The organism is Sulfitobacter sabulilitoris, assembly GCF_005887615.1.
GTDB classification, from domain to species: Bacteria; Pseudomonadota; Alphaproteobacteria; order Rhodobacterales; family Rhodobacteraceae; genus Sulfitobacter_E; species Sulfitobacter_E sabulilitoris.
The window spans coordinates 282,673-339,328 of record NZ_VANS01000003.1; the positions used below are offsets into that span (position 1 = coordinate 282,673).

A 56,656-nucleotide genomic window follows, 5' to 3' on the forward strand; every position below is an offset into this window, starting at 1 on the left:
CGATCATGAAGCACGTCTGATATCGACCGCCGCTGCCGAAAGCGTCGCCACAGCCGATTACGCGAAGTTCTGTTTTTCGCACTGAAATGAGGTCACCCCCCAAAATAAAGAAAATCCAAAACGAATATAATCACAGGTTGTATCTTGAGCGAGGTCAGTCAGGCAAGTCACATGACGCGGCTTGGGCGGCATTTTCTGGTCGGACCGTGTCGTTCCGGCCATTCTGGTCATCGGCCGTCCGGTCATGTCAAGCGCTGCGGCGCGGTTGGGCCGTGTCCAGCAGGTCGATAAAGGTCTGTCCGGCGCCGTCGAAGTTTCGCACCAGCGGCGCGGTCAGTGCGGATTGCGCAGCGAAATATGCGCCCACCCGGCACATCTGAAGCGCGAATTCTGGGTGCACGCCGGCGTCGTCGTATTTGCGGATCCGCTCCTTGGACAGCCAGCCGCGCTTGCGGGCCTCCTTGGTGATCAGCTTGATGCGTTGCACGCAGTGAAACGTCAGATAGACCGAGAGGTAATCGAGGTAGTCAGCCAGATCATGCCCGCACGCGGGGTCGAATGCGTCGATCACCACGTCGACCATCGTGTCGGGTGCGATCGGCCAGGCTTCGTCCCCGATAAGCCAGGCCAGGTCCTCGGCGCCGTGCCGCAGGCCGGAGTATTCGAAATCGAACCAGCGCAGACGATCGTCGTCGCCAATCGCGGCGTTGCCGGACCGGCAGTCCCATTTGACGAACTGGCGTCCGGGATCTGCGATGCGCAGATAGGCCGCCCCCCTGTCGAACCGCGACGAGATCCCGCCGCCGTAGGGGGCGAGAAAATCCACCGCATCAACGAAATTCGAAACCCAGTCCACGTTCGATCCCAGTTGCGGCATCATCTGCGCCAACGTCGTCTTGCGCGCGGCGGACTGGATCCGGAATATCGCGGCGACGGCCTGCGCGGCCAGATCGATCTGACCCTCGCGGGAATGATTGACGATGTCCTGGTTCAGGCGCCGCCCGCCCACATCGGCCTGGAACATGATCTCTCCCACCACGCCCAGGCACTCGGGCAGGTCGCTGCAATGCGCGCCCAGGCTTTTCAGCACGTGAGCCTCCAGATGGGTGCGGCGGAAGTTGGGGCGCAGGGTGGCGATGACATTGCGGTCGGGGAAATGCAGCCGAAAGCTTGACCGGCCTTCGCCGCCGGGGGCGGTCACACGGTCCACCGGTTGCGCGAAATGATCCTCTGCGGCGGCAAGTATCTTTTTCAGGCGGGTCTCGTTCTTGGATTTGCTCACGGCGTGGTGCTCTTTTCGGTTTGGTCTTGCCTTGGCGGCCATCGGGCGCTGACATCTGGGGTTGCGAGCGCCGATATGCCTGATCGCTGTGTCAGAAATTGGGCGGCAATGGGAAAACCAAAAGGGCATATGGCGCGCGGCCTTGGTCATTGGGTGGCACGAATCGTAAAGCCGGCACCGCCGGGCGGGACAAGAGCACTTGCCGCGTTTCGATGACAGTGCGCGCAGGACGCCGACACTGTTTCTCCGATCCGTACCGACATGCAGCGAATACGGCAAAAATGCGTAATTAATTTGTCTGGATTCCCACCACCCCGTAATTTCAGGCTCTGTTGAAAAAGCCATCCCGGCACCACAGGGGGCATGTGGCTTTTGGTTCGATTTTGGCCACGGTTTTTGGCCGCCCTGTCTTTGCGAGGAGCGAAATTATGACTGAACTCTCATTCGAGGCGAACACCCAGAGTGGATACCAATGGGGCGGCACGTCATACAGCGCAACCGGGGCGAGCACGACGAAATCATACCATAACGGCGGCGTCGAAGGCGACAGCTTCGCCAGTTGGTACGACGACAACCTCGCACATATGTTCGACGGCTCGAGCCCTTCGACCGAATTTGACGCACCCACAGGCTCCGGCTCGGGCGGCACCCAAGGCTCCGGCTCCGGCGGTACGAAGGGCTCCGGCTCTGGCGGCACGCAGGATTCCGGCTCTGGCGGCACGAAGGGCTCCGGCTCGGGCGGCACGAAGGGCTCCGGCTCGGGCGGCACGCAGGGCTCCGGCTCCGGCGGCACACAGGGCTCCGGATCGGGTGGCACCAAGGGCTCCGGCTCGGGCGGCACGAAGGGCTCCGGCTCTGGCGGCACGCAGGGCTCCGGCTCCGGCGGCACGAAAGGCTCAGGATCGGGCGGCACCGAAGGCGGCAACGCGCCGCATGATCCCGAGATCTGCGATACACCTCCGGCTGGTCCCGACGATGGCAAGACCACCCAAACCTTTGAGCTTGGCGCGCCGGGCAAGGTCTTGATTTCGGTTACGCAAACGCCGACGGGAACGCTGTTTTTCAACCTGACGCCCGCGTCCTTCGAGCAGGGTCTGTCGGACATCGACGGCATCTTTCTGAACGTGGCGGGCACCAGCGCGGTGCAGTCGATCAATTTCTTCCCCGAGGCGAATTCAGGCGGTCAACCCGTTACGGACATTCAGGCGCGCGCCGATGATGTGACCGGGCTGACCAACGGTGCGGCGCCGGGTGGTGTCTTTGATATCGCGCTGCAATTCGGCACAACGCCCGGATCGACCCAAGGCGCCGTGAATTCGGTGAATTTCACGCTGTGGTCAGACGACGGGCCACTGACGCTCGCGGACGTCGACTTGCAGGGCATGACGCTGCTGACCGATACGGATACGGCCGCTGGCGAGGTTCTGTCCGTGACCGGCATCGCCGGCGAAAACGCCGCGCTTGATCCGCAAGCAGACGACGATACCTGCGACACGCATGACGGCTCCGGCGGTACAAAAGGCTCCGGCTCGGGCGGTACGAAGGGCTCCGGATCGGGTGGCACGAAGGGCTCCGGTTCTGGCGGCACGCAGGGCTCCGGATCGGGTGGCACGAAAGGCTCCGGCTCTGGCGGTACGAAGGGCTCCGGCTCGGGCGGCACGCAGGGCTCCGGCTCTGGCGGCACGAAAGGCTCCGGCTCGGGCGGCACCAAGGGCTCYGGTTCCGGTGGCACGCAGGGCTCCGGATCGGGTGGCACGAAGGGCTCYGGTTCCGGTGGCACGAAGGGCTCCGGCTCTGGCGGTACGCAGGGCTCCGGCTCCGGCGGTACGAAGGGCTCCGGCTCGGGCGGCACGAARGGCTCCGGCTCCGGCGGCACGAAGGGCTCCGGCTCGGGCGGCACGCAGGGCTCCGGCTCCGGCGGCACGAAGGGCTCCGGCTCGGGCGGCACGAARGGCTCCGGCTCTGGCGGCACGAAGGGCTCCGGCTCGGGCGGCACGAAGGGCTCCGGCTCGGGCGGCACGCAGGGYTCCGGCTCGGGCGGCACGAAGGGCTCCGGCTCTGGCGGYACGCAGGGCTCCGGCTCGGGYGGYACGAAGGGCTCCGGCTCGGGCGGCACGCAGGGCTCCGGCTCGGGTGGTACGCAGGGCTCCGGCTCGGGCGGCACGAARGGCTCCGGCTCGGGCGGTACGAAGGGCTCCGGCTCGGGCGGCACGCAGGGCTCCGGMTCGGGCGGCACGAAAGGCTCCGGMTCGGGTGGCACCAAGGGCTCTGGTTCCGGTGGCACGAAGGGCTCCGGTTCTGGCGGCACGCAGGGCTCCGGCTCGGGCGGCACGCAGGGCTCCGGCTCCGGCGGCACCAAGGGCTCCGGCTCCGGTGGCACCAAGGGCTACGGCTCTGGCAGTGTCCAGGTGCACAGCACGGTCGCGGCATGGCCGGCCTTTACCGGTGACGAGGGTGATCGGGAGCAGGATGACGAAGAGGACGTGATCTATGCCAGCGGCTCTGGTGGATCGGGCGGGACGTCCGGCATGACCACGGCGCAGAAGGTCTCGGTCGAGGACGTGATGGCGCTGATGAGCCAGCCGGACCCTGAGGGCTATGCGGCGGAGCAAAGCGAAGAAATAGATGACGAGGAAGTCGACGACGGGATCCTGATCTGATCCGGATCCGACCGGCGGGCCGCGCCCCCGCATCGCACACCGACACGACACCCGCGCCGGGAACACCGGCGCGGGTGTCTTGCCTTTGCCTGCTGGCCCGTCAGGATGCGCGCGAATACTGCACGTCGCCCAACGGATAGGCGTCGAACAGGCTGGCGATCAGCCGCACCAGCGCATGCGCCTCGGGGCGCAAGGTCAGCGTGGTCGCGCCGACATCCAGCACATCGCCAAACAGGTTCTGCACGAGTTCCAGCGCGGGTGCGATCGCCGACAGGTCATCGTGTCGCAACTGCAACTGCACCGTGTCGATCTTGAACCGGCACATCAGCATCTCGATCACCTCACCGCGCAGCCGGTCCTCGGCACTCAGCCGGTGCCCGCGGCACCCGGCAAGCGTGCCCGCTTCGATCCGTTTGACATAGGCGTTTGTCTGCGGCGCGTTCTGCACATGGCCGCCGCGAAAGCTCGACATCGCCGATGCACCGATCCCGATCAGGGTTGGGCAGTCATCGGTGGTGTAGCCTTGAAAATTCCGCCGCAGCCTTCCGGTTCTGGCCGCCAGGCTCAGGTCATCGTGCCTGCGCGCGAAATGGTCGATGCCGATCTTTTGCATCCCCGCCGCCGTGAAATGATCGGCGGCCATGGTGTTCAAGGCGTGGCGCGCCCGGTCGCCGGGCAGTACGTCCACCGGGATCAGAACCTGTCGCTTGGCCATATGCGGCACATGCGCGTAGCCGAACAGCGCCACGCGGTCGGCGCCCAGCGTATCGACCAGTTCCAGCGTGCGGCGGAACCGCGCGCGTGTCTGGTAGGGCAGGCCATAGACCAAATCGACATTGACCGACCCGATCCCCGCTTGCCTGAGCAGGTCGACGCAAGCGCGCGTCTGGCCAAAGCTTTGGCGGCGGCCGATGGCGTCCTGCACCATGTCGTCGAAATCCTGCACCCCGATGCTGGCGCGGGTCATGCCGGCGGTGCGCAGGGCGACGATCTTGGCGGCGCTAACCAGCGTCGGGTCGATCTCGACCGAAAACTCGAACCTGTCGCTGCGGGCGAACACCCGGTCGATCAGGCCGATCAACCGGTCGATCATCTGCGGCGGCAGGATGGTGGGCGTGCCGCCACCCCAGTGCAGGCGCCCCATCGTCAGCCCTTTGGGCGTGAGCGCCTTGATCTGGTCCAACTCCCGCTCCAGCGTGTCCAGATACCGCTCGACCGGGGCGAGGCTTTGCACCCCTTGCGTGCGGCAGGCGCAGAACCAGCAGAGCCGCTCGCAGAACGGCAGGTGGACATAGACCGATACCGGATCGACGGGATCCAGCGCCTGCAGTTCGCTGGCCTGGAACGACGCACCCACGGCGGGCGAAAAGACCGGCGCGGTAGGGTAGCTGGTGTAGCGGGGCAAGCCGGTGTCGAATAGACCGCGGGCATTCAATGCATCATAGCTCATCATGGGGCGTTTTTGCCGAACGGGGGGCGAGGGGGCCTTGATCCAGATCATCTTGGTCGATCAAAAGTCGCCATGCCGCGCCATCCAGATCGTCGTATTGCCCCTGGCGCAGGGTCCAGACGAAGCCCGCCAGCCCCAGGGCGCCCAATGACAGCGAGGCGGGAATGAGCCAGACTAGGACGTTCATCGCAACGCCCCCCGGCGCGGCGCGATTCGCAGCGCGTTCAGCAGCACCATGATCGACGAGGCGGACATCGCGATGGCGGCCATCAGCGGCGTGGCCAACCCCGCCAGCGCCAGCGGCACGGCGACCGCGTTATAGCCGGCGGCAATGGCGAAGTTCTCGATCACCCTGCGCCGCGCGCTGCGTGCCGTGCCGACAAGGCCGGGCAGGGCGGCAAGGCTGTCGCCCAGCAAGACCACATCCGAAGCGGCGCGCGCGGCATCCGAGGCTTTGGCGGGGGCGGCCGACGCCCAGGCCGCAGCCAGCGCGCCGGTGTCGTTCAGCCCGTCACCCACCATCAGCACGCGCGCGCCGGTTGCGGCCAGCGCATGCAGCCGCGCGATCTTGTCCTGCGGGGACAGATCGCCCATGGCGGTGTCGATGCCCAGATCCGCCGCCACCCCCGCGGTCAGCGCGGCGCTGTCGCCCGACATCACCTGCACCTTGATCCCGGCGGATTTCAGCGCCGCCACTGCCGCGCGCGCGCCCGGGCGCAGGTGGCTGGTCAGGGGCACGAACACCGCCGCGCGGTCCGCGATCCGCAGGTAGGTGCCCGGCAGGTCGCGCGGCGCGGCCCCCGTCCACCGCGCGGAGCCGAGCCGGACGGTGCTGCCGTTCCAGCGCGCCTCGATCCCTTCACCGGGATGTTCGCGAACCTGCGTGATGGTGGCGGTGGTGACATCGGACGGGTCCAGCCCCACCGCGATCACCCGTGCCACGGGATGCGAGGACGCGGCGGCCAGTGCGGCCAGAACCGACAGGTCGCGGGGGGCGATCCCGGCCAGATCGGCAAGCCGCAGCTGGCCGTCGGTCAGGGTTCCGGTCTTGTCGAAGACGACCGTATCGACCTCAGCCAGCCGTTCCAGCGCGGTGCCGTCCTTGACCAGCACGCCGCGCCGGAAAAGGTGGCCCGCCGCCGCCGTGCTGACCGCCGGCACCGCCAGCCCCAAGGCGCAGGGGCAGGTGATGATCAGCACCGCAATCGCGATATTCAGCGAGAGCCGCGCATCGCCACTGGCCAGCAACCAGCCCGCGAAAGCCGCCGCCGCCAGCACATGCACGGCCGGGGCATAGATGCGCGCCGCCCGGTCCGCCAGCGCCGTATAGCGGTTGCTCGCACTTTCCGCGGCGTCGATCATCGTGGCCATGCGGCGCAGCGTCGTTGCCTCGCCCACCGCGGTCGCGCGCAGCGTCAACGCGCCCGAAAGGTTCACCTCGCCGGCGCTCAGCCCGTCGCCGGGGCCGCGCGCCACCGGCAGGCTTTCGCCGGTCAGCAGCGACCGGTCCACGTCCGAGCGCCCTTCGGTCACGGTGCCGTCGACCGGCACGCGGGCGCCGGGGCGCACCAGCACCAGATCGCCCACCGTCACCTCGCGCAGGGGCACCGTCTGTTGCCCCGCTGAGGTCAGCCGCGTGACCCGCGGCACCTCGAGCGCCGACAGATGCGCGGCGGCGGAGCGGGCGGCGGCCCGGCTGCGGTGGTCGAGATAGCGACCCGCCAGCAAAAAGAAGGTGAGCGACAGCGCCGCGTCGAAATAGGCATGCGCGCCGCCGGCCATCGTCTCGGACAGCGACATCGCGGTGGCGAGCGCGATCGCCAGCGAAATCGGAACATCCATGTTCAACCGGCCGGCCCGCAGCGCGGCGTAGGCGTTGAGAAAGAAGGGCTGCGCGGCAAAGGCCACCGTCGGCAGCGCGATCAGCGCCGAGATCCAGTGAAACAATGCGCGCGTCGCATCCTGCGCACCCGACCAGATCGCCACCGACAGCAGCATGACGTTCATCATCGCGAACCCCGCTACCGCCGTGCGCATCAAAAGCGCCCGGCCCGCGTCATCGCGCGCGGCGTTCAACGTGTCGCTGTCAAGCACTTCGGCCACGATTCCGACATCTGCCAGATGGTCGATCAGCTCCTCGGGCGGCAGGTCGCGGACAAGGTCGATCCGCACGCGTTTCTGACCAAGGTTGACGCGTGCGGCGGCTACATCCTCGTGTGCCGACAGGCTGCGCTCGACCGTCGCGATGCAGGCCGCGCAGTGGATCATCGGCAGGAACAGATCGACATGATGATCCGTCATCACCGCCGCCCCATCGACGCGGGGCGCGGGCAGGGCCAGGCAGCCGGGGCAGGCGGCGGGCGCGGGGTATTCGGCCAGTGTCATGCCCCCGGCTCCGCCACGATCAGCGGAATCCGGCGGCGGAACGGCGTACCATCGGCCGCCTGCATGACCAGGCGCAGGTTCCAGTATCCCGGCACCACGTCGGTCGGCGCGACCATCGCCTCGCCGGTCCATGCAAAGCCCGGCGTGCTGTCCTCGCCCACGTGGGTGGCGCGCCCCAGCGTCGCCGAGATCTCGGCCGGGCGCACCGGGCGGCCGTTCTCGTCGGTGACAGCCACCGTCAGACGGCCATCCTCGATCCTGGCCAGCACGGTCCACCCCAGCGCATCCTGCGCGGCGCGCGCGGCGTTGAATTGCTGGCTCGCGACGTAGCTGTTGCGTGTCTCAAGGCCGGGAAAGGTGGCGATGGCCTGCACCGCAAGCGTCAGGTTCACGGCGATGATGACGCCAAAGCCGGCGACGAACATCGCAAACACGTGCCAGCCGGTCAGGCGGCGCTCGGAACTGGGGGTCATGGTGTGGCCTTTCCGTTGAAGGTGGTGGAACTGCTGGCGCGGTCTCCGGTCTCGGTATCCTCGACCCAGAGCCGCAGGGGCGTGCGGTCGCGTGTCGCCGCGGGATCCTGCGGGCGGGCGGTGACATAGACGCGCTGCAACTTTGTGCTGTCGGCGGGCACGTTGACCGAAAGCGTCTCCGAGCCCTGCAGGTCGATGCGCAGCGGCGTGTCGGCGGTCAGCGACATGCGGAAATCGCGATCGTCGCCCGACTTGTTGCGCAGGCGCACGTCATAGATGTTGCGGATGGACCCGTCGCTTTGCGTGACGAACGTGGGGTTGCGCACCGGCGAGACCGTCAGTTCGATATCCGACCGGATGAACAGCGCGAACATCAGCCCAAGCCCGATCGCGCCCCACATCGCGGTATACAGCAGGGTCCGGGGCCGCAGGACGTGCTTCCACACCGGGATCGGCGGCTGCCCCGCGCGTTCGCGCGGCGCGTCCGACAGGGCCAGGTAATCGATCAGACCGCGCGGTTTGCCGATCTTGTCCATCACCTCGTCGCAGGCGTCGATGCACAGCGCGCAGGTGATGCATTCCATCTGCTGTCCGTCGCGGATGTCGATCCCCGCCGGGCAGACGTTGACGCAGGCCATGCAGTCGATGCAATCGCCAAGGTTCGCCGTGGCCGCATCCTTTGGCAGGGCGTTGGCCTGGCCGGTGTCATAGGCGGTCGCGGTGCCTGTGGTTGCGGCCGCGCGCGCGCCCTTGCGGTGCTTGCCGCGCGGTTCGCCGCGCCAGTCGCGATAGGCCACGGTGATCGTGTCCGCATCCATCATTGTCGCCTGGATCCGCGGCCAGGGGCACATGTAGTTGCAGACCTGTTCGCGCATGAAGCCGCCAAAGATGAAGGTCGTCGCCGTCAACACCCCGATCGAGGCATAGGCGACGGAGGCCGCCTGTCCGGTCACCAGATCGACGGCCAGCCTCGGCGCATCCGTGAAGTAGAACACCCAGGCCCCGCCGGTTGCCACCGCGATCAGCAGCCAGACCGCCCACTTGGTGATCCGAAGCCGCCATTTGCGGGCATCCCACGGGGCCTTCCAGAGGCGCAGCCGCGCGTTCCGGTCGCCTTCGATCCACCGCTCGACCAGGATGAACAGGTCGGTCCACACCGTCTGCGGACAGGTATAGCCGCACCAGACCCGGCCCAGTGCCGAGGTGAACAGGAACAGGCCCAGCCCCGCCATGATCAGCAGCCCTGCGATGAAGTAGAATTCATGCGGCCAGATCTCGATCCAGAAAAAGAAGAAGCGGCGCCCGGCAAGATCGGCCAGAACGGCCTGATCGGGCAGGTTCGGCCCCCGGTCCCAGCGCAGCCAGGGCAGCAGGTAGTAGATGCCCAGCGTCACCCCCATGATCCACCACTTGAGACGGCGGAACGGCCCCGTGACCCGGCGCGGAAAGATTGGCTCGCGCGGGGCGAAAAGGGCAGGTGTTTGCGGTGCATCGGTCATCTGCAGTCATGTCCTGTCGGGGGCGTCCCTGCCTCAATGCGGCAGCGATGCTTTGGCTGCCTTGATGCAGATCAACGGGGCGCGGGCCCCGTGCCGAAAGAGCTTGAGAGCCCCCCCTTTCCCCCAAAAGGGAGGGCTCCCTCACGAAACGGCGCAGTCCATGACGGTGCTGCGCCGCTCCGGTCTCAGTTGGCGGGCACGTCCGATGCTTCGGACGCCTCTCCGCCGCCAAGTTGGTGCACATATGCGGCCACCGCCTGAACCTGCGCCTCGCTCAGTCGGGGCGGGCCCCAGGGCGGCATGACGCCAAAGCGCGCGTTGGCGATGGTTGCGGTCAGCGCCTCACGGTCTCCGCCGTAAAGCCAGATCGCATCGGTCAGGTTCGGCGCGCCCATCTCACGCATGCCGGTGCCGGCTTCGCCATGGCAGGCGCTGCACTGATCGGCAAAGATCTCCGCGCCCTGCGCGGCCTGCGCGGTCTCATGCGGCCGATCCGACAGCGACACCACGTATTCGACGGTCTGGGCGATCTCGTCGGGCGTCAGCAGGTCGCGGTAGGCGGGCATCTGCGACCAGCGGGCATCCGGGTCCTGTTCGTTGCGGATGCCGTGGCGCACGGTATAGGCGATCTGCTCGACCGTGCCGCCCCAAAGCCAGTCGTCATCCAGCAGGTTCGGGTATCCCCTGGCGCCCGCCGCGCCGGAGCCGTGGCATTGCGAACAGTTGGTGCGGAACACCGCCGCGCCCGACGACACGGCATAGCGGTGCAGCGGATCGTCCGGCTCCAGCGCGGTCAGGTCGGCGCGGGCGAGTTGCGCCGACAATTCCGCGGTCGCGTCCTCGAAGGCGGCGATGTCCGCGGCCACCTCCGCGCGGGTGGAATACCCCAGAATCCCCGTCGTCGCCCGGTCGATCATCGGCCAGGCGGGGTAGGCCACGGTATAGGCGATGCCCCAGATCACGGTGGCGTAGAACGTCCAGAGCCACCAGCGCGGCAAGGGGCTGTTGAGTTCTTCGATCCCGTCCCAGCTGTGGCCGGTGGTCTCGATCCCGGTGACGTCATCCACAGGGGGCTTGGCGGGCTTCGGATCGTTCGGATCGGCGGTCATTTCGGCTCTCCACTTGTGGGGGCGTCGTCGTTGCGAAAGGGGATCTGCGCGGTGTCCGCGTGGGTGCTGCGGCTGCCGGGGCGAAAGGCCCAGACGATGACGCCCAGGAAAAACACCGTCATCGCCAGCAAGACCCAGCTGTCGGCGATCTGGCGCAAAAGGGAGTAGGTATCCATGGTCGTCGCTCCTTTAGCGGCTGGCGTCGGGCGTGAAGGTCGAGAAATCGACCAGCGTGCCCAGCATTTGCAGGTAGGCCACCATCGCATCCATTTCCGAGATCCCCTCCAGCCCGTCGAAATTGCGCACCTGCGCGCCCGGATAGCGCTCCAGCAGACCGTCGAAATCGCCATCGGGATCGGCCTGCGCGTTGAAATCGGCGCGCGCGGTCTCGATCATCTCGTCGGTATAGGGAACGCCCACTGCGCGGTGCGCGGCCAGCAGGTCGCCTATGTATTCCGCGTCGATCTGCGTGTTGGCCAGAAACGCATAGCCCGGCATGATGGATTCCGGCACCACCGACTGCGGATCGATCAGGTGATCCACATGCCAGGCGTCCGAATATCGCCCGCCCACGCGGGCCAGATCCGGCCCCGTGCGTTTGGACCCCCACTGGAACGGGTGGTCGTACATGGATTCGGCAGCCAGCGAATAATGGCCATAGCGGTCCACCTCGTCGCGCATCGGCCGGATCATCTGGCTATGGCAGGTATAGCAGCCCTCGCGCACGTAGATCTCGCGGCCGGTCAGTTCGAGCGGCGAATAGGGGCGCATGCCGTCCACCTCCTCGATCGTGTTCTCCAGGTAGAACAGCGGCGCGATTTCCACGATGCCGCCCACGGTGACGACAAGCAGCGACAAGACCAGAAGCAGCGTCGCGTTGCGCTCGATCTTGGCATGGCGTTTGAGGACTGCGGCGGTGGTTTTCGACATATTGGCCATGACGGTCCCTTTCATTCAGCAACGACGGAGGCGGCGGGCACAGGGGCGGTGACGCGTACCCCGCCACGGATGGTCATCCACATGTTCCAGGCCATGATCACCCCGCCCGTCAGGTACAGGACCCCGCCCAGACCGCGCACGATATACATCGGGAACTTGGCGCTGACGGTGTCGGCAAAGGCATTCACCAGGAACCCCTGATCATCGACCTCGCGCCACATCAGCCCCTCCATGATGCCGGTGACCCACATCGACGCGGCGTAGAGGATGATGCCAATCGTGGCCAACCAGAAGTGCCAGTTGATCGCCGCCATCGAATGCATCTGCGCGCGGCCCCAAAGCCGGGGTGTCAGGAAATACAGCGCGGCAAAGGTGATCATGCCGTTCCACCCCAGCGCACCGGAATGCACGTGGCCGATTGTCCAGTCGGTGTAATGCGACAGCGAATTGACCGCGCGGATCGACATCATCGGCCCCTCGAAGGTGGACATGCCGTAGAAGGCCAGCGAAATCACCATCATGCGGATGATCGGATCGGTGCGCAGCTTGTCCCACGCGCCCTGCAGCGTCATCAGGCCGTTGATCATGCCGCCCCAGCTTGGCATCCACAGGATGATTGAAAACACCATGCCCAGGGTCGAGGCCCAGTCGGGGAGCGCGGTATAGTGCAGATGGTGCGGACCGGCCCAGATATACAAGAAAATCAGCGCCCAGAAGTGGATGATGCTGAGCTTGTAGGAATAGATCGGGCGGCCCGCCTGCTTGGGCACGAAATAATACATCATGCCCAGAAACCCCGCGGTCAGGAAAAAGCCGACGGCGTTGTGGCCGTACCACCACTGCGTCATCGCATCCTGCACGCCCGCGAAAAGCTGGACGGAACGCGAGCCGAAAATGCTGACCGGCAGGCTGAGGTTGTTGATCACGTGCAGCATCGCGACGGTCACGATGAACGACAGCAGGAACCAGTTGGCGACATAGATATGCCGCTCGCGCCGCTTGATCAGCGTGCCCATGAACACCGCCAGGAACGCGACCCACACCAGCGTCAGCCAGATGTCGACGTACCATTCCGGCTCGGCGTATTCCTTGGACTGCGTGGCGCCCAACAGATAGCCGGTGGCGGCCAGCACGATGAACAGGTTGTAGCCCCAGAACACGAACCACGCGAGGTTGCCGCCCCAAAGCCGCGCGGCGCAGGTGCGCTGCACGATATAAAAGCTCGACATGATGAGCGCGTTGCCGCCAAAGGCGAAGATGACGGCCGAGGTATGCAGCGGGCGCAGGCGGCCAAAGTTGCCGTAGGGCTGCGCCCAGTCGAAGTTGAGCGCGGGAAAGGCAAGCTGAAACGCGATGTAGGTGCCCACGAGAAAACCCACGACGCCCCAGAACCCGGTGGCGATCACGCCCGCGCGCACCACGTCGTCCATGTAGCCGGTGGCGGTGACCTGCGGCACGGGTTCGTCCGTCTGCCGCAGCACCCAGATGAACAGGCCCGCCGCGATCAGCATGATCAGCACGGCGTGCACCTGGTAGGCCAGATCGCGCGCCCAGTTGGCGCCGATCGCCGCGGCCAGGGCAATCAGCGCCAGTGCAATCAGCTTGATATAGTTTTGCATGTCCCACGTCCCTTTTTCTTTTCGCGGCTCGGAACCGTCATCCGCCACAGGTAGGGGAGGCCCGCGGCGCGCTCCTTGATCTGGGTCAAGCGCCTCGGGGAAATCGCCTGACATGGGTCAAGGCGGACGGGCAAGCGTCGGGTATTTCCTCGGAGGATCAGGCGATTGCGCCGACAACAGGGAGGGGCGCCATGACGTTCGGCACGATCGGGACACTGTTGCACGATCCCAGCCGCGCCGCGTCGCAGGCGGATGCGGTCATCGAAACCGCGCGCCGTCTGGGGGCGGGGCTGCGCATCGTCGCGCTTGAGGTTTTCGCGTCGGACCCAGGCTTTGCCTTTGCCGGGCTGGGACAGGCCAACAGGCCCGATGACGCACCCGCCGACAGCAGCGCCTGCGACAGCATTCGCCATGCGGTCGAACCGCGCCTGGTGTCCGGCGGCATGGCGGCAAGCGCAAGCGTGCATTGCGTTCGCACGTCGCAGGTGGCGCTGTCACAGGTGGTGCAGGAACAGATGCGCTTTTGCGATCTCGTGGTGCAGGACCGCCCCTTTGGGCTGACCCGGCTCGAGATCGAGGCGGTGACCGCCCAGACCACGCTTTTCACGTTGCGCCTGCCGTTGCTGATACTGCCCCACAGCCTGCCGTTGGCACATGCGGATGCAAAGGTCATGCTGGCCTGGGACGACAGTGCCGCCGCGCTGAATGCCGTGCGCGTCGCGCTGCCGCTGCTGCAACGCGCGGTGGCGGTCCATATCGCCATGATCGACCCGCCGCGCAACGCCGTCGACCGGTCCGATCCGGGCGGCAAGCTGGTGCGGTTTCTGGCCGAACACGACGTGACCTGCGATGTCATGGTCATGGGGCGCGAGCAGCCCAACACCGGGCAGGAATTGCTGCGCCGGGCGCGGGATGCGAAATGCGATCTTCTGGTGATGGGGGCCTATGGCCACAGCCGCCTGCGACAGGCCGTCTTTGGCGGCACGACGCGCTATGTCCTGTCCCACGCCGACATGCCGGTCCTGATGGCCCACTGACCCCGGACCCGACCCGCACCTGTCAGAGCAGCGCCGTTCCGTCGGCATCGTCGCCAGTCTCGAGCATCAGGGCGGCGAGGTCGGGCACCGCCACCCCGCGATTGCCCGCCATCGTGATCAGGCCCTCGCGTTTGAGCGCCGTCATCTGTCGGCTGACGGTCTCGATCGTCAGGCCGAGATAATTCGCCATGGTTTCGCGCGAAATCGGCAGCTCGAACGACATGCCGTCCGACAGCGGATGCTGCACAAGGGCGGCATTTCGCCGTGCGATCAGGGCCAGCAGGCTGGTGATCTTCTCGCGCGCGGTCTTGCGCCCCAGCAGCATCATCCATTCGCGCGCCACGTCCAGTTCATCCAGCGACATCTCAAGCAGGCGCTGGCCGATGTGCGGGGTGGTGGCGATCAGTTGCTCGAACGGATGGCGGCGAAAGCAGCACAGGGTGACGTCGCTGGTCGCGGTCACGTCGTAGCTGACGATCTCGCGGCCCGGACGGCCGATGAAATCCGACGGAAGCAGCAGGCCGACCATCTGGATCCGGCCATCGGGCAGGGTCTGCGTCATCGTGGCCACGCCCGACACGACCGAAGCCACGAATTGCAGCGGATCGCCGGAAAAGAGAATGGGCTGACCCGCATCGAAACTGCGGTAATACTTGATGTTCTCCAACAGCCCAAGTTCGTCCGCATCACATTTTGAGCAGACCGCCCGGTACTTGATCGGGCAGTCAGAGCAGCTTTGAAACCCGTGTCGCGACTGAATTTTTGTCATATCGATAAACCAATGCCGGAGAGGTCATTGGTACCATCCCATCCCGAATCTATCCAGCCCCTTGCGCAGCGCCTTGGCCGGTTTCGGCTGGCGCACCGGATGCGGTGTCAGCAATCAGGGCCTGACGCAGGTCCGCGACTTGCGCCCGCACCGTCTCGGCTGCGGTCTCGCGCACCGGGCCATATCCGCGGATGTCCATCGGGGCGCGCAGAATCGCCAGGATGTCGTCGGCGCGGGACGGATCATACAGCGACGGCACCTCTGCCAGAAGCGTTTCGTACCAATCCAGCAGCGCCAGGTCGAGCGTGCGGTCGGCGCTGCGCGCAAAGGGGTCGGCCCATGTGCCGCGCACGCCCCTGAGCCGCGCCAGGACACCGAACGCCGCCCCCATCCACGCCCCGAAGCGGCGTTTGTTGGGCCGCCCGCGCGCATCGCGCCCCAGCGGCAGAAGCGGTGGCGCCAGGTGATAGTTCAGCTTGAAATCGCCCTCGAAATCCTCCGCGAGCCGCGCGTGGAATTTTGGGTCCCGGTGCAAGCGAGCGACCTCGTATTCATCCTTGAACGCCATCAGCTTGAACAGGGATTTGGCCGCCGCGCGGATCAATGCGTCACCCGCGTCGTCGGGCAGGGACGTCTTGAGCGTGGCGATCGTGGCGCGAAAGCGCGCCGCATACGCGTCGTCGCGCGATTGGGCCAGAACATCCGCGCGCCGGTCGATCAGGTCCGCGAGCGTCTGATCCCTGGGGGCGTCCGGGGCCACGGCGGTGCGCAGCGCTTCGGGGTCGGCGGCCATGATCCGGCCATAGGAAAACGCCATCTGGTTGCGCTCCACCGCGACGCCGTTCAGCACCAGCGCCTGGTGCAGCGCCTCGAGGCTGACCGGGACGAGGCCCTTCTGCCAGGCAAAGCCCATCATCATCACATTGGCGAAAACGCTGTCGCCCAGCAACGCCTCGGCCATCTTGTTGGCGTCGAAGGCATGCAGGTTGTCAGCCCCCACGGCCTGCGCGATCACCGTCTCGCGGTCGTCCATGCGCAGGTCGGCATCGCGGTTCAGCACCAGATCGCCGGTCGGCATTTCGGCACGGTTGATCACCATGCGCGTACCCCGCCGGTAATGTGCCGACGCCTTGGGCGAGGACGACACAACCATGTCGCAGCCGATCACCGCATCGGCGCCGGCCTCGTCGATGCGCACCTGGTGCACGTCGCCGGGCGTCGCGGCCAGCCGCACATAGCCCAGCACGGTGCCGAATTTCTGTGCGAACCCGGTGAAGTCCAGCACGCTCGACCCGCGCCCTTCGAGATGTGCGGCCATCGAGATCACGGCCCCCACGGTAATCACGCCCGTGCCGCCGACGCCCGTGACCAGCAGGTCATAGGGCTTGGCAAGGTCGGGCAGGTCGGGCCGGGGCAGATCGGCGGTAAGGGCCGCGACATCGAACCCGGCCCCCTGCTTGCGGCGCCGCGTGGCGCCCTCGACGGTGACGAAGCTGGGGCAAAATCCGTTCAGGCACGAAAAATCCTTGTTGCAGCTCGACTGGTTGATCTGCCGCTTTGTGCCAAATTCGGTCTCCTTCGGTTCCACGCTCAGACAGTTGCTTTCGACCGAGCAATCGCCGCAGCCCTCGCAGACGAGATCGTTGATCACGACGAACCGCTTCGGGTCGGGTATCTCGCCGCGTTTGCGGCGGCGGCGTTTTTCCGTGGCGCAGGTCTGCTCGTAGATCAGGACCGTGACGCCCGGAATGTCGCGCAGTTCGCGTTGCACGGTGTCCAGCGCCGCGCGGTCGTCGAAGGTGGTGCCGGCGGGGAAATCGCCATGCGCGAACTTGCCGATGTCATCCGACACCAGCGCGATCCGCTCCACCCCTTCGGCGCGGCAGGCCTGCGCGATGGCCGCCGCGCTGACGGGCCCGTCGACGGGTTGCCCGCCGGTCATCGCCACCGCGTCGTTATACAGGATCTTGTAGGTGATGTTGGTGCGCGCCGCGACCGCCTGCCGGATGGCCAGCGCGCCGGAATGATACCAGGTGCCTTCGCCGAGGTTCTGAAAGATGTGCTTGCCGCCGTTGAACATCGACGTGGCGATCCACGGCACGCCCTCGCCGCCCATTTGCGCATAGCCCACGGTGTTGCGGTTCATCCAGCTTGCCATCACGTGACAGCCGATTCCGCTGGCGGCCCTTGACCCGTCGGGCACCTTGGTCGAGGTGTTGTGCGGGCAGCCCGAACAGAAATAGGGCGTGCGCGTGGCCCCTTCTACGCGCAAAAGCTGCGGCACGGTGTCGGTCAGCGCGCGGGCCTTTTCGACGAAGTTTTCATCGGGGAAAAACGCGTTCAGGCGCGCGGCGACGATGGGCAGCAGGCGGCGCGGGGACAATTCGCCCGTCCAGGGCACCAGTTCGTTCATGTTCTCGTCGTGTTTGCCGACCATCCGTTCCGGCTTGCGGCCCGGCCAGTCATAGAAATGTTCCTTGAACTGGCTTTCGATGATGCCGCGTTTTTCCTCGATCACCAGCACTTCGCGCTTGCCGGTGACAAAGTTCAACGCGTCGCGGTGGCCCAGCGGCCAGACCATGCCGACCTTGTAGATGTCGATGCCAAGGCGGCGGCAGGCGGCCTCGTCCACGCCCAGCAGGCGCAGCGTCTCCATCAGGTCCAGATGCCCCTTGCCGGTGCTGACAAAGCCGAACTTGGCGGTCTCGATGCCATAGACCGCGTGGTCGATCGGGTTCGCCTCGACAAAGGCCTCGACCGCTTTCAGCTTGGCCTTGATCCGGGTCTCGATCTCGGGCGAGGGCAGATCGGCCTCGCGGACATGCAGGCCACCGGGCGGGGCGGTGAAATCGGGCTGCACGAAGCTGCGGTCATCGTGCAACTCGACCGACCGGCCGCTTTCCACAGTCTCGGAAATCGCCTTGAACCCGACCCATGTGCCGGAGAACCGCGACAGCGCGATGCCATATTCGCCATAGGCCTGGTATTCCGCGACCGACGCAGGGTTCAGCGTCGGCATGAACCACGACATGAAGGCGACGTCGGACTGGTGCGGCATCGACGAGCTGACGCAGCCATGATCGTCGCCCGCAACCACCAGAACACCACCCCGGGGTGCGGAGCCATAGGCATTGCCGTGCTTGAACGCATCACCCGACCGGTCCACGCCCGGCCCCTTGCCGTACCACATGGAAAATACGCCCTCGACCTCGCACTGCGGATCGAGGCTGGCCTGCTGCGCGCCCAGGACGGCGGTCGCGCCGAGGTCTTCGTTCACCGCCGGCAGAAAGGAGATTTTCGCCTCCCGCAGCAGTTTCTCGCTGCGCCACATCTCCTGATCGACGCCGCCCAGAGGGCTGCCGCGGTAGCCCGATACGAAACCGGCGGTGTTCATCCCTGCCGCCCGGTCGCGCCGCGCCTGGTCCAGCATGATCCGGACCAGGGCTTGCGTGCCGGTCATGAACACCCGGCCGCCTGTCCGGGTATAGCGGTCTTGCAGGGCGTAGGTGTCAAAGCGGCGGGCGTGCTGGGTCATGGCGGGTCCTTTGGCGCTAGGTGTCGCAGGGAACACTAGCTTGAATGCAGCGGCAAGGCTTGGTCTGTATTGCGGCCTTGGTGAAAATACAGATCAAATAATTCCGCAAAATTCACTTATCAGGAAGAAAATCCCAATCCGGCCAGTTGTGCAAGCCACAAGACTGCGAAGCTGGCGCAGAGCCAGGGACCGAACGCGATGCGCCGCGCGGTGTCGCGCCGTGTGACCAGCGCAAACACCAGCGCGGGCAGCGCAGCGCCCAGAACGACCAGCGGCAAGGCGGCCCAACCCAGCCACGCCCCCGCCGCAGCCAGCAGCTTGGCATCGCCCAGACCCAGCCCGTCGATCCCGCGCCGCCGGAAATACGCCCATCCGATCGCCGCAAAGCTGCCGTAGCCCACAACCGCTCCGACCACGGCGCCGACCGGAAAGCCCCCCGCCTGCCACCCCGCCGCGATCAGCCCCAGCGCGATCAGCGGCAGCGTCAGCGCGTCGGGTAGCCTGAAGTCGCGCAGGTCATGCCAACACAGCGCAGCCAACGCGCCGAACAGCACGACGGAAAGCGCCATCGCGGGGCCGACTGGCAGCGTCGCGGCGAGCGCGGCAGGATCGGTCAGCATCGGCGGTTCGCCCTCGATTGGAAAAAAGATCGGATAATCGTATCCGGCGGTGAAACTTCTCGGTGCCCGCTGCCGTGAGTGTCAATAGCTTCTTCAAAGAAGGGGCTGTGGGGGTGCGGGTGTTGCGCCGTCGCGATAACTATTATGGAGGTTACTTTATGACACCTGTCAAACGACAGATCGGCCTGGGCGTTCTTGCATCGCTGCTGGCCGCAACGGCGCCTGCCGCCTGGGCGTCTTCGCACCGCGAGGCACCGGGCATCACCAAAACCCCCAAGGTCGATGCAACCGACTTTTACATGTTCAAGAGCTACGAGGCCGGTCGCGGCGACTATGTGACCTTCATCGCGAACTACCAGCCGGTGCAGGCGCCCTATGGCGGCCCGAACTACTTCACGATGGATGCGGATGCGATTTACGAAATCCACATCGACAATGATGGCGACGCCATCGAGGACATCACCTACCAGTTCGATTTCGCCAACACGCTGTCGAATGACGGCAAGGGCATCACGCTCCAGATCGGCGATGAGACCGTGGCCATCCCGCTGCGCCAGGCCGGTGCGATTTCCGCCGGCGACAGTTCGTTGCTCAACGAGACGGAAACCTACACCCTGACCCAGATCGACGGCGACCGCCGGTCGGGCACACGTGCGCCCATCACCCAGAACGGCGGTGGGGCGACCTTTGTCAAGCCGGTGGACAATATCGGCACCAAGACGCTGGCCAACTACGACGCCTACGCCAATCAGTACATCTATCCGATCGCGATCCCCAACTGCGGCACGGGCCGCGTGTTCGTGGGTCAGCGCAAGGATGCCTTTGCCGTGAACCTGGGCCCGATTTTCGATCTGGTGAATTTCGTGCCGCTCGAAGGGTCGATCGATCAGGATCCGGCGAACGACGATCTGGCCGATGCGAATGTGACATCGCTGGCCATCGAAGTGCCCGTCGAGTGCGTGATCGGCAACGGCAACGGCGTCATCGGCGCCTGGACAACCGCCAGCCTGCCCCAGGCGCAGCTTGAGGATCCGCTGCCCAGCTACGAGCATACCTCGGTCTACGGCGGGGCCTATGTGCAGCAATCGCGCCTGTCCAACCCGCTGGTGAACGAAGTCGTCATCGGTCTGCCCGACAAGGACCTGTTCAATGCCGCGGAGCCGACGCAGGACAGCGCGCTGGCCACTTACGTGACCAACCCGACGCTGCCTGCGCTGCTCGAAGTGCTCTTTGGCGTTTCGGCACCGACCAACCTGCCGCGGACCGACCTCGTGACCGCGTTCCTGACGGGCTTTCCGGGGCTGAACCAGCAGGCGACCGTGACCGCCTCTGAAATGATGCGTCTCAACACCGCCGTTGCCGCAACTCCGGCGGCAAGCCAAAGCAACTTCGGCGTGGTGGGTGAAGACCTCGCAGGCTTCCCCAACGGTCGTCGCCCCGGTGACGACGTTGTCGACATCGCGCTGCGCGTGGTCATGGGCGCCCTGTGCCATCCCGTTCCGCTTGGGGCCGAACTTGGCGTTGAAGGGGCCGAGGAAGACACCGAAAGCGATTTGATCAACCTTGGCTTGTGCTCCGAGGAAGACGCGCCCAGCGGTGATCTGCCCTATACCGATGGCGCACCCGTGTCGGCGGCAAGCGTTCCCGCCGTGTTCCCCTATCTCGCATCGCCGCTGCCCGGCGCGACAAGCAACTAAGGAGCGATCATGACACGTATCAAACTCATCTCGATCCTTGGGGCCGGCGCGGTGGTCCTCGCGGCCTGCGGCGGCGGGTCCGGTGTCCTGAGCGGCGTCGCCGCCTTGGGCGCGGGGTTCGCCAACGCCTTTGGCACCAGCGCCAACGGCGCACCGCTGAGCGACGTGGACAGCGCGGGTCTGACGGTGGACCCCACGGCGGAGCCCTTCGACGTCTGATGCCACCCGACGGTCCGGGCCGGTGGTGCCATCCGGCACACCCGGCCCGGAGCTTCATAAATAACGACGGCGCGCCCCTTCGGTGGCGCGCTTTTTTCATGCCGCCGAAGGGATGGTTATCCGGCGCGCCGCGCTGGGCCCGCCCCGGCCCGGTCCCGCCCGGTCCGACCTCGCAAAGTTCAGGCGACAGCGCGCCCGAAACACGCTAAACTGAGCGAAAAACCACGGCAGGTCTCCTTCAGGTTCCGACACGCATCATCGGCTTTCTGGGAGGACAACGCTATGAATTTGAGACCCGACCCCACTTTTCACGCAACGCCAAAGCTCGCCATGGCGGCGCCGGTCGAGACATTGGCCTTTACGCTCATGCTCAGCCCCGATGGCGCGCAGCCAGACGGGCTTGCCGTGGTCGATGTCGATCCGAAGTCGAAATCCTACGGCCAGATCGTCCATTCGCTGTTCATGCCCAACACCGGCGACGAATTCCATCACTTCGGCTGGAACGCCTGTTCGTCGGCGCTCAGCCCGCTGACCGGACACGCCTTTCTGGAACGCCGCTATCTGATCATACCGGGCATCCGGTCGAGCCGCATCTACGTCATCGACGTCAAGGAACCGCTGAAGGCCAAGATCCACAAGATCATCGAACCCGAGGAGGTGTTCGAGAAGACCGGGTATTCAAGACCGCATACCATTCATTGCGGCCCGGAAGGCATCTACGTCTCGACGCTGGGCGGCGGCGGCAAGGATGGCACCGACGGGCCGCCGGGAATCTTCATCATGGATTGCGAGACCTTCGAGATCCTCGGCCGCTACGAGATGGATCGCGGCATTCAGGACAAGCACTATGATTTCTGGTGGAACCTGCCGCGCGATTACATGGTCAGCTCCGAATGGGGCCTGCCGCCGCAGTTCGAGAACGGCATCGTGGCCGAGGATCTGCTGAGCAACAAATATGGCCACAAGATCCATTTCTGGGATCTGCGCGGGCGGCGCAACATCCAGACCATCGACCTGGGCGAAAACCACCAGATGGCGCTGGAAATCCGGCCCGCCCACGATCCGGCCAAGCAACACGGCTTTTGCGGCGTGGTCGTGGATACCACCAACCTGCAGGGCGCGATCTTTACCTGGTGGCGCAACGACGACGGCAGTTTCGAGGCGAAAAAGACGATCACAATCGATCCGCAACCCGCCTCCGCCGACGATCTGCCCGAGTTGCTGAAAGGCTTCGGCGCGGTGCCGCCGCTGGTCACGGACATCGATCTGAGCCTTGACGACAAGTTTCTGTATGTCGCGTGCTGGGGCACCGGCGAGATGCATCAATACGATGTCTCCGACCCGATGAAGCCGAACCTCGCCGGCAAGGTCGAAATCGGCGGCATCGTCAACAAGACCAAGCATCCCAACGGCAAGGAATTCGGGTACGGCCCGCAAATGGTCGAGATCAGCCGCGATGGCAAACGCGTCTATTGGACCAACTCGCTGTATTCCACGTGGGACGACCAGTTCTATCCCGGCGACCGGGGCGGGGCGATGGTCATGGCCAATGCCGCACCGGCGGGCGGTCTGGACCTGGACAAGGCGTTCTGGGTCGAATTTCCCAAAGGCTACCGCAGCCACCAGATCAGGCTTGAGGGCGGCGACTGTTCCACCGACAGTTTCTGCTATCCCAACACCTGATCATGGGGGATGCGCCCACCATGGTGGCGCTGTGGTGGGCCGTCGTCGCGTCCGGTGTGTATCACGGCGTCAATCCTGGGATGGGGTGGCCGCTGACGGTCTCTGCCGCGCTGATGGAAGGGCGGCGGAGCGCGCTGGCCGCTGCTCTGGCGATGCTCGCGCTGGGGCATTTCCTTGCGATGTCGGCCATTTTGCTGCCCTTCTCGGCGATGATCGCGCTGGTGGAATGGCAGCGCGAGATCCGCATCGCTGCGGGGGGGCTGGTCATGGCCATCGGAGCGTATCTGTTGATCAACCGCCGCCATCCGCGGTTTCTGGCGCGGGTCAAGCCGTCGCGACTGGCGCTTTGGTCGTTTCTGGCGGCCATGGCGCATGGGGCGGGGTTCATGCTGCTGCCGATCTATCTGGGTCTGTGCGGTGTGCAGGAGGCGGACATCGGCCATCGTGCGGCCGCCGACCTGATGGCCGACAGCGTCGACACTGCCCTGACCGTCGCCGCGATCCATACCGCGGCCATGTCCGTGTCGGGCGGGGTGCTGGCCACGGTGGTCTATGCCTGGTTGGGCCTCAGGTTCCTGTCCAAAGCCTGGTTCAACATCGATGTGCTCTGGGCGCTCAGTCTGGTTCTGGTCGGCGGTATCGGGGTCTGGGCGGCGCTCTGAACCGCGTTCGGTGCCTCAAAAGCCCGTGTCTGCCGGCACGGGCGCCGCACCGTCTGGCGGGCCAAAGCGGCGCGCGATCACCGTGGTGGACCGCACCCGTGGATCGGGGTCGCGGGCGATGCGGCTGGTCAGGTGGCGGGTGATCCCGTCCACTTCCGCCGTGACCGAGACATCGAAAAGACCGGAGGTAAAGCCGCTGCCCGCCGGGCGCAGCACGCCCACCTGCGCCAGGTCGTCGCGCGTGATCATGCCGGTGCGCGCGCGGGTGCGCTCCAGCCGTTGGGCGGCGGCCCGGTTCGACAGCAGTGCCTCCAGCACCAGCACGTCGGCGGTGTTGAGGTTCAGCGTGGCGTCGGGGGCGTAGGCATCGACATAAGGCGCCAGCACGGCCATGCTGCGCGGATCGAGCGCCAGATCGGCGGTGGTCCGCAGGGGGCCGTTGCGCGCCACGTCGGCGACGATTTGCGGCGCCAGATCATCCGGCAGATCAAGCGCCGCCAACAGCCGCGCGAGGATCCGGCGCTCTTCCACGCCGTTCCGGCCCAGCCGGTTGACGTTATAGCGCCCCTGCACATCGCGAAGGGTCAGCGAAAAGCGGCCCGTCTCCAGAACCACCGGCTCCTGCAGCACCGCAGTCCACGCTTCGGCGTAGTGATCGACCTGCGGCGCATCCCGCAGATCGCGCGCCAGCGCCGCCACCGCCGAGGCTTCGCCCGACAATGCCAGCGCTTCGGCCTGGGCGGCAGCGGCGACCCGCTGGGCGCCACGGGTGGCCGATTGCTGCGTGGCCAGCATCACGAACACGATGCTTCCCGCCAGGGCCAGAACCACCAGCACATTGATCAGCACCACGCCCTCGTCACGCGCGCGGTTCACTGCGGCGCCCGCGCGGGCAGTTCCACCGTGCGCGTCACGGTCCAGGGGGCATCGCCTTCGCTCTCGGCCAGCCTCAGCGTCATGCGCAAGGCCAGTGGCGGCGGGGCCTCGGCGTCATCCGGGGGCCATGTGGCCTGCCACGTACGCTCCGCATCCAGCGCCTGCCAATCGACGCCGCGCAGATTGTCCAGCATCTGCTGCTCGACCGGCGCATCTGCCCCCCCGGCGGGCCAGATCCGCAACAGGCGGTCGTCGCGCAGGACATAGCGCAGGGCGGCGTCGCCGGTTGCCAGCCTGCGGGTGAACCGGACCTCGTCCGCCGAGACGACGATTGCCGACGGGGCGACCTGTTGCAGGTCGCGCGACACCAGCGACAAGGCGCGGTCGATCTGCGCCAACCGCTCCAGCCGGCCCTCGGTGCCGGCATTGACCCGCAGCACGGTGTTCAGAACGGCAAGCCCCGCAAGCCCGATCAGTGCAAACAGCACCAGCGCCACCAGCATCTCGACCAGGGTCAGCCCGGATTGACCGTGTCGCGGCGGGGGCGGGGTCATACGGAGGTGGCGCCCAGAAGCGTGATCGCGCCGTCGCCCACCTTGAGCACCGCAAGCCCGCGCTGGCAGTCACCCGACGGCAGGAACCGGTAGGGCCCCAGCACGCCGTTGAACCCGTCCTTGCGCAGAAGGCCCTTGCGGTCCTGCATGTCGAGCCGCCCCAGCAGACGGGCCATTTCGGCGCCGTCAAAGGCCAGGCCGGCAAGAATACCCGCAGGTCCGTCGCTCTGGGATTCAAGCAGGTTGGCGAAGGGTTCGAACCGCAGCGGATCGGGGGCGGCGAACCATGCATCGCGAAACACCGGGTCGGTCGTCACATCCAGCGCGGACCATTGCACCGATCCCAGGACCTGCACCGCGCTGCCGCGCAAGGCGGCCAGGTGCCGGGGCAGGGTCGCATCGGCGCTGGGGATATACACCGCATCGGGCAGCCCGTCGCCGCCCGCGCGCAACGCCTGGGCCAGCCCTTCGGCGCTGCTGCGCACCAGCGGCGGACGCAGGGTGATGCCCAGAGGGCCCGCCAAGCTGCGCGCGGCGGCCACCGACCGCTCGCCGAAGGCGCCGGGCGGGACCACCATGCCGATGTCGCGCAACCCGCGCGCGGCAGCCAGGCTCAGGATCGCCTGCGCCGAATGCCTGGGCGTGATGCCGAAGACGAAGAGGTTGCCGCCCGCGACCGAAGTGTCGTTGGTCAGGGCCACGACGGGCACGCGCGCGGGCACCGCGCGGGCCACCGCCGCCGCCTGTTCGGCAAAGAGCGGCCCGATCAGCATCCGCGCGCCCGCCGAGGTGGCGGCCAGGGCGGCCTTGACGGCGCTGTCGGCGGTATCGCCGCTGTCGAGGATCTCCAGTTCGGTCGTAAGCCCGACGCCGCTGCCGCCAAGGCTTGCGGCCTGTCGCATGATCTGGCCTAATCGCGCCCGCGGCCCGGTGAGGGGCGCGAGCAGGGCGGCCCGCCCCTGCGTGCCCGGCGGGACGGATCCCGCGCCGCCCAATTGAAACCCGTCCGCGCAGGCCGACAGACCGGAGACCAACGATGTCGCAGCCAGACCTGTCAGAAACCGCCGCCGCGACCGATGTGACCGCGGGGGCCCGTCGGGGCGGACTGCGCCGTGCGCTATGGGTGATGCTGGGGGCATTGGCTGTCCTTCTGGTCTTTGCGGTGGCGCTGATCGCCACGCTGCCTGTGGCCACTCTTACACGCGTCGCGCCGCTCCCGCCACAGGTGCAGTCGCTCGCGGGCACGCTCTGGCAGGGCCGCGCGGCGTTGCGCGAAGGCTATGTTCTGACCTGGACCACCGACATCGAGTTCGCGGCCCTCACGGCCGACCTGCGGCTGAGCGGCGCGGACACGCAATTGGCCGGGCAGGCGCGCGTGTTCTGGCGCGGGGCGACGGTGGAGGGCCTGACCGGGCGTGCCGGGCCGGGGCTTTTGAACCTGCTCGAGGGCACGGACGGGGCGCGCTGCACGATGGGCGCGCGCTTCGTGGATGTCTCCGGCGGATGGTTGGGCGCGGCCGCCCGCGCGGGCGGCCGCATCGACCTGGCCGATGGGCGGTGCGAGACACGCGCGGTCGGTGCGGATGTGCCGGCGATGACCATTGCGCTGGGCACCCAGGGACGCGATGCCGTCGCGGAAATCACGCGCGCGGACGGCGGCGATCTGCTGGGCGGCCTTCGCGTCACCGGTGACCGGCGTGCGATCCTGCGGGTGGAGCAGGCGGGCGCGGCGCTCGTTCCCGGCATGCCGGCATCGGGGCCGTCGCAGTTGGAATACCCGTTCTGACGCGGTTGTCGCCGACATCACCCGACCAGTGAGTTCAGGTTGACGATGGGCAACAGGATCGCCAGCACCAGCACCATCACGATCCCGCCCATGATCAGCAGCACGCCCGGCTCGACCAGCGCCACCAGCGTGGAGACCAGCGCCTTGAGGTCGCGTGTCTGATCCTCCGCCGCGCGCTCCAGCGCGGGGCCGAGGTTTCCGCTGGCCTCGCCGCTGACGACCATCGCCAGCAGCATCGGCGGAAACACCTCCGCATCGGTCATCGCGCGCGACAGGGCCGCACCTTCGCGGACGCGCGCCGCGACGTCGGACATACGGGCGCGTATGTGGATGTTGGGCACCGTATCCGTTGCCGCCTTGAGCGCATCGGTCAGCGGCACGCGGCTGACCACCAGCGTGGCCAGCGTGCCGGTGAACTGCGCGGCGTTGATCCGCGCGACAAAGCCGCGCGTGCCCGGCGTGCGGGCGAGGAACCGATGCCAGCGCAGGCGGAGCGGAGGATGCCGCAGCGCCCAAAGCCCGGCGCCGCCCGCGGCAAACACAACGCCAAGCGCCGCCAGCCCGAAGCGGTTGACCCCGTCAGACACCGCGATCAACGCCCGCGTGAGGAATGGCAGATCGGCCCCGCGCGAGGTGAAAACCCGCACGATATCGGGCACGACAAAGGTCAGCAGCGCCACGATCACCCCCAGTGACACCAGCGCCAGCAGCGCGGGATAGATCAGCGCAAGTTGCAGGGTCTGCAGGTTCTTGGCCTGCTGTTCCACATGGGTCGCGAGATGTTCCATCACGGCGTCGAGCTGGCCTGATGCCTCGCCCGCGCGCACCGATGCGCGGTAGAATTCGCCAAAGACCTTGGGGTAGTCATCGAGCGCCGCGGCAAGGCTCTGCCCGTCCATGACCGAGGAGCGCAGGTTCAGCATCAGGGATTTCACCCGTGGCGCGCGCGCCTGATCGGCCACGATCCGCAGGGCCTGTTCGATCGGCACCCGCGCGCCGACCAGCGTGGCCAACTGGCGCGTGACCAGCGTGAGCGCCCGTACCCCGATGCCGCGGCCGGCCCCAAGGGCCGCAATCCCGAGGCCGGACGCGGCGGCCTTGGGGCGCTGGCGCGTCGGCTCCACCGAAAGCGGCAGCAGCTTGCGGCCGCGCAACGACTGCCGCGCGGCGGCGGCAGAGGTGGCCTCGACCACGCCCTTGCTCTTGCGGCCGCGGTCGTCCACAGCGTGAAAAACAAACGCTGCCATCTCAGCCCAGGGCCCCGCCGAGGTCTGCCTTGGCATCCTCGCGCACCGCGCGGGCCACTTCCTCGACCGTGGTCTGACCCGCCCGCAACTTGGCCACGCCGTCCTGCAGGATACCCGGGCCCTGCGCCCGCGCCGCCGCCGTCAGCTCAGCCTCTGACGCGCCGGTGTGAACAAGCCCCTCCAACCTCGCGTCGCATTCGATCACCTCGTAGATCGGCAAGCGCCCGCGATACCCTTGCTGGCCGCAGGCCTCGCAGCCCTTGCCGCGCGCCACGACCTCTCCGGCCAGGATCGCCCCCGACAAGAGCCGCGCTTCGCTGTCGGTCACGCGGTGTTCGGTCGCACAGGCGGGGCAGACGCGCCGCACCAGCCGCTGCGCGATCAGCCCGCGCAGCATCGGGGCCAGCAGGAACCGCTCGACCCCCATGTCTACCAGCCGCGACACCGCGCCGATGGCGGTGTTGGTGTGCAGCGTGGACAGCACCAGGTGCCCGGTCATCGCCGATTCCACGCCGATCTTGGCGGTTTCGCCGTCGCGGATTTCGCCCACCATGATCACGTCAGGGTCCTGCCGCAAGATCGCGCGCAGGCCGCGCGCAAAGGTCAGCCCGGTGCGCGCGTTGACCTGCATCTGGCCGACGCCATCCATCGAGTATTCGATCGGGTCCTCGACCGTCATGATGTTGCGGCTGCGGTCGTTGATATGGTCGAGCGCGGCATAAAGCGATGTCGTCTTGCCCGATCCGGTGGGGCCCGTGACCAGCACCAGCCCGTCCGGCCGTGCGATGATCCGCCCGAACGCCTCGCGGTCGCGCGCCGACATGCCAAGGTGGTCGATCCCCATCCGGGTCTGGCCACGGTCGAGCAGACGCAGCACCACACGTTCGCCGAACTGCGACGGCAGGGTCGAGATCCGCACATCCAATTCATAGCCCCCCACCCGCAGGGACACCCTCCCATCCTGTGGCAGCCGCTTTTCCGCGATGTCGAGCTTGCCCATGACCTTGAGCCGGCTCGACAGAAGCGGCGCCAGCGCGCGCCGCGGCTCGATCACGTCGCGCAGGACACCATCGACGCGAAATCGCACGACAAGGCGGCGTTCCTCGGTTTCGATATGCACGTCCGACGCGCCGTCCTTGACCGCCTCGAGCAGCAGCGCGTTGATCAGGCGCACCACCGGCGCGTCGTCGTTCTGATCCAGCAGATCGTCGACGGCGGCGGCGGTTTCGGCAAGCGCGGCCAGGTCGTCGTCCTCGCCTCCGGCGGCCATCTCCGCCGCCTCGCTGGCGCTGTCGCGGTACTGCGTGCCCAACGCGGCCTCGAAGACCTCGGCGCTGGCGGGCGCGAACCGCAGCAATTGACCGCAGGCGCGCTGCGCCTCGATCAGCGCGTCGAGCGGGGCGGTGTCAAGATGCAGGCAGGTCGGTGCGCCATCCTCGGCGCGTTGCAGCAGCACGCCGTTCGCCTTGGCGAACCCGTAGGACAGGCGCGGCAATGCGGCACGGGGCGTCTCGGTTTCGGCTTGCATCATGCGTCGGGCTCCAGTGTCAGGCGCAGGGAAACGGTGCCGGGCTCGGGTCTGCGGTCCATCTCGACCGCCGCGATCCGCAGCCCCTGATCGCGTTCGAGCGTCATCAGCCAGTCCACCACGGCCACGAACGGCGCCGTGTCGACCGACACGCGCAACAGGTCGCCCTCCGGCTCCAGTCGGCTGAGGCTGAGGTTCGCGGCCTCTGCGCTGCGGGTGACCCGTGTGGTGACGGGCGGCAGATCGCGCCGTGCCGCCTGTACGGTCGGCGCGCCCTGCGGTGTCGCGTCAAGCAGGGCGCGGATCGTCTTGGTCTCGACAATGTCGGCCCGCAGCGCGGCGCGCCCGGACTGCACCGGCAACCAGGCAAAGTGAAACAGCGCCGCGCCGGCCAGCACCGGCAGCGCCACGCCGACTAGCAGACGTTCGCGGCGAGAAAGCGATGAAAACCGGATCACGGCTGGCCTCCGCTCAGGGTCAATTCGGCGCGGGCGGCGCCATCGCTGGCGGTGGCAACGCCGCTTGTCACCTCGAGCCCGGCGTCGCCGAGTAACCGTTCGATCTGTTGCAGGTCTTGCAGCCCCGATGCTTCGACCTGCATCCGCAGCAGCCCGTCCGCCGCCGACCATGTCAAACGGCGCAACGTGACGGGGGGCGCGTCGATGAGCAACGGATCGGCCGCGCGCGCGAGCAGCGGAAGAAACCCGCTGCCCTGTCCGGTGGCGGTGGGTGGCGCAAGCCTTGCGCCGATCGCTTGCGCCCCGGCGGATAGGGAAACGCCCGGCACCCTCCGCGACAGCTCCGCCTGTGTCTGCTGCGTGACGTCGCGCGCAATGTCGCGCAACGCGGCAAGGTCGGCGACCGCCAGTCCAAGGTGCGCCAGCGCGCCCAACACCGCCATGGCCGCCACCGCGCGCAGGGGGCGCGCCCAGCCCGCGCCCTGCGGCGCGAAGTCGCCCTGCCGCAGATCGACCGCCAGATCGCGGGCCTCCGGCGGCGGCGGCGCGGCGGAGCGATCCTGCGCCCCCAACGCCTTGGGCAGCGCGGCGCCGTAGCTGATCACCGCAGGTTGTCCCGCACGGCTCCAGGCCATCTCCAGCATATCGGCGCGCAGGCCGAACCCGCTGCCATCCGACTGTCGGATCACCGCCTTGGAACCGTCGCGCCAGACGGCCCAGACCGGTCGCCCTGACGCATCGGGCAGTGGTGCGGGGATGGCGAGGGTCTCAGGCAGAACGGGCACCACCGGCGCGCCCAGACGCGCCATCGCATCGCGGTCCACCACCGCCGCAAGCACCGCACCGGTGCCGGTCGACTGGCACAGCGCCACATGCGCGCGCTCGATCGGGATCGAAATCCGATCCTCGACCGCAAAGGGCAATGCGGCGATCCGCGCCCGCCGTCCGGTGACCGGCAGATCGACATGCAGCAGCCGCACCGTCTCGGCGGGCAGGACGATGGCGGCGTCTTGCGCGTGCTGTGTGTGCGATGTTTTTTGCATCTCGGCCAGTTTCGCCATGATCCGGTCGGCAAAAATGCCGGTGCCGGACAAGGAGGCCCCCCCCGCCGGAAAGGCGACGAGCGTCCTTGATCCCGCGGTATCCACGGCCCGTTCGGCCGCGGCATCAGCGGCAAAAACAGAGGTAACTCTCTGATTTATCAAAATAAAAAGCCTTTACCTGCTATGTTTTCCGTGCTAGATGTTCGATATCCCGTGTTCAGGTTTCGCGTTGATCTGCTGAAAGCCACGGACACAGGATATGGAAAGTTTCATGACCCACGACATTAACAAGCCCGGACGCCGCACGCCGCGGGTGCACGATGCGGGCGTCACCCTGATCGAGATGATGGTGGTTCTGGTCATCATCGCCGTCGTTGCCGCGATGGTGGTGCCGAATGTCATCGGCCGCCCGGACGAGGCCCGCGCGACCGTTGCCCAGACCGACATCCGCGCGATCTCCTCCGCGCTCGAACTCTACCGGCTGGACAATCGCGGCTATCCCACCACGACCCAGGGGCTGGACGCGCTGGTGCGCGAACCCGTGGCGCCGCCCAAGCCCGCGAATTGGGTCAGCGGCGGATATCTCGATGCGGTGCCTCAGGACCCTTGGGGCAACTCCTATCTGTACCGCGCACCGGGGGACGACGCGCCGTTTGACCTGCTGAGCCTGGGGGCGGACGGCGTGCCGGGCGGCGATGGCACGAGCGCCGATATCTCCTCCAACGGTCGCATCGTCGCCGGGCGCTAGGAACATGGTGATGCCCCCAGCCATTCGCACCCGCGACGCCGGGCTTACACTGGTCGAAGTGCTGGTGGTGCTGGTCATCATCGGGACACTGACCGGGGCCGCGGCGCTGTCGTTCGGGGCGCGCGGCGGCGCGACCGACGTGGCGCAGCAGGCCGAACTTTTGGCCGCACGAATCGGGCGCGCGGCTCAGGATGCGCTGATTGCGGACCGTGCCGCGCGGATGGAGTGGGACAGTGACGGTTACCGCTTTGCGATCTGGGACGGCGCGGCGTGGCAGGATCATCCCGATGCGGTTCTGGCCCCGGCCTACGGGCTGGCCGGTGCGGTGTCGCTCGGCACTGCCGGGGCCGCGCGCGGCACGGTGCGTTTCGACGCCGATATGACGCCACCCGCCGGCCGGGCACTCAGGCTGCGCCTGTCGCGCGGTGACGCGCGCCGGGTGGTGGTCTTTGACGGCATCACCGCCCGCGTGGCGGAGGAGGAGACATGACCGCCCATGCGCCGCGCCCGGCCTGCGACGCGGGCTTTACCCTGATCGAGGCGCTTGTGGCGATGAGCGTGCTGGCCATCGGCGGGATCACGTTGCTGATCGCGTCCGAAGGGCATGCGCGCCGGATCGGGGACCTGACCGACCGGACCGCCGCGCGGTGGGTGGCGCAGGATGCGCTGACCGGTGTGTCGCTTGGTCTTGATGCGGCAGCGGCGGCCCAGGTGCCGATGATGGGTGCGATGTGGCGTGTCCGACTGGACCGCGACGCCACCCCCGACCCGTTGCTGACACAGATCACTGCCCGCGTCGGGCGCGCACCCGATGCCCCAACCGACACGCTGGTCACGATGACCCGCTTTGTCGCCGATCCCCGGAAAGGTCCGTGATGGTCCGTTTGAACGTAGCGCGCCGCGCCGCCGGCGGGATGCAATTGGTCCGCGCCGTCGGCGGGACGTTCTTATTACGTGCCGTTGGCGGGATGCTCGTGATGGGCAGCCTGGCAGTCGCCGCCGCGCCGCTGGTCTGGCACAGCTTCGGCGAAACCGCCCTGCTGCCCCGCGATCTGCCCGCGCCGCGCGGAGACATCCCCGCACCGGAGCCTGTGAACACTGCGTCGATCATCGCCCTTGCACCTTTCGGCGCGACCGTGCCGGAGCAGGGACGCCCCGCCGCGGCGCAGGAAACCACTCTTGAACTGACCCTTCAGGGCGTGCTGCTGGATCGCGATCCCGCACGCTCGGTTGCGCTGATCCGGGTGGAGGGCACAGCCGCCGCGTATCTGCCCGGCGACACGATCACCACGGCGGCAACCCTGCTGGAGGTGGCGGAGGCGCAGGTGCTGATCGACGTCAACGGCCAGCGCCAGACCCTGTCCTTTCCCGGTCCGGAGGCGCGATCCGCCCCGGCGACGACGGCCGCGCAATCGGGGCTCGACCGGCTGCGCGCGCTGGCGCTGGGCAGCTCATCCGCCGCCGCGGCACCTCAGCCCCGGACAACCGACGACTATATCGACATGTGGCGGGAGCGCATCAAACGCAATCCGGGTCAGGTGCTGACCGATATTGGGCTTATCGCCAGCGAGAATGGCTATATCATTGCCGACAAACACGACATCGGTGTCCGGCGCGCCGGGTTGAAGCCGGGCGATCTGGTAACGAGTGTGAATGGACGGCAGGTAGGTGATGTTGAACGCGACCGAAAGCTTTATGACGAGATCGCAGCCTCCGGCAATGCGCGCATCGAAGTCCAACGGGACGGGCGCAGCATCGTCATGTCCTTTCCGTTGCGCTGACGGAAGGATACGCATCATGGCATTGATCCGGTCGCTTGCCCTGATCTTGATGACTGTCTGTGCCGCGCCCCTCGCGGCGCAGGATCTGGCCGAAGATGGCGAGACCTTCATCATCAATCTGCGTGACAGCGATATTTCGGTCCTGACAGAGGAAGTCAGCAAGATCACCGAACGCACCCTGATCGTCGATCCCAACCTCGGCGGCGAGGTCACCGTGGTCTCCGCGCAGCCCTTGTCGCAATCGGGCGTCTGGGCGCTCTTCCAATCCATCCTGCGGGTGCGGGGATTCGTGGCCGTGCAAAGCGGCGTGGTCTGGGAAATCGTGCCCGAGGCCGAAGCCCGCACCAAGAGCGGCAGCGCCGCGTCGGGTACTGCGGGCAGCCAGGATTTCGTCACCCAGCTGATGCCGCTCAACCGTCTGCCATCGGCCGAGGCCGTGCGCGTCCTGCGCCCGCTGGTCGATCCCTCGGGCTATATCGAGGCGCTGTCCGATCCCAACGCCATCGTCATCACCGACACCCAGGCCAACGTCGACCGGATCGCGGCCATCGCGCGCACCTTTGACGGAAACGCCGGGGTCAGCGCGCAGGTGATCCGTTTCAACTTCGCCGATGCAAGCGCGGTGGGGGCGGCCATCGTCGAGGTGCTGGGCGATGCGGGCACCGGGGCGCGGCTGTCGGTCGACGCCAATTCCAACGTGCTTTTGGTGCGCGGCACAGAGGCCGACATCGACCAGATCCGCCGCCTGGCGCAGGCGATGGACGTGGCCCCCCGCCAGAACCCGCGCGCCGCACTCAGCACCTATGTCTACAAGCTCCAGTTCGCCGATGCCGAAGTCGTGGCCGAAATCGTGCGTGGTACGCTTCAGGGCGGTGCCGATCTGACGAACCCGGTGGCCCAGACCATCGGCGAAGGCGACACGGCGCAAGAGGTGCTGTTGCCCGGCGCGCCCGCGCAGGACGTCGCAATCCAGGCCTCGACCGCCACCAACGCGGTGATCGTGCGCGGCACGTCCCGCCAGATCGCCGAGGTGACCTCGCTGATCAAGGCGCTGGACGTGCGCGGCGCGCAGGTGATGATCGAGGCGGCGATCGTGGAAGTGTCGGGCGACGTGGCAGACCGTCTGGGCGTGCAACTGGGGCTGGGCCAGAACCTGCCGCAAGGCGCGCTGGCCGCGACCAGTTTTTCCAACGGCGGTACGTCGGTGCAGGCGGTTCTGTCGGCCTTGGGTCAATCCGTGGGCGGCGCGCTGTCCACCGGCCTGACCGTGGGGGCCAGTTCGGGCGATTTCGGGCTGCTGGTGCAGGCGCTGTCGCAATCCACCTCGGCCAAGCTGTTGTCCACGCCCAGCATCACAACCCTCGACAACAAGCCGGCGACCATCGTGGTGGGCCAGAACGTGCCGTTCCGGACCGGAAGTTTCGCCACCGATGGCAACACCGTCACCCCCTTTACCACGATCGAGCGGCGCGACGTGGGCATCACGATGGAAGTCCTGCCGCGCGTCACCGCGGGCGGTGTCGTTCGGCTTGAGATCAGCCAGGAAGTGTCGTCGCTGGTCAATGCCACGGTCCAGGGGGCGGCCGACCTGATCACCAACCGCCGGGTCATCAACACCACCGTGCAGGCAATGAACGGCGGCACCGTGGTGCTGGGCGGCCTGATCACCGACGATTCGCAGTTTACCGAAAACAAGGTGCCGGGTTTGGGCGACATCCCCGTCGTGGGCGAACTGTTCAAGTCGCGCAGCGGGCAAAAGAACCGCCGCACCCTGTTCGTGTTCATGCGTCCCACGGTGATCGGCGGCCAGCACGATGCCCAGACCGCGGCGCAGCGCAGCTTTCAGCGCCTGCGCCAGGCCGACGCGGCCGAACCGCCCCGGTCGGTCCTGCAGGAACGGAAAGTGCGTAAACTGCCGCTGGAGATCAACGGGCTCTACTGATCCACGGGTGCTGCGCCGGCGCTGCGGCCCAGCACCACCGCGGCCAGCAGCCCGTTGCCCGACAGATAGCCGCTGTCGCTTTTGCCCGACACGCCGCAGGCCGCGCCACCGGCGGCGTAAAGGTTCACAAAGGTGCCGCCATCGCGATGGCGCACCAACCCGTCGCCCTGGGTCTCGAGCCCGCCCTGGGTATGAAACAGCGCCCCGGTCACTCGCACCGCGGCAAAGGGCGGCGACAGCGGCGTGGCGCCGAATGTGCGCCCGAAGCTGTCCGTGCCGCCCGTCGGTATCGCCTTCAACGTGTCCTGCAGCGCCTGTTCCGGCAGGTCCAGCACTTCCGCCAGCTCGGCCAGGGTGTCGGCGGTCCTGATCGCGCCTTGCGCCTCGGCCTGTTTGAAATCCTCGAACTGCCGGGCAATTCCGGCGATGCGGGCGTCGAAAATCGTAAAGGCCACGCCGCCCGGTTGCGCCAGCACGGCGCGGGCAGCCTCCGAATACCCCTGGCTTTCGTCCCAAAAGCGCTGGCCGTCGCGGTTCACCTGGACGCCGCCTTGCGTGATCGTGGCCCAGGTGATCAGGATGCCATGCGGATGCGCCACGTTGCCATGACCCTGGTAGGCCCCCAGATGACGCGTCTTCGCGCCCAATCCGTCGGCCCACAGAACCGCCTCGCCGCGGTTGCCGTCATGGCCGAACCAGACCGCCTTTTCGATCAGTGGCATATGCGCGCCCACCAGATCGCGGTTGCCGCCAAAGCCGTTGCAGGCGAGAATCAGCTTGGCGCAGCCGATGCGCTCGGTGCTGCCGTCGGGCAGGGTGGCCTGCACCCCGGTGACGCGCCGGCCGTCATGATACAGAATCTCGGCACGGCGTTCGCAGATGATGTCGATGCCCCGATCCTCGCAGGTCGCGCGCAGCCTGTCGATCAGCTCTGCGCCGGCGCGGCTGGGCAACCCGTGCATCCGGCGGCGGCTGTGGCCGGGATAGTCGAAATCGGTCACTACCGAAAACGGCAGGTCGAAGCGCTCCGCCAGCCAGTCGATGGCGGGGGCCGCGCCCCTGGCCAGGGCCGTCACGAGGTCGGGATCGTTTTCGTCCTTCGCCTTGGCCTGGATGTCGGCGGCAAAGCGCGCGGCGTCGTCGTCGATCCCCGCCGCACGCTGAAATGACGTGCCCGCCGCCGGGATCAGCCCCGCCGACAAGGCGGTGGAGCCCGCGGGCACCGGGTCCGCCTCCAGCACCAGCACTGCCTGGCCCGCCTCCTGCGCGGCCAGTGCGGCGACCATGCCGCAGGCCCCCGCGCCGATGATCAGCGTCTCGACCTCCAGCGTGAAGCCGCTGTCGGGCGTGGGGGCTGTGTCAGCCATCCGTGGCCTCGTACTTTGCCCCGCGCGCCAGCATGGCGTCGGTGCCGATGCGTGCGTTCAACCCGTCGAAATCGAACATTCGGTCCTTGAAGGGCGTGTTCGACCCGTTGGCATGCAGGCTGGCGTAGTAATCCTGCGCGGTGCGGGCCAGCGCGCGCACGATGCCGCCCGGAAAGATCGCGATGGAAAATCCCATGTCCTGCAGATCGCCCGCCGAGGAAATCGGCGTCGCCCCGCCCTCGACCATATTGGCCAGCAGCGGCACGCGCGTCCGAAAGGTGTCGGTGATGGTGCGCATCTCGCCGCCCGTCCTAGGGGCTTCGATGAACATCACGTCGGCGCCCGCGTCGATGTAGCGGCCCGCGCGGTCCATCGCCGCGGCAAAACCATCCACCGCGATGGCATCGGTCCGCGCCACGATCAGCGTCTCGTCGCTGCGCCGGGCATCGGCCATCGCGGCGATCTTTCCAACCATTTCCGCCGCCGGGATCAGGCTCTTGTCGCTCAGGTGTCCGCAGCGTTTGGGATAGCTCTGGTCCTCGATCTGGAGGGCCGATGCCCCGGCGCGCTCGTATTGGCGCATTGTGCGCTGCGCGTTCAGCGCGTTGCCAAAGCCGGTATCGGCGTCGATGATCACCGGAACGTCCACCCGGTCGGCGATCAGCGCCATCGTGTCGGCCATTTCCGTCACGCTGGTCAGGCCGATGTCGGGTCGTCCCAGCCGGGTATAGGCAACGGCGGCCCCCGACAGGTACAGCGCGCCGAACCCCGCCTCGGCGGCCAGCGCGGCGGTCAGCCCGTCATAGACGCCGGGCGCGACCAGGATGTCGGGTCGGGTCAATCGTTGGCGCAGGCTCATGTCGTCGTCTCCAGCAGCTTGAGCGCCTCGGCGCAGGTCATGGGATGGGTCACGGTGCCCAGCGACAGGATCGTCGCATCGTGCACGTCGTCGCGGAAGGCCGCGCAGCCATCGGTCAGCATCACGGTGTCGATGTTGCGCAGATGCGCGTCCCGCAGGGTGGATGCCACACCGCCGTTGGTGACGATACCGCCGACGATCAGCGTGCCGATGTCGAGGGCGCGCAGGATGTACTCCAGCCGGGTCTGGTAGAACGCGGAATAGGCGACCTTTTCGACCGTGTAATCCGCCGGGGCCAGCGCGTCGACAAGGTTGTGGCCGAATGCGCCGGGCGCGAAGTCGCCCTTGCCGAGGAAGGGGCGCAACGCCTTGAGGTGCGGCGCGATCAGCGGCGCGCCGCCCGGTCCCGGCACAAGCGTGAACTGCGCCGAGACATAGGTGCCGCCCCTGTCGCGCAACGCGTCGCGCAGGGGTGCGATGCGGGCGGGCAGGGCGGCGATGGCGGGTGCGCCTTGCCCCGCGCGGCCGTAGGCGCCGTCGGGGTGCAGAAAATCGTTCTGCAGGTCGATGGTCAGCAGCGCGGTGCGCTTGGGGTCAAGTCGCGGGGCGCTCACGGCGTGGCCTCCTTGGCGGCGATCACGGTGTTGCCGTAGGCGTCCACCGTGCCGCGCAGATGCGGTTCGATCAGCACGGTCGTGTCCGGCTGCTCGAGGATCGCGGGGCCGTCGATCACCGCGCCCACCGGCAGGTCGAGCCGATTGTAGATCGCCGTATCGAACCATTGATCGCCGAAATGCACCCTGCGTTGACCCTTCAGCGCCGCCTCGGCGCTGCCGCCGACGGGCGCCAGCGTGCCAAGGTCGAACTTTGGCCGCTTGCCGGTCACGGCGGAGCGCAGGTTCATCACCCGCCGCACACCGTTCTTCAACAGCCGCCCGTAGGCCCGCAGATAGGCGTCGTCGAAGGCCTTTGCGATCTCAACCTGAGTGGGCGGCGTGACGGTGCCGTGGGTGACCGTGACGTCGATGGGCACCGACACGGTATGCGTCTGCCCGACATAGGCCATGTCCAGTTCGAACGCGATCTCGCGCGCCTGGAACGTCGTCCTCGCGGCATCCAGCAGCGCCAGCCCCCGGTCCACGTGGTCCTGCATGAAGCTGGCCAGCGCGTCCGCGTCCAGCCCGTCCAGCAGGGCGTTGATGGTCTGCACGAAATCCTGCCGCATGTCCGCGATCACGCAACCCATCGCCGATGTCACGCCGGGATAGCGCGGCACGATGGCGCGCCCGATGCCGACCTCGGCCAGCATCGCACCGGTGTGCAGCGCGCCGCCCCCGCCAAAGGGCATGAAGGCAAACCGCTTGGGGTCGAAGCCGCGTTCGATGCTGACCAGCCGGATTGCACCGGCCATGCGCGCGTTGGCCACCCGCAGGATCGCCTCGGCCGCTGCCTCGGGGTCAAGGCCCAGCGGATCGCCCACATGCACCTTGATCGCGGCACGCGCGCCATCGACATCCAGCCGCTCCAGCTTGCCGCCGATGGGGCTTTCGGGGTCGATGCGGCCCAGCACGACGTTGGCATCCGTGACGGTGGGGCGGTCGTTGCCCTGGCCGTAAGCCACCGGGCCGGGCGTCGATCCCGCGCTTTCGGGCCCGATGTTGAGCAGTCCGCCCTTGTCCACCCAGGCGATCGATCCCCCGCCCGCGCCGATGGTCGTGATCTCGATCATCGGGGAGCGCACGACCATGCCGAAGTCGATCGAGGTCTGGGGCGACAGCATCGACTTTCCGCCCGCGATCAGCGACACGTCGAAACTGGTGCCGCCCATGTCGCCGGTGATCACGTCGTCGAACCCCGCCTCGGACGCGATGTAGCCCGCCGCGATGACACCCGCCGCCGGACCGCTGAGCGCCGTGCGCACCGGCAGGCGCGACGCGGTATCGACGGCCATCACGCCGCCGTTCGACTGCACGATCATGAACTCGCCGCCAAACCCGCCGTCCTTGAGCGCCAGTTCCAGCCGGTCGAGGTAGCCCGAGACCTCCGGTTGCAGGTAGGCGTTGAGCGCGGTGGTCGAAAAGCGTTCGAATTCGCGGATCTCGGGCAGGATCTCCGACGAGGCCGAGACGTGGTCGTTGGGCCAGATCTCGCGCAGGGCGGCCACCGCCCGGGCCTCGTTCTCGGCGTTGGCGTAGCTGTTGGCGAACATCACCGCCACGGCAAGGCAGCCCTGATCCAGCAACTCCGCCGCCGCCGCGCGCACTGCGTCCAGATCGACGGGCGTGCGGATCGTGCCGTCGGCCAGCACCCGTTCGGGCACCTCCAGGCGCAGATCGCGCGGCACCACCGGTTCGAAATCGCCGCGCAGGCCCCAGGTGCGGGGCCGGTCGCGACGGCGCATTTCCAGCACGTCGCGCAATCCGGCGGTGGTGATGACGCCGATCCGCGCGCCCTTGCGTTCCAGCAGCGCATTGGTGCCCGCCGTCGTGCCGTGCACCACGACTGAAATCTCGCTCAGGTCGCTGACCCGCTGGCCGATGCCGTCGAGAAAACCGCCCGACTGGTCGGGGCGCGTGGTGGGCACCTTGGCCACCTCCGCCGTGCCCGCCGCCTCGTCCAGCACGAACACATCCGTGAATGTGCCGCCCACATCTACACCGATCATCTTGCTCATGTGCGGGGCTCCTTCGTCCAGGCATCGCCGTAATGTTTGGTGGCCTCGCCCGCGCTCAGCAGGCCCATCGCCACATCGCGCGCCACGGCGGCGGGCGCCCGGCCCGACGCCGCGCCATAGCCGCCGCCGCCCGGTGTCTCCAGCCGTACCGACTGGCCCTGCCGCAGGGCGATGCCACGCATCTTCGACGCCAGCGGGGGGCTGTGCCAGCCGTCGTCCTGCTCGAATTCAAAGCGGTTCATCGCGGCCGCGCCGCCGCCTGCCACGCCTTGCGGCGCGTGCCGGCCCCGTTCGCCGAACAAGAACGCCTCGGCGCCGTTTTCCTCCAGCACCTCGATCTCGTAGACCGCGCCCATGCCGCCGCGATGTGTCCCCGGTCCGGCGCTGTCGGGGCGCAGCGCCCATTGCTTGAACATCACCGGATAGGCGGCCTCCAGAATCTCCATCGGCGGGATCGTCGCGGTGGAAATCGGCGCGTTGCCGTGGTTCAGGCCGTCGCTTTCCGAAGATCCGCCATGCCCGCCGCCGTAGAATGAAAACATCACCCACGGCTGCCCGTTCTTGCGCTTGCCCGCGATCGACAGCGCGTTGATCGTGCCATAGGCATTGGCGACGACGCGGTCGGGTGCGGCCTGCGCCGCAGCGGAAAAGATCACGTCGATCATCCGCAGGATGGTTTCGGTATAACCGCCCACGGGGGCCGGAAACTTCGCCGACAGCATGGATCCTTCGGGGATCAGCACGCTGATGGGGCGCATCACGCCCGCGTTCGCGGGCAGGTCGGGAAAGATATGCTTGATCGCGACATAGGCGGTCGCCACCGCCGTCGGCAGCGCGATGTTCACCGGCCCGGCACACCGCGGCGCGGTGCCCGCGAAATCCAGCGTCATGGTGTCGCCCCGGATCTCGAGCGCGACGGTGATCGGCAGCGCCACGTCGGTGATGCCGTCGTTGTCGAGGTAATCCGTCGCCTCCCAGCGGCCATCGGGCAGCGCCTCAAGCTCTGATCGCATCAGCGTCTCGGCGCGTTCTCCCAGTGCATCGAGCCCCGCGCGCACGGTGTCGGGGCCGTATTCGGCCAGCAATTCATCCATCCGCCGCACACCCAGGTCCAGCGCGCCCAGTTGACCGTTCAGATCGCCCTGCGCCGATTGCGGCAGGCGGGTGTTGCGCATCAGGATGTCGATGATGTCGGTGTTGACTTCGCCGCCGCGCGCCAGCCGCACAGGCGGCAGAACGAAGGCCTCCTGGAACGCGTCCGTCGCGGCGGGGTTGTAGTTGCCCGGAACGGCGCCCCCCACGTCGTGCCAGTGGCCGACGCTTGCCAGATAGCAAAACAGCTTGCCGTCGTGGAAATAGGGCCGCACCAGCCGCATGTCGCTGAGGTGCGTGCCGCCGATATGCGCATCGTTGAAGATATAGATGTCGCCGTCGGCCAGATCGCCATGCTCCGCCGCCTTGTCGATCACCGCCTTCACGGCAAACGACATCACGCCCACGAAAATCGGCAGACCGGATTTTCCCTGCACCAGCGTGTCGCCGCTGGTGGCGTGATACAGCCCGTGGCTGGCGTCATGCGCCTCGGCGATAATCGGGTTGAAGGCGGCGCGAAACAGCGTCGCGTCCATCTCGTCGGCGATCTGCTCCATGCGGCCCGCCAGAACGGCCAGCGTGATCGGGTCAATCTCGGTGCTCATGGGTGTTCTTTTACCTCTGCAATGTCGTTCCAGACGTCCTGTCGCGTGATCTTTCCGCCCGTGACCTCGAACCGGTCGATAAACCGGATGCCCTCGAAGGCGGTGCCATCGGGCCATTCGCCCGACAATGTGCCGCGGGTATAGACGACGGCGCCCTCCGCGCCCTGAAACGCCTCCGTACCGTCATAACTCTTGCGCACGAAGGCATAACGCGGCTTCGACCAGGCGATCAGCGCGTCCAGCGTGGTCATCGGGGCGGCGCCGGGAAAGGTCATGGTGAACCCGTCGGCCAGAAAAGCGCGGGCCGCGTCCAGATCGCGCGCCTCCATCGCATCGAGATACTGGCGCACGATCAACGCGGGATCAGGCAGGGCGGGCGCCGGGCTGCGATGGGTGCCGCCGCGCATGTACTGGCCGGGTTTGCGTTCGTGCAGCATCACGGTGATCGCCTCGGGGGCCGCGGGAACGACAAAGCGAATCGCATCCGTCACCGCCCGGCCAAGCCGCGTTTTTTCCGTGTCGCTGTAGCCCTCTATCAGGTGAATCTCCGCCACCGGCATGATCCGCTCCTCCGCTCAAGTTGTATTTTTTGTAATACAGATAAGCGATTAAGGAAAGATCATATATTTTAGGATTAAAAAATACAGATACTTGCTTTTTGACCGGGGGCGGGTCATCTTCGGGGCATGTTCACAAGGGCTGAAATGGTGCGCGACAACGTCAAGGCAACACTTCCCGAAGGCGGTAAGGCGCGGCGCGTGTACCTTCTGCTGCGCGACGAAATCGCGCAAGGCCAGTACCCCGACGGCGGCTTTCTTCCCGGCGAGACACGTCTGGCCACCGCCTTTGACGTCAGCCGCGTCACCATCCGCCGGGCGCTGGATGCCCTGGAGGGCGACGGGCTGATCGAGCGGCGCGCAGGCAGCGGCACCCTGGTGCGGGCCGGGCGGCCGGGCGGGGCGACCATGTCCGCCGACATCACGACCCTGATCCCGCAGCTGGTCGAGATGGGTCAGTCGACCACGGCGCGGCTTTTGTCGTTCGCCTATGCGACCCCGCCCGACGCGGTCGCGCGCGAGATGCAGCTTGCGCCGGGGGCGCGGGTGCAGACCGCCGTGCGGGTGCGCAGCGCGGACGGGCAGCCGTTTTCCCACCTGACCACCCATGTCCCCGAGGATATCGCGAACAACTATTCCGAAGGCGATCTGGCCACCACGCCGCTGCTGCGTTTGCTGGAGCGGTCGGGGGTGCAGATCGGCGGAGCATCGCAATCGGTGACGGCGACACTTGCCTCGCCAGACGTGGCCGCGGCGCTCGAGGTGTCGGTCGGCTCTGCGCTGTTGTCGCTGACGCGCATCGTGCGGGATGGTGACGGGCGCGGGGTGGAATACCTGTCGGCGCTGTACCGGCCTGACGTGTTCAACCTGCAGATGACGCTGACGCGCGTGGGCAACGGGGCCGCACGGCATTGGGAACCGGTGGTCGGCGGTGCGGCGCCCAGGGGGGCGTGCGAATGAGCGTGCCGCAAACCCTGCTGCAAAAGCTGTGGGCCACGCACGAGATCGTCGCCCGCGAGGATGGCGCATCGCTGCTCTGGGTCGATCGGCACCTGGTGCACGAAGGGTCGCATCACGCTTTTGCCAAGCTCAACGAACGCGGCGCGCGGGTGGCGCACCCCGAACTGACCTTTGGCGTGGTCGATCATTACGCGCCGACGCGGGGCCGCGATGACGTGACCGACCCCAAAATCCGTCGCATGATCGACACCTTGAAAACCAACGCGGCCGATCACGGCATCACGCTCTTCGGGCTGAACGATCCGCGTCAGGGCATCGTGCATGTCCTGGGGCCCGAGCAGGGTCTGACGCTGCCTGGGCTGCTGATCAATTGCGGCGACAGTCACACCTCGACGCATGGTGCCTTCGGGGCGCTTGCCTTTGGCATCGGCGCGACCGAGGTGGCGCATGTGCTGGCCACGCAGTCGATCTGGCAACGCCAGCCCGGATCGATGCGGATCACCGTCAACGGGACGCTCGGCCCCGGTGTCACGGCCAAGGATATCGCCCTGCACTGGATCGCCGGGCTGGGCAGCGACGGGGCGCGCGGCTTTGCCATCGAATATGCCGGCGACGCGGTGCGCGCCCTGTCGATGGAAGGGCGGATGACGCTGTGCAACCTGAGCATCGAAGGCGGTGCGCGGTTCGGCATGGTGGCGCCCGACGCGGTGACCTTCGAGTATCTGGCCGGGCGTCCCTTTGCGCCCGAGGGCGCCGATTGGCAGGACGCCTGCGCTGCCTGGGCAGACCTGCGCAGCGACCCGGACGCCCAATTCGACCGCGAGGTGGCGATCGACGCCGCCGATATCGCGCCGACCGTCACATGGGGCATCACCCCCGCGCAGGCGGTGCCGATCACCGGGGCGGTGCCGCAACCCGACAGCCAGACCGAACGCGAGGCGCTCGACTACATGCATCTCACCCCGGGACATCCCATTGCCGGCACGGCGGTGGATCAGGTGTTCATCGGGTCGTGCACCAACGCGAGGATCGAGGATCTGCGACTGGCCGCCGCCGTGCTGCGCGGCCGCAAGGCCAAAGTGCCCGGCGTCGTGTCGCCCGGATCGACGCTTGTGCGCTTGCAGGCCGAACAGGAGGGTCTGGACAAGGTCTTCACCGACGCGGGCCTGGACTGGGTCGGCGCGGGCTGTTCGATGTGCGTGGGCATGAACGGTGACATCGTCCAGCCCGGCAAACGCTGCGCGTCCTCAACCAACCGCAATTTCCGGGGAAGGCAAGGCCCCGGCGCGCTGACCCATCTGATGTCGCCCGCGATGGTCGCGGCGGCGGCGGTCACGGGCACGCTTGCCGATGTGCGCCCCCTGCTGGACGGACGCGGCGCATGAGCGGCTGGACCACGCATACCGGTCAGGCCGCCGTGCTGGGCGCGGCCAATATCGATACCGATCAGCTGATCCCCGCGCGCTTCATGTCGGCCAGCCGCGCCGAGGGCTACGGCGACTACCTGCTGCATGACGTGCGCGATCGCTACGACCTGAAGGACGGCGACACGATCATCGTCGCGGGTCGCAACTTCGGCAGCGGGTCGTCGCGCGAGGCGGCGGTCTATGCGCTGGCCGATTTCGGTATCCGCGCCGTGATCGCGCCGAGCTTCGGCGATATCTTCGCCTCCAACGCGGTCAACAACGGCCTGCTGCCCGCCCGCGTGGACGCCTCGGACCTGGGCCGGTTGACGGGCACGATCACCGTCGATCTGGACAGCGCCACATTGACATGCGGCGACGCCCGCATACCGTTCGAGCTGGATCCGATCTGGCGGCTCAAACTGATCAAGGGGTGGGATGATATCGATCTGACCGCACAACACGAGGATGACATCGCCAGCTTTGCCAGGGCGCGCCGCGCGGCCCGACCCTGGGCATGGCCGGCGGACAAGGGAACGTGATTGCGCGCGAGGGGGCGTTCCCCTTGGCGCATCGGCAAGCGGGCGCATCCAGGCGCCCGAAACAGGGAGGGGGCCGCAGACCGCGCGCCCCGACAACAAGGAGAAGACCCCAAATGAAGATGACATTTCTGAGCGGCATGCTGGCCGGTGCCACGCTGATGGGCACCACCGCCCTGGCCCAGGACACGCTGACAGCCGTGCATGCCTTTCCCGAAACGCTGATCTATACGCAGTCGTTTCTTGAATTCGTCGACAAGGTGAACGCCGCCGGCGAAGGCGTGGTGCAGATCGAAGTGCGCGGCGGCCCCGAGGCGATCGGCATGTTCCAGCAGCCCGACGCGGTGCGCGACGGGATCGTCGACATGGTCTATACCCCCGGTTCGTTCTACGCCGGCACGGTGCCCGAGAAAGACGCGATGGTCGCCTCCAACCTCACTGCCGTGGATACGCGCGCCAATGGCGGCACCGACCTGATGAACGCCATCCACCAGGAAAAGATGGGCGTCTATTACCTGGGCTGGTTCGACAGCGGCGTCAGCTACAACCTGTGGACCCGCGACGAACCCACGTTCGACGCCGATGGCAACCTGGATGTGCAGGGCCTCAAGCTGCGCGGCAACGCGGTCTATAACGCGTTCTTCACGAACTACCTGGGCGCGCAGGTGATCGACCTGCCGACCGGCGATGTCTATTCGGCGCTGCAGCGCGGTGTGGTGGACGCGACCGGCTGGACCCAGATCGGCCTGATCGACCTCAAGTGGAACGAGTTCCTGAACTACCGGATCGAGCCGAACTTCTTTTCCACCGACCTTGGCGTGATCGTGAACCTCGAGAAGTGGAACAGCCTGAGCGACGAGGCAAGGCAGATCCTGCAGGACGTGGCGATCCAGCACGAGGCCGACAGCGTGGCCGCACTGGCCGAAAAGCGCGAGGCGGATTTCGCGGCGCTGGCCGAGGGCGGCATGAAGGTCGTTTCGCTGGAAGGCGAGGCCAAGGCAAACTACCTGGCCGCCGCGCGCGACAAGACCTGGGAGCGGATGCGCGGCCTGATGGCCGAAAGCCCGCAGGGCGATGCCAACTACGACGCGCTGATCAAGCTCTATTACGATCCCGCGAAGGACAAGTAAGCCCGACAGGGCACGGCACGCAGGCGGCCCGGATTTTCGGGCCGCCTGAACCATGATTGGGGCAGGGACGATGCAAACACTGGTGCGGGCCTACGACGGTCTGGTGAACGTCATGGCGGCGGTGTCGGGGGGCATGCTGCTGTGGCTGATGATCTCGACCATCGTGTCGGTGCTGATGCGCAACCTGGGGATGCAACCCTTTGCGTGGCTGTTCACGTCGTCGGAATACGCGCTTTTGTACATGACCATGCTGGGCGCGCCCTGGCTGGTGCGCCACAAGGGGCATGTGCACATCGAACTGGTGACCGCGGCGCTGCCCGGCGCGATGCGGCGCATCGTCAGCCGTCTTGTCGCGCTGGGCTGCGTGGCGATCTGCGTGATCCTCGCGTGGAAGGGGCTGGACCTGATGCTCACCAATCTCGAGCGCAACGATTTCGACGTGCGTGCCTATTTCTTCCCCCGCTGGATCCTGACCGCATCCTTTCCGCTGAGCTTCGGCATCATGGCGATTGAATTTGCGCGGTTCGTGTTCGGCTCCGAACTGATGCACTCCGGCGAAGCAGGGATACACGAATAATGGAATGGTATGAGGCACTTGGCCTGCTGCTGGGCTCCATCATGGTCTTGATGGCCATCGGCATGCCCGTGGCGCTGGCGTTTCTGGCGGCCAATATCATCGGCGCATGGGTGTTCATGGGCGGCGAGCGCGGCGTGACGCAGCTTTTGTCGAACGGGCTCGGCTCTCTGACCAGTTTCGCGCTGGTGCCCATTCCGCTGTTCCTGCTGATGGGAGAGATCTTCTTTCACACCGGTCTTGGCGGGCGCATGTTCAACGCCATCGACAAGCTGCTGGGCAAGCTGCCGGGCCGTCTGTCCTATGTGACGGTGCTGGGCGGCACCGGGTTTTCGACGCTGTCGGGCTCCTCGATGGGCTCCACCGCGCTGCTGGGCTCGCTCATGGTGCCTGAGATGACGGCGCGCGGCTACAAGAAGTACATGTCCATCGGCCCCATCCTGGGCACCGGGGGGCTGGCGATCATCATCCCGCCGTCGGCGCTGGCGGTGCTGCTGGCGACGCTGGCGCAGATCGACGTGGGCGCCCTGCTGATCGCGGGAATCATTCCGGGCCTGATCCTCGCGGGCTTCTATATCGCGATGATCTACCTGCAGACCCGGCTGGACCCGGACGCGGCCCCCGCCTATGCCGTCACGCCCATGAGCCTTGTCACCAAGGTGTTGCTGCTGCTGCGCGACGTGATCCCGATGCTCAGCGTCATGGTCATCATCGTGGTCGGCATGATCTACGGCCTCGTCACCCCGTCCGAGGCGGCCGCCTTCGGTGCGCTGGGCGTCCTGATCCTCGCGGTGGTGTTCCGCTGCCTGACGATCGAGTCGATGAAGAAATCCATCGTCGGCGCGCTCAAGGTGACGCTGATGGCCTATCTCATCGTCTTCGGATCCGCCACGTTCAGCCAGCTTCTGGCCTTTTCCGGCGCGTCGTCGGGCCTGATCCGCTGGGCCACCGGGTTCGAACTGGCGCCCGTGGCGATGCTTTTGGTGATGTTCGGCGTGCTCTTGATCCTCGGCATGTTCATGGAACAGATTTCGATGATGCTGCTCACCGTGCCGATCTTTTTCCCGCTGGCGATCTCGCTGGGCTTCGATCCGATCTGGTTCGGCCTCATCATGTTGCTCGCGCTCGAGATCAGCTTTACCACGCCGCCCTTCGGATTGCTCTTGTTCGTGATGAAGGGCGTGTCGCCGCCCGACACCACGATGCGCGACATCTACATGTCCGCGATGCCCTATATTGCCTGTTCGCTCTGTGTCGTCGCACTGCTGATCGTGTTCCCGCAACTGGCTCTTTGGCTGGTGGGCTAGGGGGCAACGGCTTGACATCACGGCCGATGCCTTATCTCTGGACTGCAACCGTTTCAGCAAAAGGACCGATGCCATGATGAAAACCCGTGCCGCCGTCGCCGTGGAAGCCGGAAAACCGCTCGAGATCATGGAGGTGAACCTCGAAGGCCCGAAAAAGGGCGAGGTGCTGGTCGAGATCAAGGCGACCGGCCTGTGCCACACCGATGAGTTCACCCGCTCCGGCGACGACCCCGAAGGCATCTTTCCCGCCATCCTCGGCCACGAGGGCGCGGGCGTCGTGCTGGAGGTGGGCGAGGGCGTGACGACGCTGGAGCCGGGCGACCACGTGATCCCGCTCTACACCCCGGAATGCCGCCAGTGCGAATACTGCCTGTCGGGCAAGACCAACCTCTGCCAGGCGATCCGCGTCACGCAGGGCCAGGGCCTGCTGCCCGACGGCTCGACCCGGTTTTCGATGCTCGACGGCACGCCGATCCACCACTACATGGGCTGTTCGACCTTCGCCAATCATACGGTCGTGCCCGAAATCGCGCTGGCCAAGGTCCGCAAGGATGCGCCGTTCGACAAGATCTGCTACATCGGCTGCGGCGTGACCACCGGCATCGGCGCGGTCATCAACACCGCCAAGGTCGAGATCGGCGCGCGTTGCGTGGTCTTCGGGCTGGGCGGCATCGGTTTGAATGTCATTCAGGGCCTGCGGCTGGCCGGGGCGGACCAGATCGTGGGCGTCGATCTGAATGACGACAAGGCCGAGATCGCGCGCCACTTCGGCATGACGGATTTCGTCAATCCCAACGACGTCGAGGGCGATATGGTGGCCCATCTGGTCGAACTGACCAAGGGCGGCGCCGATTACACCTTTGACGCCACCGGCAACACCAAGGTCATGCGCACGGCGCTCGAGGCCGCGCACAAGGGCTGGGGCGAGAGCATCATCATCGGCGTGGCGCCTGCCGGGGCCGAAATCTCCACCCGTCCGTTCCAGCTTGTCACCGGTCGGGTCTGGCGCGGCACCGCGTTCGGCGGGGCCAAGGGGCGCACGGATGTGCCACGGATCGTCGATTGGTACATGTCCGGCAAGATCGAAATCGACCCGATGATCACGCACAAGCTCAAGCTCGAAGAGATCAACCACGGCTTCGAGCTTATGCATCAGGGCAAATCGATCCGCGCCGTGATCGAATTCTGACCCGGACGCGCGACACGACCCCGCCCGCGCCAGGGACGGCGCGGGCGACCCTTTTCCGTTCAGGGCCCCGCACATGCCAGCATCCGACCCCACAGGCGGCGCGCGGCGCAACATCGCGCTGTACCCGTGGTTCAAGTTTTTTCAAAACCTGATCTTCTGGCAGGCGATCTGGTTCCTGTACTTTCAAGACACCCTCTCCGCGGCGGCGGCGATCCTGCTCTATGTGGTCTATGACGTCACCACGACCGTGCTCGAGGTGCCGTCGGGCTACATGTCGGACCGGCTGGGGCGGCGCATCACCCTGATCGCGGCCACGCTCTGCGGTGCCCTCGGTTCGGCGCTTCTGGCATTTGGCGACAGCTTTGCCACTTTCGCGCTGGCGCAGGCGCTGCTGGGGTCGGCGGCGGCCCTTGCCTCCGGCACCGACAGCGCGATCCTCTATGAAAGCCTGTCCGCCGATGGGCGCGAAGACGACGTCGAGGCGCAGGAGCTGCGCGCCTGGCGGTTCACGTTCTCGGCGCTTGCGCTGTCGGCGGTGACAGGCGGCGCGATGGCGCTGGTGTCGGGTGTCCTGCCCTTTGTCGCGGCGACGCTGGCCTTTGTCGGCGCGCTGATCGTCAGCCTGCGCCTGACAGAGCCCGCCCATGCCGGCACCGAGCTGCCGCAGGGCGCGGAACTGGTGCGGCTCGGGTCGCTGCGCGCGGCCCTGACAGAGCCGGTTCTGGTCTGGCTGTTCGCGCTGAGCGTGGTGATGTACGGCTTCAGCCACCTGCCGTTCATTTTCGGTCAGCCCTTCATCCTCGAGGCGCTGGGCGCGGCCGGGCTTGCCGCCGAGGCGCCGCTGGTCAGCGGTGCGGTCTCGTCGGTGATGATGCTCTTGTCGGTGGCCGCGTCGCTGGTGGCGCTGCGATTGCGCAGCTGGATGGGTCTGCCCGCGATTCTGCTGCTGGCCTTTGGCATGCAGATCGCGCTCGCGGGGGTGCTGGCGCTGACCGACAGCGCCGTCGCGATCGCCTTCCTGTTCCTGCGCATGGTTCCCGACAGCCTGTCGCGGCCCTTCATCCTCGCGCGGATCCAGCCGATGCTGCGCAACGACAGCCGCGCCACCTATCTGTCCCTGCAAAGCCTCGTGGGGCGGCTGTTGTTCGCGGCCACGCTTTATGCGGCGGCAGGGGCGACGACGGACACCGGCGCGATGCCCCATGCCGAGATCCGCCAGATTCTCGGCTGGTACGTGGCGGGGGGCATGGCGATCCTGGCGATGCTGGCCCTGGCCGCGCGGCGGGTGACGATCGACCGGCCCGCACGCCGCGGCGACGCCGATGCCTCGCACAAAGGTGACGCGACGGCGCAGGATCCAAGGTAGCTTTCGGCCCCTGACACCTGATACCATGCCGCAGCGATCCAGCGACGCCCCCCGACCCCCACCAAGGAGCACGACAGATGAAACTGACCGTCAACGGCACGACACATGATGTGGACGTCGAAGAGGACATGCCCCTGCTCTGGGTCCTGCGGGACGAGTTGAACATCAAGGGGGTGAAATACGGCTGTGGCATCGCGCAATGCGGGGCCTGCACGGTGCATGTGGACGGTGTCGCGGTGCGGTCGTGCCAGTTGGCGGCGGCGGACGTGGATGGCGAAGTGACCACCATCGAAGGCCTGGGCACCCCCGACAGCCTGCACGCGGTGCAGGCGGCCTGGGTCGAACATCAGGTGGCGCAATGCGGCTACTGCCAGTCGGGGCAGATCATGCAGGCGGCCTCGTTTCTGGATCTGAACCCCGCGCCGACCGACGACCAGATCGACGCGGCGATGAGCGCGAACCTCTGTCGCTGCGGGACATACCCGCGCATCCGCGCCGCGGTGAAGACCGCGGCCCAGACCCTGAACGGAGCGTAAGATCATGGCAAGTATCGGTAAAATCGCCCGCCGCACATTTCTGATCGGGTCGGCCGCCATCGCAGGCGGTGTCGCCTTCGGCATCTACAAGGTCCGCCAGGATCCTGCCAACCCGCTGGCCGATGACCTGGCGCAGGGGGCCGCGACCTTCAACCCCTGGGTCAGGATCGACGCCACCGGCATCACGCTGATCACACCGCATCCCGATCTGGGGCAGGGCGCCACATCGATGCAGGCCGCCCTCATCGCCGAGGAAATGGACCTCGACTTCGGCCAGTTCGCGACCGACATCGGCGTGCCCAGTGCCGCCTATTACAACCGCGCGCTGGCCGATGACGGCGTGCCCTTCATGTCCACCGACGACAGCTTCGTCGCCGAGGCCGCCCGCGGTGTCATGGGCGGCCTGGTCAAGCTGATGGGCGCGCAGGTCACCGGCGGATCGACCTCGGTGCCCGACAGTTTCGACAAGCTGCGCGAGGCGGGCGCCGTGGCGCGCGAAACGCTCAAGGCCGCGGCGTCGCAGCAGACGGGCATCGCCGTGGGCGAGCTAACCACCGCCAGCGCCGCCGTCGTCCTGCCCGACGGGACGCGCATCGCCTATGCCGACCTGGCGCAGACCGCCGCCGGAATCGAGCCGGTGCGCGATGTCGCCCTGCGTGGGCCGTCGCAGTGGCGGCTGATCGGCAAGCCCATGCAGCGGCTCGACATCCTCGCCAAATCCACCGGCACCCAGATGTACGGCATCGACATCGAGATGGACGGCATGGTCCATGCCACCACCAAATGCAATCCGCGCAAGGGCGGCGCGATGCTGGGCTATGACGCCTCTGCCGCTGAAACCATGCGCGGCGTGAAAAAGATCCTGCCGGTCACGAACGGTGTCGCGGTCGTGGCCGACAACACCTGGCGCGCCTTCCGCGCCGCCGAGGAAATCACCTTCGACTGGGGGCCTGCGCCCTATCCCGCCGAGCAGCAGGGCCACTGGGACGCCGTTGGCGCGGCCTTTACCGACGATCACCTTGACCGCGAGTGGCGCAATGACGGCGATGTGGACGCGGCCCTGTCGGGGGACGTGGTCGAAGCGGAATACCGCGCGCCCTATGTCGCCCACCAGCCGCTTGAGCCGCTGTCGGCCGTGGCGCTGGTGACCGATGACCGCGCCGATGTCTGGGTCTGTCACCAGGGGCCCCGGTTCGTGCAGGACCGCGTTGCGGCGATGACCGGGCTGGCCGCCGACCAGGTGCATGTCCACAACCAGTACGCGGGGGGCAGTTTCGGCCACCGGCTCGAATTCGAGAACATCGACCGCACGGTCGAGATCGCGATGCAGATGCCCGGCACGCCGGTCAAGATGACCTTCCGCCGCGAAGAGGATTTCGCCCAGAACATCACCCGCCACATCGGCATGAGCCGCGCGCGCGGCGCGGTCGCGGAGGGCCGGGTGGTGGCCTGCGATCTTGGCATCGCCACGCCGTCGGTGCTGCGCAGCCAGATGAAACGCCTGGGCCAGTCGCTGCCCGGTCCCGACAACCAGATCCCGGCGGGGGCCTGGAACCTGCCCTATGACCTGCCCAATTTCCGGGTCCGCGGCTATGCCGTGCCGGAACTGGCCCCGGTCAGTTCCTGGCGCTCTGTGGGCGCATCGACCGCAGGTTTCTTTGCCGACAGCTTTCTGGACGAGCTGATCCACGCCGCGGGTGCCGACCCGATGGCGGAGCGTCTGCGCCTGTGCAACGACGATGTCGCCCGCAAGGTGCTCGAGGCAGTGGCCGAGATGTCGGACTGGGGCGGCGACATGGGCCCCGACCGCGGGCGCGGAGTGGCGCTGGTCAATTCCTTTGGCGTTCCGGTGGCCGAAGTCGTCGAGGTTACCAACACCGACCGCGGCATTCGCATCGACCGCGTGTTCGTCGCCGCCGACGTGGGCCGGATCGTCGATCCGGTCAATTTCGAAAACAACGTGCAGGGCGCGGTCATCTGGGGCCTGGGCCACGCGATGAATTCGGAAATCACCTATGCCGATGGCATGGCCGAGCAAGACAATTACCACATGGCCGAGGGGATGCGGCTGAACCAATGCCCCGAGATCATCGTGCGCGGGCTTGAAAACGCCGAGAAGATCCGTGGCATCGGAGAGCCGCCGGTGCCGCCCGCCGCCCCCGCGCTGGCCAATGCGATCTTTGCCGCCACCGGCATCCGCTTGCGCGAGATGCCGTTCTACAACCACATCGATTTCGCATGAGGTGCGCGCCGGTGCGACGCCTGGCCCGGGTCCTCGCGCTGGTCGCGGCCCCCGCGGCCGCAACCGGCGAAGTGGTGATCGACCCGCCCGCGCCCGGCTCCGTCAGCCGCGCCGAAGGGCTCGCGGCCTGGGACCGGATCTACGAGGTCGCCTCGCACCCGCGCTGCGCAAATTGCCATGTCGGCGCCAGCGATGTGCCGATGTGGTCCGGCCCCGGCTACGGCAGGACGCGGCCTCACGGCATGGCCGTTCGCGCCGGCGACAGCCGGATCGGCGCCGAAACGATCCCCTGCCGCACCTGTCACGTGACCAGCCGCACGGGTGGCATCGACCGGCCCCACGCCGCGCCGCAGGTGGCTGACGCCTGGCGGCTGGCCCCGCCCGAGGCGGCGTGGTTCGGGCGCAGCAGCGATCAGATCTGCGCGCAACTGCGCGATCCGGCGCGCACCGACGGGCGCACGGCCCTGCAGATCGCCGAACACCTGGGGCATGACGTGATCCTGCATTGGGCCTGGACGCCCGGCAGCGGCCGCGAACCGGCGCCCTATTCCCTGCAAGAGCATGTGAACGACGTGCTGGCCTGGGGCGTCGCGGGGCAACCCTGCGCCTTTGACTGACCGGACAAGCCGCTTGACGCGGCGCGGCGCAGGATGTCCGGTAGGACATGGATATTTTGCACAACCCCTTCCGCGCCGCCGGCACCGACATGCCCGACCTGCAAGACGTGCCGTGGCCATCGGTCGATGCCCGCGCCGCGCAGGCGCTGGTGGCGCGCTGCCCCGTGGCCGGGGAAACGCCGCTGGTCGATGCCGAAGCGCTTGCGGTCGAGGCGGGCGTAACATCGCTTTGGGTCAAGGACGAACGCGGCCGCATGGGGCTGGGCAGCTTCAAGGCGCTGGGGGCGGCCTATGTCGTGGCCTGCGACGCGGAACGCGGTCAGGCACGCGGGCGCACCTATGTCACGGCGAGCGCGGGCAATCACGGCATGTCGGTGGCCGCCGGGGCCGCGGCCTTTGGGGCGCAGTCGGTGGTCTACATCGCGCAAAGCGTGCCGCAAAGTTTCGCCGCCCGGCTCGAGAAGCAGGGCGCCAGGGTCCTGCGCGAGGGCGAGACCTACGAGGACAGCATGGCCGCCGCCGCACGCGCGGCCGATGACAACGGCTGGGTGCTTTTGTCCGACAGCTCCTGGCCTGGATATTTCGACCGGCCGCACCGCCTGATGGAAGGCTACCTGATCCTGATGGCCGAGGCGATTGCCCGGATCCCGACCGTGCCGAGCCATATTTTCCTGCAGGCGGGCGTGGGCGGGCTGGCCGCATCCTGCGCCGCCCTGGCGCGGCAGGCCTGGGGCGACGCCCCGCGCATCGTGGTGGTCGAACCGGAGGCCGCCGCCGCCCTTCACGGGTCCGTGGCCGCAGGGCGCTTTACCGTCAGCACCGGTCCGGTCTCGGACATGGGGCGGCTCGATTGCAAGGCGCCGTCGCTGATCGCGCTCAAGGGGCTGGCGCGCGACGCCGATGACTTCGTGCTGATCTCCGAGGGCGAAGGCCAGGCGGGGGCTGGGGCCGCGATGGTGCAGGGTCTGACCTCCACGCCGTCGGGGGCCACGGGGATCGCCGCGCTGCTGGCCGCGGGGCCGCACCGCACCGCCCTTGGCCTTGGCGCGCACGCAACTGCCTTGTGCATCCTCAGCGAAGGACCCGAGGCATGACACGCGGGTTCGACCGGTCCGAATACGTTGACCGCGTCGCCCGCGCCCAAGGCCGGATGGCCGACGCGGGGCTGGCCGCATTGTTGCTGACCACCGAACCGGAGGTGCGGTATTTCACCGGCTTCCTGACCCGCTTTTGGGAAAGCCCGACGCGGCCATGGTTCGTGGTGGTGCCCGCCAGCGGCCCGCCGATCGCGGTCATACCGAGTATCGGACAGGCGTTGATGGCGCGCACCTGGATCACCGACATCCGGACATGGCGCGCGCCCGACCTGGCCGATGACGGCATCGGCCTGCTGGCCGACACGCTGAACGAGGTGGCCGCCACCGGCGCCATCGGACTGCCCGATGGACACGAGACGCACCTGCGCCTGCCGTGGTCGGACATGCAGCGGCTGATCGGCTTGACGCGCGGGGCCATCACCGGAGACAGCGGCATCCTGCGCGCGCTTCGCATGGTGAAATCCGACGCCGAGATCGGCAAGATCGGCACGATTTGCGCGATCGCCGCCCGCGCCTTTGACCGCGTGCCCGACATCGCGCAACAGGGCGTGCCGCTCGATACCATATTTCGCCGGTTCCAGATGCTCGGCCTACAAGAAGGGGCCGACTGGGTGCCCTATCTGGCCGGGGCCGCCGATGCGGGCGGATATTCCGACGTGATTTCGCCCGCGAGCGGCGCGCCGTTGCAGGCGGGAGACGTGCTGATGCTTGACACAGGCATGGTCTGGGACGGGTATTTTTGCGATTTCGACCGCAACTTCAGCATCGGCCCTCCGGCGCCGGAGGTCCGCAGCGCCCACGCCACGCTGATCGACGCCACCGAGGCCGCCGCAGAAATCGCGCGCCCCGGTGCGACGGCGGCGGACGTGTTTCACGCGATGGACCGGATCGTGACGGGGGGCGCGGGCGGGTCGGACGCGGGGCGGCTGGGCCACGGGCTG

At 67.2% G+C, this 56,656-nt stretch carries 52 protein-coding genes (2 of these 52 running past the window's edge); 25 read left to right on the top strand and 27 right to left on the bottom strand.

Annotated elements, in window-relative coordinates; all coding sequences use genetic code 11:
* Positions 1 to 82, bottom strand: partial view of an MBL fold metallo-hydrolase gene (locus FDT80_RS13565; RefSeq protein WP_281278397.1) — the 5' end (the start) only. It extends 668 nt beyond the left edge of the window; the window shows 82 of its 750 coding nt (coding positions 1-82); it begins with the start codon at positions 80 to 82; its stop codon lies off the left edge, out of view.
* A gap of 165 nt (positions 83 to 247) precedes the next feature.
* A complete protein-coding gene (locus FDT80_RS13570) occupies positions 248 to 1,282 on the bottom strand; it encodes a hypothetical protein (RefSeq protein ID WP_138662844.1) in 1,035 nt (344 codons plus the stop codon).
* Between the two features lie 428 nt (positions 1,283 to 1,710).
* Between FDT80_RS13570 and FDT80_RS19100 the strand changes: the two genes are divergently transcribed.
* Complete coding sequence (locus FDT80_RS19100; protein ID WP_246039954.1) at positions 1,711 to 3,942, top strand: hypothetical protein; 2,232 nt, start codon at positions 1,711 to 1,713, stop codon at positions 3,940 to 3,942.
* Between the two features lie 100 nt (positions 3,943 to 4,042).
* Here FDT80_RS19100 and hemN read toward each other — a convergent pair whose 3' ends face one another.
* From hemN to ccoN, 9 genes are all read right to left on the bottom strand, one after another.
* Entirely contained in the window at positions 4,043 to 5,395 is a 1,353-nt protein-coding gene (hemN, locus tag FDT80_RS13580; protein WP_138662845.1) for an oxygen-independent coproporphyrinogen III oxidase, read from the bottom strand.
* Positions 5,382 to 5,579, bottom strand: coding sequence for a cbb3-type cytochrome oxidase assembly protein CcoS (ccoS, locus tag FDT80_RS13585; protein WP_138662846.1), 198 nt, complete (start codon positions 5,577 to 5,579; stop codon positions 5,382 to 5,384). Before ccoS ends, hemN begins: the two co-directional genes overlap by 14 nt.
* Complete coding sequence (locus FDT80_RS13590) at positions 5,576 to 7,777, bottom strand: heavy metal translocating P-type ATPase (protein ID WP_138662847.1); 2,202 nt, start codon at positions 7,775 to 7,777, stop codon at positions 5,576 to 5,578. Before FDT80_RS13590 ends, ccoS begins: the two co-directional genes overlap by 4 nt.
* Positions 7,774 to 8,250, bottom strand: coding sequence for a FixH family protein (locus tag FDT80_RS13595; RefSeq protein WP_138662848.1), 477 nt, complete (start codon positions 8,248 to 8,250; stop codon positions 7,774 to 7,776). Before FDT80_RS13595 ends, FDT80_RS13590 begins: the two co-directional genes overlap by 4 nt.
* Positions 8,247 to 9,749 carry a cytochrome c oxidase accessory protein CcoG gene (ccoG, locus tag FDT80_RS13600; RefSeq protein ID WP_138662849.1) on the bottom strand — a complete coding sequence of 501 codons (1,503 nt, stop codon included), beginning with the start codon at positions 9,747 to 9,749 and terminating at the stop codon, positions 8,247 to 8,249. The genes FDT80_RS13595 and ccoG overlap by 4 nt, the downstream gene beginning before the upstream one ends.
* Positions 9,750 to 9,934: 185 nt before the next feature.
* A complete protein-coding gene (ccoP, locus tag FDT80_RS13605) occupies positions 9,935 to 10,858 on the bottom strand; it encodes a cytochrome-c oxidase, cbb3-type subunit III (protein WP_138662850.1) in 924 nt (307 codons plus the stop codon).
* Complete coding sequence (locus FDT80_RS13610) at positions 10,855 to 11,034, bottom strand: cbb3-type cytochrome c oxidase subunit 3 (RefSeq protein WP_138662851.1); 180 nt, start codon at positions 11,032 to 11,034, stop codon at positions 10,855 to 10,857. The genes ccoP and FDT80_RS13610 overlap by 4 nt, the downstream gene beginning before the upstream one ends.
* Positions 11,035 to 11,047: 13 nt before the next feature.
* On the bottom strand, positions 11,048 to 11,788 hold the full coding sequence (gene ccoO / locus FDT80_RS13615; RefSeq protein ID WP_138662980.1) for a cytochrome-c oxidase, cbb3-type subunit II: 741 nt from the start codon (positions 11,786 to 11,788) through the stop codon (positions 11,048 to 11,050).
* A 20-nt stretch (positions 11,789 to 11,808) separates the two neighbouring features.
* Positions 11,809 to 13,416, bottom strand: a complete 1,608-nt coding sequence (ccoN, locus tag FDT80_RS13620) for a cytochrome-c oxidase, cbb3-type subunit I (RefSeq protein WP_138662852.1) — start codon at positions 13,414 to 13,416, stop codon at positions 11,809 to 11,811.
* Positions 13,417 to 13,607: 191 nt separating this feature from the next.
* Between ccoN and FDT80_RS13625 the strand changes: the two genes are divergently transcribed.
* Positions 13,608 to 14,453: a universal stress protein gene (locus FDT80_RS13625; protein WP_138662853.1), complete on the top strand. Its 846-nt coding sequence runs from the start codon at positions 13,608 to 13,610 to the stop codon at positions 14,451 to 14,453.
* Positions 14,454 to 14,475: 22 nt separating this feature from the next.
* Here FDT80_RS13625 and fnrL read toward each other — a convergent pair whose 3' ends face one another.
* The 3 genes from fnrL to FDT80_RS13640 all read right to left on the bottom strand — a co-directional run bounded on the left by fnrL (position 14,476) and on the right by FDT80_RS13640 (position 19,377).
* Positions 14,476 to 15,222: a transcriptional regulator FnrL gene (fnrL, locus tag FDT80_RS13630; protein WP_138662854.1), complete on the bottom strand. Its 747-nt coding sequence runs from the start codon at positions 15,220 to 15,222 to the stop codon at positions 14,476 to 14,478.
* A gap of 49 nt (positions 15,223 to 15,271) precedes the next feature.
* On the bottom strand, positions 15,272 to 18,757 hold the full coding sequence (locus tag FDT80_RS13635) for an indolepyruvate ferredoxin oxidoreductase family protein (protein ID WP_138662855.1): 3,486 nt from the start codon (positions 18,755 to 18,757) through the stop codon (positions 15,272 to 15,274).
* Between the two features lie 119 nt (positions 18,758 to 18,876).
* Entirely contained in the window at positions 18,877 to 19,377 is a 501-nt protein-coding gene (locus tag FDT80_RS13640) for a prepilin peptidase (protein ID WP_138662856.1), read from the bottom strand.
* A 158-nt stretch (positions 19,378 to 19,535) separates the two neighbouring features.
* Here FDT80_RS13640 and FDT80_RS13645 point away from each other — a divergent pair, with 158 nt between their 5' ends.
* The 4 genes from FDT80_RS13645 (at position 19,536) to FDT80_RS13660 (ending at position 23,638) form a co-directional block, all read left to right on the top strand.
* Positions 19,536 to 21,074: a DUF4331 domain-containing protein gene (locus FDT80_RS13645; RefSeq protein WP_138662857.1), complete on the top strand. Its 1,539-nt coding sequence runs from the start codon at positions 19,536 to 19,538 to the stop codon at positions 21,072 to 21,074.
* A 9-nt stretch (positions 21,075 to 21,083) separates the two neighbouring features.
* Positions 21,084 to 21,293 (top strand): hypothetical protein, encoded by a 210-nt coding sequence (locus tag FDT80_RS13650; protein ID WP_138662858.1) that lies wholly within the window; start codon positions 21,084 to 21,086, stop codon positions 21,291 to 21,293.
* Positions 21,294 to 21,575: 282 nt separating this feature from the next.
* The gene (locus tag FDT80_RS13655; RefSeq protein ID WP_138662859.1) at positions 21,576 to 22,976 is read left to right on the top strand and encodes a selenium-binding protein SBP56-related protein; all 1,401 of its coding nucleotides are present in this window, start codon (positions 21,576 to 21,578) and stop codon (positions 22,974 to 22,976) included.
* A 2-nt stretch (positions 22,977 to 22,978) separates the two neighbouring features.
* Complete coding sequence (locus tag FDT80_RS13660; protein WP_170311869.1) at positions 22,979 to 23,638, top strand: hypothetical protein; 660 nt, start codon at positions 22,979 to 22,981, stop codon at positions 23,636 to 23,638.
* Between the two features lie 15 nt (positions 23,639 to 23,653).
* Here the strand turns inward: FDT80_RS13660 and FDT80_RS13665 are convergent, their stop codons facing one another.
* The 3 genes from FDT80_RS13665 to FDT80_RS13675 are packed head-to-tail and all read right to left on the bottom strand — an operon-like array spanning position 23,654 to position 26,207.
* Positions 23,654 to 24,514: a type II secretion system protein GspK gene (locus FDT80_RS13665; RefSeq protein ID WP_138662861.1), complete on the bottom strand. Its 861-nt coding sequence runs from the start codon at positions 24,512 to 24,514 to the stop codon at positions 23,654 to 23,656.
* Entirely contained in the window at positions 24,511 to 25,068 is a 558-nt protein-coding gene (locus tag FDT80_RS13670; protein WP_138662862.1) for a type II secretion system protein GspJ, read from the bottom strand. The genes FDT80_RS13665 and FDT80_RS13670 overlap by 4 nt, the downstream gene beginning before the upstream one ends.
* Positions 25,065 to 26,207 carry a penicillin-binding protein activator gene (locus tag FDT80_RS13675; protein WP_138662863.1) on the bottom strand — a complete coding sequence of 381 codons (1,143 nt, stop codon included), beginning with the start codon at positions 26,205 to 26,207 and terminating at the stop codon, positions 25,065 to 25,067. The genes FDT80_RS13670 and FDT80_RS13675 overlap by 4 nt, the downstream gene beginning before the upstream one ends.
* Between FDT80_RS13675 and FDT80_RS13680 the strand changes: the two genes are divergently transcribed.
* Complete coding sequence (locus FDT80_RS13680; RefSeq protein WP_170311871.1) at positions 26,105 to 26,854, top strand: hypothetical protein; 750 nt, start codon at positions 26,105 to 26,107, stop codon at positions 26,852 to 26,854. The two genes, FDT80_RS13675 and FDT80_RS13680, sit on opposite strands and share 103 nt — an antisense overlap.
* 17 nt (positions 26,855 to 26,871) lie before the next feature.
* Here FDT80_RS13680 and FDT80_RS13685 read toward each other — a convergent pair whose 3' ends face one another.
* Genes FDT80_RS13685 through gspL form a run of 4 tightly spaced genes read right to left on the bottom strand, consistent with a single transcriptional unit; the run spans position 26,872 to position 31,292 of the window.
* Complete coding sequence (locus FDT80_RS13685) at positions 26,872 to 28,101, bottom strand: type II secretion system F family protein (RefSeq protein ID WP_138662865.1); 1,230 nt, start codon at positions 28,099 to 28,101, stop codon at positions 26,872 to 26,874.
* 1 nt (position 28,102) lies between these two features.
* Positions 28,103 to 29,632 carry a GspE/PulE family protein gene (locus tag FDT80_RS13690; protein WP_212733858.1) on the bottom strand — a complete coding sequence of 510 codons (1,530 nt, stop codon included), beginning with the start codon at positions 29,630 to 29,632 and terminating at the stop codon, positions 28,103 to 28,105.
* Positions 29,629 to 30,087, bottom strand: coding sequence for a type II secretion system protein GspM (gene gspM / locus FDT80_RS13695; RefSeq protein ID WP_170311872.1), 459 nt, complete (start codon positions 30,085 to 30,087; stop codon positions 29,629 to 29,631). Before gspM ends, FDT80_RS13690 begins: the two co-directional genes overlap by 4 nt.
* The gene (gene gspL, locus FDT80_RS13700) at positions 30,084 to 31,292 is read right to left on the bottom strand and encodes a type II secretion system protein GspL (RefSeq protein WP_138662867.1); all 1,209 of its coding nucleotides are present in this window, start codon (positions 31,290 to 31,292) and stop codon (positions 30,084 to 30,086) included. The genes gspM and gspL overlap by 4 nt, the downstream gene beginning before the upstream one ends.
* 109 nt (positions 31,293 to 31,401) lie before the next feature.
* Between gspL and gspG the strand changes: the two genes are divergently transcribed.
* Genes gspG through gspD form a run of 5 tightly spaced genes read left to right on the top strand, consistent with a single transcriptional unit; the run spans position 31,402 to position 35,601 of the window.
* Positions 31,402 to 31,878, top strand: coding sequence for a type II secretion system major pseudopilin GspG (gspG, locus tag FDT80_RS13705; protein WP_170311873.1), 477 nt, complete (start codon positions 31,402 to 31,404; stop codon positions 31,876 to 31,878).
* 10 nt (positions 31,879 to 31,888) lie between these two features.
* On the top strand, positions 31,889 to 32,368 hold the full coding sequence (locus FDT80_RS13710; protein ID WP_170311874.1) for a prepilin-type N-terminal cleavage/methylation domain-containing protein: 480 nt from the start codon (positions 31,889 to 31,891) through the stop codon (positions 32,366 to 32,368).
* A complete protein-coding gene (gene gspI, locus FDT80_RS13715; protein ID WP_138662870.1) occupies positions 32,365 to 32,754 on the top strand; it encodes a type II secretion system minor pseudopilin GspI in 390 nt (129 codons plus the stop codon). Before FDT80_RS13710 ends, gspI begins: the two co-directional genes overlap by 4 nt.
* Complete coding sequence (locus FDT80_RS13720) at positions 32,754 to 33,659, top strand: type II secretion system protein N (protein ID WP_170311875.1); 906 nt, start codon at positions 32,754 to 32,756, stop codon at positions 33,657 to 33,659. Before gspI ends, FDT80_RS13720 begins: the two co-directional genes overlap by 1 nt.
* A gap of 16 nt (positions 33,660 to 33,675) precedes the next feature.
* Positions 33,676 to 35,601, top strand: a complete 1,926-nt coding sequence (gene gspD, locus FDT80_RS13725; RefSeq protein ID WP_138662872.1) for a type II secretion system secretin GspD — start codon at positions 33,676 to 33,678, stop codon at positions 35,599 to 35,601.
* Here the strand turns inward: gspD and FDT80_RS13730 are convergent.
* From FDT80_RS13730 to FDT80_RS13755, 6 genes are read right to left on the bottom strand one after another with little or no spacing between them, the layout of a single operon-like run.
* Positions 35,595 to 36,968 carry an FAD-dependent oxidoreductase gene (locus FDT80_RS13730; protein ID WP_138662873.1) on the bottom strand — a complete coding sequence of 458 codons (1,374 nt, stop codon included), beginning with the start codon at positions 36,966 to 36,968 and terminating at the stop codon, positions 35,595 to 35,597. The two genes, gspD and FDT80_RS13730, sit on opposite strands and share 7 nt — an antisense overlap.
* A complete protein-coding gene (locus FDT80_RS13735; protein ID WP_138662874.1) occupies positions 36,961 to 37,827 on the bottom strand; it encodes an isocitrate lyase/PEP mutase family protein in 867 nt (288 codons plus the stop codon). Before FDT80_RS13735 ends, FDT80_RS13730 begins: the two co-directional genes overlap by 8 nt.
* Positions 37,824 to 38,441: a cysteine hydrolase family protein gene (locus FDT80_RS13740; protein WP_138662875.1), complete on the bottom strand. Its 618-nt coding sequence runs from the start codon at positions 38,439 to 38,441 to the stop codon at positions 37,824 to 37,826. Before FDT80_RS13740 ends, FDT80_RS13735 begins: the two co-directional genes overlap by 4 nt.
* Complete coding sequence (locus tag FDT80_RS13745) at positions 38,438 to 40,501, bottom strand: hydantoinase/oxoprolinase family protein (RefSeq protein ID WP_138662876.1); 2,064 nt, start codon at positions 40,499 to 40,501, stop codon at positions 38,438 to 38,440. Before FDT80_RS13745 ends, FDT80_RS13740 begins: the two co-directional genes overlap by 4 nt.
* Complete coding sequence (locus FDT80_RS13750) at positions 40,498 to 42,198, bottom strand: hydantoinase B/oxoprolinase family protein (protein ID WP_138662877.1); 1,701 nt, start codon at positions 42,196 to 42,198, stop codon at positions 40,498 to 40,500. The genes FDT80_RS13745 and FDT80_RS13750 overlap by 4 nt, the downstream gene beginning before the upstream one ends.
* Positions 42,195 to 42,758, bottom strand: coding sequence for a nuclear transport factor 2 family protein (locus FDT80_RS13755; protein ID WP_138662878.1), 564 nt, complete (start codon positions 42,756 to 42,758; stop codon positions 42,195 to 42,197). The genes FDT80_RS13750 and FDT80_RS13755 overlap by 4 nt, the downstream gene beginning before the upstream one ends.
* 144 nt (positions 42,759 to 42,902) lie before the next feature.
* On the opposite strand from FDT80_RS13755, the gene FDT80_RS13760 reads away from it, so the two are divergent.
* The 13 genes from FDT80_RS13760 to FDT80_RS13820 form a co-directional block, all read left to right on the top strand.
* Positions 42,903 to 43,715 carry a GntR family transcriptional regulator gene (locus FDT80_RS13760; RefSeq protein WP_138662982.1) on the top strand — a complete coding sequence of 271 codons (813 nt, stop codon included), beginning with the start codon at positions 42,903 to 42,905 and terminating at the stop codon, positions 43,713 to 43,715.
* The gene (gene leuC / locus FDT80_RS13765) at positions 43,712 to 45,100 is read left to right on the top strand and encodes a 3-isopropylmalate dehydratase large subunit (RefSeq protein ID WP_138662879.1); all 1,389 of its coding nucleotides are present in this window, start codon (positions 43,712 to 43,714) and stop codon (positions 45,098 to 45,100) included. The genes FDT80_RS13760 and leuC overlap by 4 nt, the downstream gene beginning before the upstream one ends.
* On the top strand, positions 45,097 to 45,660 hold the full coding sequence (leuD, locus tag FDT80_RS13770) for a 3-isopropylmalate dehydratase small subunit (RefSeq protein WP_138662880.1): 564 nt from the start codon (positions 45,097 to 45,099) through the stop codon (positions 45,658 to 45,660). Before leuC ends, leuD begins: the two co-directional genes overlap by 4 nt.
* 113 nt (positions 45,661 to 45,773) lie before the next feature.
* Positions 45,774 to 46,787, top strand: coding sequence for a TRAP transporter substrate-binding protein DctP (gene dctP / locus FDT80_RS13775; protein ID WP_138662881.1), 1,014 nt, complete (start codon positions 45,774 to 45,776; stop codon positions 46,785 to 46,787).
* Positions 46,788 to 46,857: 70 nt separating this feature from the next.
* Positions 46,858 to 47,364, top strand: a complete 507-nt coding sequence (locus FDT80_RS13780) for a TRAP transporter small permease (RefSeq protein WP_138662882.1) — start codon at positions 46,858 to 46,860, stop codon at positions 47,362 to 47,364.
* Entirely contained in the window at positions 47,364 to 48,668 is a 1,305-nt protein-coding gene (locus FDT80_RS13785) for a TRAP transporter large permease (protein ID WP_138662883.1), read from the top strand. Before FDT80_RS13780 ends, FDT80_RS13785 begins: the two co-directional genes overlap by 1 nt.
* A gap of 76 nt (positions 48,669 to 48,744) precedes the next feature.
* Positions 48,745 to 49,857 carry an S-(hydroxymethyl)glutathione dehydrogenase/class III alcohol dehydrogenase gene (locus FDT80_RS13790; RefSeq protein WP_138662983.1) on the top strand — a complete coding sequence of 371 codons (1,113 nt, stop codon included), beginning with the start codon at positions 48,745 to 48,747 and terminating at the stop codon, positions 49,855 to 49,857.
* A 73-nt stretch (positions 49,858 to 49,930) separates the two neighbouring features.
* Positions 49,931 to 51,223 carry an MFS transporter gene (locus FDT80_RS13795; RefSeq protein WP_138662884.1) on the top strand — a complete coding sequence of 431 codons (1,293 nt, stop codon included), beginning with the start codon at positions 49,931 to 49,933 and terminating at the stop codon, positions 51,221 to 51,223.
* A 77-nt stretch (positions 51,224 to 51,300) separates the two neighbouring features.
* Positions 51,301 to 51,759 (top strand): (2Fe-2S)-binding protein, encoded by a 459-nt coding sequence (locus FDT80_RS13800; protein WP_138662885.1) that lies wholly within the window; start codon positions 51,301 to 51,303, stop codon positions 51,757 to 51,759.
* Positions 51,760 to 51,763: 4 nt separating this feature from the next.
* The gene (locus FDT80_RS13805; RefSeq protein ID WP_138662886.1) at positions 51,764 to 54,001 is read left to right on the top strand and encodes a xanthine dehydrogenase family protein molybdopterin-binding subunit; all 2,238 of its coding nucleotides are present in this window, start codon (positions 51,764 to 51,766) and stop codon (positions 53,999 to 54,001) included.
* An 11-nt stretch (positions 54,002 to 54,012) separates the two neighbouring features.
* Entirely contained in the window at positions 54,013 to 54,618 is a 606-nt protein-coding gene (locus FDT80_RS13810) for a hypothetical protein (RefSeq protein WP_138662887.1), read from the top strand.
* A gap of 47 nt (positions 54,619 to 54,665) precedes the next feature.
* Entirely contained in the window at positions 54,666 to 55,712 is a 1,047-nt protein-coding gene (locus tag FDT80_RS13815; protein WP_138662888.1) for a pyridoxal-phosphate dependent enzyme, read from the top strand.
* A protein-coding gene (locus FDT80_RS13820; protein WP_138662889.1) for a M24 family metallopeptidase crosses the window boundary here: on the top strand, positions 55,709 to 56,656 show its 5' portion. The gene runs 195 nt beyond the window's last position; the window shows 948 of its 1,143 coding nt (coding positions 1-948); the start codon lies at positions 55,709 to 55,711; its stop codon lies beyond the right edge, outside the window. The genes FDT80_RS13815 and FDT80_RS13820 overlap by 4 nt, the downstream gene beginning before the upstream one ends.

Excerpts from the sequence above, each read along its gene's own strand:
- hemN (WP_138662845.1), bottom strand. The coding sequence starts at position 5,395 with ATGATGAGCTATGATGCATTGAATGCCCGCGGTCTATTCGACACCGGC.
- ccoS (WP_138662846.1), bottom strand. The coding sequence starts at position 5,579 with ATGAACGTCCTAGTCTGGCTCATTCCCGCCTCGCTGTCATTGGGCGCC.
- FDT80_RS13590 (WP_138662847.1), bottom strand. The coding sequence starts at position 7,777 with ATGACACTGGCCGAATACCCCGCGCCCGCCGCCTGCCCCGGCTGCCTG.
- FDT80_RS13595 (WP_138662848.1), bottom strand. The coding sequence starts at position 8,250 with ATGACCCCCAGTTCCGAGCGCCGCCTGACCGGCTGGCACGTGTTTGCG.
- ccoG (WP_138662849.1), bottom strand. The coding sequence starts at position 9,749 with ATGACCGATGCACCGCAAACACCTGCCCTTTTCGCCCCGCGCGAGCCA.
- ccoP (WP_138662850.1), bottom strand. The coding sequence starts at position 10,858 with ATGACCGCCGATCCGAACGATCCGAAGCCCGCCAAGCCCCCTGTGGAT.
- FDT80_RS13610 (WP_138662851.1), bottom strand. The coding sequence starts at position 11,034 with ATGGATACCTACTCCCTTTTGCGCCAGATCGCCGACAGCTGGGTCTTG.
- ccoO (WP_138662980.1), bottom strand. The coding sequence starts at position 11,788 with ATGTCGAAAACCACCGCCGCAGTCCTCAAACGCCATGCCAAGATCGAG.
- ccoN (WP_138662852.1), bottom strand. The coding sequence starts at position 13,416 with ATGCAAAACTATATCAAGCTGATTGCACTGGCGCTGATTGCCCTGGCC.
- FDT80_RS13625 (WP_138662853.1), top strand. The coding sequence starts at position 13,608 with ATGACGTTCGGCACGATCGGGACACTGTTGCACGATCCCAGCCGCGCC.
- fnrL (WP_138662854.1), bottom strand. The coding sequence starts at position 15,222 with ATGACAAAAATTCAGTCGCGACACGGGTTTCAAAGCTGCTCTGACTGC.
- FDT80_RS13635 (WP_138662855.1), bottom strand. The coding sequence starts at position 18,757 with ATGACCCAGCACGCCCGCCGCTTTGACACCTACGCCCTGCAAGACCGC.
- FDT80_RS13640 (WP_138662856.1), bottom strand. The coding sequence starts at position 19,377 with ATGCTGACCGATCCTGCCGCGCTCGCCGCGACGCTGCCAGTCGGCCCC.
- FDT80_RS13645 (WP_138662857.1), top strand. The coding sequence starts at position 19,536 with ATGACACCTGTCAAACGACAGATCGGCCTGGGCGTTCTTGCATCGCTG.
- FDT80_RS13650 (WP_138662858.1), top strand. The coding sequence starts at position 21,084 with ATGACACGTATCAAACTCATCTCGATCCTTGGGGCCGGCGCGGTGGTC.
- FDT80_RS13655 (WP_138662859.1), top strand. The coding sequence starts at position 21,576 with ATGAATTTGAGACCCGACCCCACTTTTCACGCAACGCCAAAGCTCGCC.
- FDT80_RS13660 (WP_170311869.1), top strand. The coding sequence starts at position 22,979 with ATGGGGGATGCGCCCACCATGGTGGCGCTGTGGTGGGCCGTCGTCGCG.
- FDT80_RS13670 (WP_138662862.1), bottom strand. The coding sequence starts at position 25,068 with ATGACCCCGCCCCCGCCGCGACACGGTCAATCCGGGCTGACCCTGGTC.
- FDT80_RS13680 (WP_170311871.1), top strand. The coding sequence starts at position 26,105 with ATGTCGCAGCCAGACCTGTCAGAAACCGCCGCCGCGACCGATGTGACC.
- FDT80_RS13675 (WP_138662863.1), bottom strand. The coding sequence starts at position 26,207 with ATGCCCCCAGCATCACCCATAGCGCACGGCGCAGTCCGCCCCGACGGG.
- FDT80_RS13685 (WP_138662865.1), bottom strand. The coding sequence starts at position 28,101 with ATGGCAGCGTTTGTTTTTCACGCTGTGGACGACCGCGGCCGCAAGAGC.
- FDT80_RS13690 (WP_212733858.1), bottom strand. The coding sequence starts at position 29,632 with ATGATGCAAGCCGAAACCGAGACGCCCCGTGCCGCATTGCCGCGCCTG.
- gspG (WP_170311873.1), top strand. The coding sequence starts at position 31,402 with ATGACCCACGACATTAACAAGCCCGGACGCCGCACGCCGCGGGTGCAC.
- FDT80_RS13710 (WP_170311874.1), top strand. The coding sequence starts at position 31,889 with ATGCCCCCAGCCATTCGCACCCGCGACGCCGGGCTTACACTGGTCGAA.
- gspI (WP_138662870.1), top strand. The coding sequence starts at position 32,365 with ATGACCGCCCATGCGCCGCGCCCGGCCTGCGACGCGGGCTTTACCCTG.
- FDT80_RS13720 (WP_170311875.1), top strand. The coding sequence starts at position 32,754 with ATGGTCCGTTTGAACGTAGCGCGCCGCGCCGCCGGCGGGATGCAATTG.
- gspD (WP_138662872.1), top strand. The coding sequence starts at position 33,676 with ATGGCATTGATCCGGTCGCTTGCCCTGATCTTGATGACTGTCTGTGCC.
- FDT80_RS13730 (WP_138662873.1), bottom strand. The coding sequence starts at position 36,968 with ATGGCTGACACAGCCCCCACGCCCGACAGCGGCTTCACGCTGGAGGTC.
- FDT80_RS13735 (WP_138662874.1), bottom strand. The coding sequence starts at position 37,827 with ATGAGCCTGCGCCAACGATTGACCCGACCCGACATCCTGGTCGCGCCC.
- FDT80_RS13745 (WP_138662876.1), bottom strand. The coding sequence starts at position 40,501 with ATGAGCAAGATGATCGGTGTAGATGTGGGCGGCACATTCACGGATGTG.
- FDT80_RS13750 (WP_138662877.1), bottom strand. The coding sequence starts at position 42,198 with ATGAGCACCGAGATTGACCCGATCACGCTGGCCGTTCTGGCGGGCCGC.
- FDT80_RS13755 (WP_138662878.1), bottom strand. The coding sequence starts at position 42,758 with ATGCCGGTGGCGGAGATTCACCTGATAGAGGGCTACAGCGACACGGAA.
- FDT80_RS13760 (WP_138662982.1), top strand. The coding sequence starts at position 42,903 with ATGGTGCGCGACAACGTCAAGGCAACACTTCCCGAAGGCGGTAAGGCG.
- leuC (WP_138662879.1), top strand. The coding sequence starts at position 43,712 with ATGAGCGTGCCGCAAACCCTGCTGCAAAAGCTGTGGGCCACGCACGAG.
- leuD (WP_138662880.1), top strand. The coding sequence starts at position 45,097 with ATGAGCGGCTGGACCACGCATACCGGTCAGGCCGCCGTGCTGGGCGCG.
- dctP (WP_138662881.1), top strand. The coding sequence starts at position 45,774 with ATGAAGATGACATTTCTGAGCGGCATGCTGGCCGGTGCCACGCTGATG.
- FDT80_RS13780 (WP_138662882.1), top strand. The coding sequence starts at position 46,858 with ATGCAAACACTGGTGCGGGCCTACGACGGTCTGGTGAACGTCATGGCG.
- FDT80_RS13785 (WP_138662883.1), top strand. The coding sequence starts at position 47,364 with ATGGAATGGTATGAGGCACTTGGCCTGCTGCTGGGCTCCATCATGGTC.
- FDT80_RS13790 (WP_138662983.1), top strand. The coding sequence starts at position 48,745 with ATGAAAACCCGTGCCGCCGTCGCCGTGGAAGCCGGAAAACCGCTCGAG.
- FDT80_RS13795 (WP_138662884.1), top strand. The coding sequence starts at position 49,931 with ATGCCAGCATCCGACCCCACAGGCGGCGCGCGGCGCAACATCGCGCTG.
- FDT80_RS13800 (WP_138662885.1), top strand. The coding sequence starts at position 51,301 with ATGAAACTGACCGTCAACGGCACGACACATGATGTGGACGTCGAAGAG.
- FDT80_RS13805 (WP_138662886.1), top strand. The coding sequence starts at position 51,764 with ATGGCAAGTATCGGTAAAATCGCCCGCCGCACATTTCTGATCGGGTCG.
- FDT80_RS13815 (WP_138662888.1), top strand. The coding sequence starts at position 54,666 with ATGGATATTTTGCACAACCCCTTCCGCGCCGCCGGCACCGACATGCCC.